At 57.4% G+C, this 55,978-nt stretch carries 60 protein-coding genes and 4 tRNA genes (1 of these 64 cut by a window edge); 57 read left to right on the plus strand and 7 right to left on the minus strand.

Features of this window, described 5'->3' with window-relative positions; all coding sequences use genetic code 11:
* Positions 1-173: 173 nt before the first annotated feature.
* The 49 genes from birA to bfr all read left to right on the plus strand — a co-directional run bounded on the left by birA (position 174) and on the right by bfr (position 35,577).
* Positions 174-1,133: a bifunctional biotin--[acetyl-CoA-carboxylase] ligase/biotin operon repressor BirA gene (gene birA, locus AC1RAC_RS19070; RefSeq protein ID WP_054918205.1), complete on the plus strand. Its 960-nt coding sequence runs from the start codon at positions 174-176 to the stop codon at positions 1,131-1,133.
* Positions 1,123-1,872 carry a pantothenate kinase gene (locus AC1RAC_RS19075; protein WP_054896954.1) on the plus strand — a complete coding sequence of 250 codons (750 nt, stop codon included), beginning with the start codon at positions 1,123-1,125 and terminating at the stop codon, positions 1,870-1,872. The genes birA and AC1RAC_RS19075 overlap by 11 nt, the downstream gene beginning before the upstream one ends.
* A 7-nt stretch (positions 1,873-1,879) precedes the next feature.
* Entirely contained in the window at positions 1,880-2,326 is a 447-nt protein-coding gene (locus AC1RAC_RS19080; protein ID WP_054896953.1) for a hypothetical protein, read from the plus strand.
* Positions 2,327-2,468: 142 nt separating this feature from the next.
* Positions 2,469-2,553, plus strand: a tRNA-Tyr gene (locus tag AC1RAC_RS19085).
* A gap of 24 nt (positions 2,554-2,577) precedes the next feature.
* Positions 2,578-2,651: transfer RNA gene (locus AC1RAC_RS19090), tRNA-Gly, on the plus strand.
* Positions 2,652-2,677: 26 nt separating this feature from the next.
* A tRNA-Thr gene (locus AC1RAC_RS19095) sits at positions 2,678-2,753 on the plus strand.
* Between the two features lie 143 nt (positions 2,754-2,896).
* A tRNA-Trp gene (locus tag AC1RAC_RS19100) sits at positions 2,897-2,972 on the plus strand.
* A gap of 45 nt (positions 2,973-3,017) precedes the next feature.
* Entirely contained in the window at positions 3,018-3,386 is a 369-nt protein-coding gene (secE, locus tag AC1RAC_RS19105) for a preprotein translocase subunit SecE (RefSeq protein WP_003194658.1), read from the plus strand.
* A gap of 9 nt (positions 3,387-3,395) precedes the next feature.
* Complete coding sequence (gene nusG, locus AC1RAC_RS19110) at positions 3,396-3,929, plus strand: transcription termination/antitermination protein NusG (protein ID WP_003176436.1); 534 nt, start codon at positions 3,396-3,398, stop codon at positions 3,927-3,929.
* Between the two features lie 116 nt (positions 3,930-4,045).
* Positions 4,046-4,477: a 50S ribosomal protein L11 gene (gene rplK, locus AC1RAC_RS19115; protein WP_003176435.1), complete on the plus strand. Its 432-nt coding sequence runs from the start codon at positions 4,046-4,048 to the stop codon at positions 4,475-4,477.
* A complete protein-coding gene (rplA, locus tag AC1RAC_RS19120) occupies positions 4,477-5,172 on the plus strand; it encodes a 50S ribosomal protein L1 (RefSeq protein ID WP_003176434.1) in 696 nt (231 codons plus the stop codon). The genes rplK and rplA overlap by 1 nt, the downstream gene beginning before the upstream one ends.
* A gap of 199 nt (positions 5,173-5,371) precedes the next feature.
* Positions 5,372-5,872, plus strand: coding sequence for a 50S ribosomal protein L10 (gene rplJ, locus AC1RAC_RS19125; protein WP_003232405.1), 501 nt, complete (start codon positions 5,372-5,374; stop codon positions 5,870-5,872).
* A 78-nt stretch (positions 5,873-5,950) separates the two neighbouring features.
* Positions 5,951-6,316 carry a 50S ribosomal protein L7/L12 gene (rplL, locus tag AC1RAC_RS19130; protein ID WP_020302454.1) on the plus strand — a complete coding sequence of 122 codons (366 nt, stop codon included), beginning with the start codon at positions 5,951-5,953 and terminating at the stop codon, positions 6,314-6,316.
* A gap of 219 nt (positions 6,317-6,535) precedes the next feature.
* Positions 6,536-10,609, plus strand: a complete 4,074-nt coding sequence (gene rpoB / locus AC1RAC_RS19135) for a DNA-directed RNA polymerase subunit beta (protein ID WP_010206926.1) — start codon at positions 6,536-6,538, stop codon at positions 10,607-10,609.
* A 64-nt stretch (positions 10,610-10,673) separates the two neighbouring features.
* Positions 10,674-14,873, plus strand: a complete 4,200-nt coding sequence (gene rpoC, locus AC1RAC_RS19140) for a DNA-directed RNA polymerase subunit beta' (RefSeq protein ID WP_003194653.1) — start codon at positions 10,674-10,676, stop codon at positions 14,871-14,873.
* 216 nt (positions 14,874-15,089) lie between these two features.
* Positions 15,090-15,461: a 30S ribosomal protein S12 gene (gene rpsL / locus AC1RAC_RS19145; protein ID WP_002555494.1), complete on the plus strand. Its 372-nt coding sequence runs from the start codon at positions 15,090-15,092 to the stop codon at positions 15,459-15,461.
* A gap of 118 nt (positions 15,462-15,579) precedes the next feature.
* A complete protein-coding gene (rpsG, locus tag AC1RAC_RS19150) occupies positions 15,580-16,050 on the plus strand; it encodes a 30S ribosomal protein S7 (protein WP_002555493.1) in 471 nt (156 codons plus the stop codon).
* Between the two features lie 30 nt (positions 16,051-16,080).
* Positions 16,081-18,186 (plus strand): elongation factor G, encoded by a 2,106-nt coding sequence (gene fusA / locus AC1RAC_RS19155; RefSeq protein ID WP_003194651.1) that lies wholly within the window; start codon positions 16,081-16,083, stop codon positions 18,184-18,186.
* Positions 18,187-18,216: 30 nt separating this feature from the next.
* Positions 18,217-19,410 (plus strand): elongation factor Tu, encoded by a 1,194-nt coding sequence (gene tuf, locus AC1RAC_RS19160; RefSeq protein WP_005791980.1) that lies wholly within the window; start codon positions 18,217-18,219, stop codon positions 19,408-19,410.
* 158 nt (positions 19,411-19,568) lie between these two features.
* Positions 19,569-19,880 (plus strand): 30S ribosomal protein S10, encoded by a 312-nt coding sequence (gene rpsJ, locus AC1RAC_RS19165; protein ID WP_003186070.1) that lies wholly within the window; start codon positions 19,569-19,571, stop codon positions 19,878-19,880.
* Positions 19,881-19,961: 81 nt separating this feature from the next.
* The gene (gene rplC, locus AC1RAC_RS19170) at positions 19,962-20,597 is read left to right on the plus strand and encodes a 50S ribosomal protein L3 (protein WP_003194649.1); all 636 of its coding nucleotides are present in this window, start codon (positions 19,962-19,964) and stop codon (positions 20,595-20,597) included.
* 12 nt (positions 20,598-20,609) lie between these two features.
* Positions 20,610-21,212 (plus strand): 50S ribosomal protein L4, encoded by a 603-nt coding sequence (rplD, locus tag AC1RAC_RS19175; protein ID WP_003176424.1) that lies wholly within the window; start codon positions 20,610-20,612, stop codon positions 21,210-21,212.
* Positions 21,209-21,508 (plus strand): 50S ribosomal protein L23, encoded by a 300-nt coding sequence (gene rplW / locus AC1RAC_RS19180; RefSeq protein ID WP_002555488.1) that lies wholly within the window; start codon positions 21,209-21,211, stop codon positions 21,506-21,508. The genes rplD and rplW overlap by 4 nt, the downstream gene beginning before the upstream one ends.
* Before the next feature lie 14 nt (positions 21,509-21,522).
* On the plus strand, positions 21,523-22,347 hold the full coding sequence (gene rplB / locus AC1RAC_RS19185) for a 50S ribosomal protein L2 (protein ID WP_003186055.1): 825 nt from the start codon (positions 21,523-21,525) through the stop codon (positions 22,345-22,347).
* A gap of 16 nt (positions 22,348-22,363) precedes the next feature.
* A complete protein-coding gene (gene rpsS, locus AC1RAC_RS19190) occupies positions 22,364-22,639 on the plus strand; it encodes a 30S ribosomal protein S19 (RefSeq protein WP_002555486.1) in 276 nt (91 codons plus the stop codon).
* An 11-nt stretch (positions 22,640-22,650) separates the two neighbouring features.
* Positions 22,651-22,983, plus strand: coding sequence for a 50S ribosomal protein L22 (gene rplV / locus AC1RAC_RS19195; protein WP_003103908.1), 333 nt, complete (start codon positions 22,651-22,653; stop codon positions 22,981-22,983).
* Positions 22,984-22,996: 13 nt separating this feature from the next.
* Complete coding sequence (gene rpsC, locus AC1RAC_RS19200; protein WP_003176422.1) at positions 22,997-23,683, plus strand: 30S ribosomal protein S3; 687 nt, start codon at positions 22,997-22,999, stop codon at positions 23,681-23,683.
* A gap of 12 nt (positions 23,684-23,695) precedes the next feature.
* Positions 23,696-24,109, plus strand: a complete 414-nt coding sequence (gene rplP / locus AC1RAC_RS19205; RefSeq protein WP_003176421.1) for a 50S ribosomal protein L16 — start codon at positions 23,696-23,698, stop codon at positions 24,107-24,109.
* Positions 24,109-24,300 carry a 50S ribosomal protein L29 gene (gene rpmC, locus AC1RAC_RS19210; RefSeq protein ID WP_002555481.1) on the plus strand — a complete coding sequence of 64 codons (192 nt, stop codon included), beginning with the start codon at positions 24,109-24,111 and terminating at the stop codon, positions 24,298-24,300. The genes rplP and rpmC overlap by 1 nt, the downstream gene beginning before the upstream one ends.
* Before the next feature lie 2 nt (positions 24,301-24,302).
* Entirely contained in the window at positions 24,303-24,569 is a 267-nt protein-coding gene (rpsQ, locus tag AC1RAC_RS19215; protein ID WP_003194644.1) for a 30S ribosomal protein S17, read from the plus strand.
* Between the two features lie 23 nt (positions 24,570-24,592).
* A complete protein-coding gene (rplN, locus tag AC1RAC_RS19220; protein WP_002555479.1) occupies positions 24,593-24,961 on the plus strand; it encodes a 50S ribosomal protein L14 in 369 nt (122 codons plus the stop codon).
* Between the two features lie 11 nt (positions 24,962-24,972).
* Positions 24,973-25,287: a 50S ribosomal protein L24 gene (gene rplX, locus AC1RAC_RS19225; protein ID WP_003176416.1), complete on the plus strand. Its 315-nt coding sequence runs from the start codon at positions 24,973-24,975 to the stop codon at positions 25,285-25,287.
* Positions 25,288-25,309: 22 nt separating this feature from the next.
* Complete coding sequence (gene rplE, locus AC1RAC_RS19230; RefSeq protein WP_003194642.1) at positions 25,310-25,849, plus strand: 50S ribosomal protein L5; 540 nt, start codon at positions 25,310-25,312, stop codon at positions 25,847-25,849.
* A gap of 13 nt (positions 25,850-25,862) precedes the next feature.
* Complete coding sequence (rpsN, locus tag AC1RAC_RS19235) at positions 25,863-26,168, plus strand: 30S ribosomal protein S14 (protein ID WP_003176414.1); 306 nt, start codon at positions 25,863-25,865, stop codon at positions 26,166-26,168.
* Positions 26,169-26,376: 208 nt separating this feature from the next.
* Complete coding sequence (rpsH, locus tag AC1RAC_RS19240) at positions 26,377-26,769, plus strand: 30S ribosomal protein S8 (RefSeq protein WP_003176413.1); 393 nt, start codon at positions 26,377-26,379, stop codon at positions 26,767-26,769.
* 12 nt (positions 26,770-26,781) lie between these two features.
* Positions 26,782-27,315, plus strand: a complete 534-nt coding sequence (gene rplF, locus AC1RAC_RS19245) for a 50S ribosomal protein L6 (RefSeq protein WP_003194640.1) — start codon at positions 26,782-26,784, stop codon at positions 27,313-27,315.
* Positions 27,316-27,325: 10 nt separating this feature from the next.
* A complete protein-coding gene (gene rplR, locus AC1RAC_RS19250) occupies positions 27,326-27,676 on the plus strand; it encodes a 50S ribosomal protein L18 (protein WP_003186037.1) in 351 nt (116 codons plus the stop codon).
* 3 nt (positions 27,677-27,679) lie between these two features.
* Positions 27,680-28,180: a 30S ribosomal protein S5 gene (rpsE, locus tag AC1RAC_RS19255; RefSeq protein ID WP_003176409.1), complete on the plus strand. Its 501-nt coding sequence runs from the start codon at positions 27,680-27,682 to the stop codon at positions 28,178-28,180.
* Positions 28,181-28,182: 2 nt separating this feature from the next.
* Positions 28,183-28,359 (plus strand): 50S ribosomal protein L30, encoded by a 177-nt coding sequence (gene rpmD, locus AC1RAC_RS19260; protein WP_003176408.1) that lies wholly within the window; start codon positions 28,183-28,185, stop codon positions 28,357-28,359.
* Between the two features lie 3 nt (positions 28,360-28,362).
* Positions 28,363-28,800, plus strand: a complete 438-nt coding sequence (rplO, locus tag AC1RAC_RS19265; RefSeq protein ID WP_003176407.1) for a 50S ribosomal protein L15 — start codon at positions 28,363-28,365, stop codon at positions 28,798-28,800.
* Positions 28,801-30,129, plus strand: a complete 1,329-nt coding sequence (gene secY, locus AC1RAC_RS19270) for a preprotein translocase subunit SecY (RefSeq protein WP_003194637.1) — start codon at positions 28,801-28,803, stop codon at positions 30,127-30,129.
* Between the two features lie 28 nt (positions 30,130-30,157).
* Entirely contained in the window at positions 30,158-30,274 is a 117-nt protein-coding gene (gene rpmJ / locus AC1RAC_RS19275) for a 50S ribosomal protein L36 (RefSeq protein WP_002555468.1), read from the plus strand.
* Between the two features lie 129 nt (positions 30,275-30,403).
* On the plus strand, positions 30,404-30,760 hold the full coding sequence (gene rpsM / locus AC1RAC_RS19280) for a 30S ribosomal protein S13 (RefSeq protein WP_003194635.1): 357 nt from the start codon (positions 30,404-30,406) through the stop codon (positions 30,758-30,760).
* A gap of 30 nt (positions 30,761-30,790) precedes the next feature.
* Positions 30,791-31,180, plus strand: a complete 390-nt coding sequence (gene rpsK, locus AC1RAC_RS19285; protein ID WP_002555466.1) for a 30S ribosomal protein S11 — start codon at positions 30,791-30,793, stop codon at positions 31,178-31,180.
* 18 nt (positions 31,181-31,198) lie between these two features.
* Entirely contained in the window at positions 31,199-31,819 is a 621-nt protein-coding gene (gene rpsD / locus AC1RAC_RS19290) for a 30S ribosomal protein S4 (RefSeq protein ID WP_003176404.1), read from the plus strand.
* Between the two features lie 22 nt (positions 31,820-31,841).
* Complete coding sequence (locus tag AC1RAC_RS19295) at positions 31,842-32,843, plus strand: DNA-directed RNA polymerase subunit alpha (protein ID WP_003176403.1); 1,002 nt, start codon at positions 31,842-31,844, stop codon at positions 32,841-32,843.
* A gap of 41 nt (positions 32,844-32,884) precedes the next feature.
* Positions 32,885-33,271: a 50S ribosomal protein L17 gene (gene rplQ / locus AC1RAC_RS19300; protein WP_003176402.1), complete on the plus strand. Its 387-nt coding sequence runs from the start codon at positions 32,885-32,887 to the stop codon at positions 33,269-33,271.
* Positions 33,272-33,508: 237 nt separating this feature from the next.
* Positions 33,509-34,957 (plus strand): catalase, encoded by a 1,449-nt coding sequence (locus AC1RAC_RS19305; RefSeq protein WP_034125919.1) that lies wholly within the window; start codon positions 33,509-33,511, stop codon positions 34,955-34,957.
* 155 nt (positions 34,958-35,112) lie between these two features.
* Complete coding sequence (bfr, locus tag AC1RAC_RS19310) at positions 35,113-35,577, plus strand: bacterioferritin (protein WP_003176400.1); 465 nt, start codon at positions 35,113-35,115, stop codon at positions 35,575-35,577.
* A gap of 67 nt (positions 35,578-35,644) precedes the next feature.
* Here the strand turns inward: bfr and uvrA are convergent, their stop codons facing one another.
* Positions 35,645-38,479, minus strand: a complete 2,835-nt coding sequence (gene uvrA / locus AC1RAC_RS19315) for an excinuclease ABC subunit UvrA (protein ID WP_054918198.1) — start codon at positions 38,477-38,479, stop codon at positions 35,645-35,647.
* A gap of 178 nt (positions 38,480-38,657) precedes the next feature.
* On the opposite strand from uvrA, the gene AC1RAC_RS19320 reads away from it, so the two are divergent.
* The 3 genes from AC1RAC_RS19320 to tam all read left to right on the plus strand — a co-directional run bounded on the left by AC1RAC_RS19320 (position 38,658) and on the right by tam (position 41,525).
* Complete coding sequence (locus tag AC1RAC_RS19320) at positions 38,658-40,052, plus strand: MFS transporter (protein WP_014720149.1); 1,395 nt, start codon at positions 38,658-38,660, stop codon at positions 40,050-40,052.
* Between the two features lie 9 nt (positions 40,053-40,061).
* Complete coding sequence (locus AC1RAC_RS19325) at positions 40,062-40,577, plus strand: single-stranded DNA-binding protein (RefSeq protein ID WP_003232445.1); 516 nt, start codon at positions 40,062-40,064, stop codon at positions 40,575-40,577.
* Between the two features lie 186 nt (positions 40,578-40,763).
* Complete coding sequence (tam, locus tag AC1RAC_RS19330; RefSeq protein ID WP_054896951.1) at positions 40,764-41,525, plus strand: trans-aconitate 2-methyltransferase; 762 nt, start codon at positions 40,764-40,766, stop codon at positions 41,523-41,525.
* 21 nt (positions 41,526-41,546) lie between these two features.
* Here the strand turns inward: tam and AC1RAC_RS19335 are convergent, their stop codons facing one another.
* Positions 41,547-42,110, minus strand: coding sequence for a cysteine hydrolase family protein (locus tag AC1RAC_RS19335; protein ID WP_198791678.1), 564 nt, complete (start codon positions 42,108-42,110; stop codon positions 41,547-41,549).
* Between the two features lie 96 nt (positions 42,111-42,206).
* Here AC1RAC_RS19335 and AC1RAC_RS19340 point away from each other — a divergent pair, with 96 nt between their 5' ends.
* The 3 genes from AC1RAC_RS19340 (at position 42,207) to AC1RAC_RS19350 (ending at position 45,202) form a co-directional block, all read left to right on the plus strand.
* Entirely contained in the window at positions 42,207-43,178 is a 972-nt protein-coding gene (locus tag AC1RAC_RS19340; RefSeq protein WP_054896949.1) for a GlxA family transcriptional regulator, read from the plus strand.
* A 169-nt stretch (positions 43,179-43,347) separates the two neighbouring features.
* A complete protein-coding gene (locus tag AC1RAC_RS19345; RefSeq protein ID WP_198791680.1) occupies positions 43,348-44,457 on the plus strand; it encodes a DUF3182 family protein in 1,110 nt (369 codons plus the stop codon).
* On the plus strand, positions 44,447-45,202 hold the full coding sequence (locus AC1RAC_RS19350) for an alpha/beta hydrolase family protein (RefSeq protein ID WP_019818878.1): 756 nt from the start codon (positions 44,447-44,449) through the stop codon (positions 45,200-45,202). Before AC1RAC_RS19345 ends, AC1RAC_RS19350 begins: the two co-directional genes overlap by 11 nt.
* Before the next feature lie 112 nt (positions 45,203-45,314).
* Here AC1RAC_RS19350 and AC1RAC_RS19355 read toward each other — a convergent pair whose 3' ends face one another.
* From AC1RAC_RS19355 to AC1RAC_RS19370, 4 genes are read right to left on the minus strand one after another with little or no spacing between them, the layout of a single operon-like run.
* Positions 45,315-46,280 carry a lysylphosphatidylglycerol synthase domain-containing protein gene (locus AC1RAC_RS19355; RefSeq protein WP_198714486.1) on the minus strand — a complete coding sequence of 322 codons (966 nt, stop codon included), beginning with the start codon at positions 46,278-46,280 and terminating at the stop codon, positions 45,315-45,317.
* The gene (gene clsB / locus AC1RAC_RS19360) at positions 46,270-47,532 is read right to left on the minus strand and encodes a cardiolipin synthase ClsB (RefSeq protein ID WP_492616893.1); all 1,263 of its coding nucleotides are present in this window, start codon (positions 47,530-47,532) and stop codon (positions 46,270-46,272) included. The genes AC1RAC_RS19355 and clsB overlap by 11 nt, the downstream gene beginning before the upstream one ends.
* The gene (locus tag AC1RAC_RS19365; RefSeq protein ID WP_032895083.1) at positions 47,529-48,305 is read right to left on the minus strand and encodes an endonuclease/exonuclease/phosphatase family protein; all 777 of its coding nucleotides are present in this window, start codon (positions 48,303-48,305) and stop codon (positions 47,529-47,531) included. The genes clsB and AC1RAC_RS19365 overlap by 4 nt, the downstream gene beginning before the upstream one ends.
* Positions 48,302-49,228 (minus strand): DUF72 domain-containing protein, encoded by a 927-nt coding sequence (locus tag AC1RAC_RS19370; protein WP_054896945.1) that lies wholly within the window; start codon positions 49,226-49,228, stop codon positions 48,302-48,304. The genes AC1RAC_RS19365 and AC1RAC_RS19370 overlap by 4 nt, the downstream gene beginning before the upstream one ends.
* Positions 49,229-49,416: 188 nt before the next feature.
* On the opposite strand from AC1RAC_RS19370, the gene AC1RAC_RS19375 reads away from it, so the two are divergent.
* Entirely contained in the window at positions 49,417-51,510 is a 2,094-nt protein-coding gene (locus AC1RAC_RS19375; RefSeq protein WP_057975587.1) for a mechanosensitive ion channel family protein, read from the plus strand.
* Positions 51,511-51,521: 11 nt separating this feature from the next.
* Here the strand turns inward: AC1RAC_RS19375 and AC1RAC_RS19380 are convergent, their stop codons facing one another.
* A complete protein-coding gene (locus AC1RAC_RS19380) occupies positions 51,522-55,769 on the minus strand; it encodes a DEAD/DEAH box helicase (protein ID WP_492616894.1) in 4,248 nt (1,415 codons plus the stop codon).
* 166 nt (positions 55,770-55,935) lie between these two features.
* Between AC1RAC_RS19380 and AC1RAC_RS19385 the strand changes: the two genes are divergently transcribed.
* Positions 55,936-55,978 carry the start of a sugar nucleotide-binding protein gene (locus tag AC1RAC_RS19385; RefSeq protein WP_054896955.1) on the plus strand. The gene runs 842 nt beyond the window's last position, so only the first 43 of its 885 coding nucleotides appear in the window; it begins with the start codon at positions 55,936-55,938; the stop codon falls past the right edge of the window.

The raw sequence follows: 55,978 nt of genomic DNA on the forward strand, positions 1-55,978 counted from the left end.
AGTAGGTCATCGTCAAGATTAAATTCCAAAACCCCAATTGCGAAAGCAGTTGGGGTTTTGTTTTGGGCGCTCGAAAATCTGGTGGGGCGTCGATCATGACTGATATCCAGCCTTTCTATGCAATGACCCTGCGCATGGCTATCATGCGTGCCTCATTCTGAGGCGATATGTGCATGCTGACGTTGTTGAAACTTCTGAAAGATGGTCGCTTTCATTCTGGAGAAGCGCTTGGTGCCGCCCTAGGCGTCAGTCGCAGTGCCGTGTGGAAGCAGCTTCAGCATCTTGAGGCAGAATTGAATCTCCCCATTCATAAGATCCGGGGGCGCGGATATAGATTGGCTGCGCCATTGATGTTTTTGAATGCGCAGGAAATTTCTCAGAGGGCGGCTTCCTTGGCTTGGCCCGTTCACATTTTCGACTCCATTGACTCCACTAATGCTGAGGCTTTACGTCTTGTCGATGCGGGCAGTGCGGCTCCTTTTATTGTGCTAGCGGAGCAGCAGACGGCTGGTAGGGGGCGACGAGGCCGCAAATGGGTCAGTCCATTTGCGCAAAACGTTTACTACAGCCTTGTATTGCGTGTTGAGGGCGGCCTGCGGCAACTGGAAGGGCTGAGTCTGGTGGTGGGGTTGGCAGTCCTGCAGGCTCTGCGTGAGTCGGGCGTGGAGGGCGCAGCTTTGAAGTGGCCAAACGACGTCCTGGTTGGGCACAAGAAAATCTCAGGCATCTTGCTTGAGTTGGTGGGAGATCCCGCAGATATCTGTCACGTTGTGCTAGGGATAGGTATCAATGTGAATATGCAGAAGGCTGTAGAGGTTGATCAGCAGTGGACCTCGATGCAGCTCGAGACGGGCTCTTCTGTTGATCGCAATCACCTGGTGGCGCGACTGGGCTTGCAACTACAAGCCTACCTGGACCGACACAAGGCTGCGGGTTTTGCCGGGCTGCAAGCAGAATGGCAGCAGCATCACGCGTGGCAAGGGAAGTGTGTGTCGCTTATCGCGGGTGTCAATCGGATTGATGGGGTTGTGCTCGGTGTGGATTGTCAGGGCGCGTTGCGTTTGGATGTCGGTGGCGTTGAGAAAATATACAGCGGTGGTGAGCTAAGCCTGAGGTTGCGTGATGATTCTTGAGCTCGACTGTGGAAATAGCTTTATCAAGTGGCGTGTTCTTGAGTCGAGTGATGCAAGTGTCCGCGCCGAAGGCATCGCAGGTTCGGATATTGCGCTGATCGACAGTTTGGTGGCTTTGCCTGGTCTATTGCTCACGCGTTGTCGGTTGGTGAGTGTTCGCGCGCTTGAGGAGACCGATAAGTTGATAGCCGCGTTGGTAGGGGCATTTGGCGTTGCTGTTTCCTGTGCCACCTCTGCTCGAGAAATGAGCGGAGTGCGCAACGGCTACGAAGACTTCCAGCGCCTTGGAATGGATCGATGGCTGGCCATGCTAGGCGCGTTCAAGTTGGCGTCAGGTGCATGCCTGGTACTCGATTTTGGTACGGCGGCGACCGCAGATTTTATCGGTCCGGACGGTGAGCACCTGGGTGGTTTTATTTGTCCGGGTATGCCGCTTATGCGTAATCAACTGCGAACCCATACTCGCAAGATACGCTACGACGACGCGGCCGCTGAGCGGGCGCTGGAGCGTCTCTCTCCAGGTCGCACGACCGTAGAGGCCGTCGAGCGTGGTTGTACGCTCATGCTTAGAGGTTTCGTGCTGACTCAGCTCGAGTTGGCGCGAGGCTATTGGGGGGAGGATTTCACGGTCTTCCTCACTGGAGGCGATGCCGACCTGGTCAGGGATGCTGCGCCGCAGGCTCGGCTGGTCCCGGACCTGGTGTTTGTTGGTTTGGCGATGGCGTGTCCTTTGTCTTGAGGTGATTATGCGCTGGCTGTTTTTACTTTTACTGGTTCTCAATGTTTTTTATTACGTCTGGCATCAGCAAGAGGCGCCATTGCGGGCCAAGGATGTCACGCCCTTGAATCTCCATCGAGGAGCGCAGCAAGATATTCGCCTCTTGAGTGAGTCGGCAGATGCGGTGGCTCGGCGTGATCGAGCGAGGTCGGCGGAGGCGCAGAATACCTGCTTGTACATCGGCGGTTTCTCGGATCGACGCCAAGCCTCTTCTCTTGAGCAGAGGCTCACGAGCCTGGATATAAAGGTCACGGTCCAGTTGCTGAATGCACAGAGCGCCTCGGGTTATTGGTTGCGTGTGGCCCCTGAAAGCCGTCGCCTGGCTGACGATCTGCCCTTTGAAAGCCTTGCTAATGAATTCAATGAGTTAAAACATAAAATAATGCTGTGCGAAGGCATTGCAACTCTCGAATAGTTTGCATAGAATGGCGCCCGCTTCGCAGTGAAGACCTTTAAGGGCTACAGTGCGAAGCTACCGTCAATGCAGCTAACCTCATAATTTAAATGAGAAAATGCTTGACAGAAGGTCGGCGTGATGTAAAATGCCGGCTCGCTTAGGAGGGGTTCCCGAGCGGCCAAAGGGATCAGACTGTAAATCTGACGTCTACGACTTCGAAGGTTCGAATCCTTCCCCCTCCACCATTTTTAGCGTGAGCTGCAAGCTCCGCGGGTATAGTTTAGTGGTAGAACCTCAGCCTTCCAAGCTGATGATGCGGGTTCGATTCCCGCTACCCGCTCCAAGTTTGCAGGTTGTGCAAGGTGTTTCGCTCTTGTAGCTCAGTTGGTAGAGCACACCCTTGGTAAGGGTGAGGTCAGCGGTTCAAATCCGCTCAAGAGCTCCATATGACAAGGCAGATATGAAAATATCTGCCTTTGTTTTAACAGCTGCCTCGGCTTGAATGTTGTTCGGTGTTTCAGGTCTTGTGGGGTTGGTTGTTGTAAAGTCTTTTTCAGGCCTGCATAATGGTCGGCCTGATTTTGTTTTAGGTCAGTAGCTCAATTGGCAGAGCGACGGTCTCCAAAACCGTAGGTTGGGGGTTCGATTCCCTCCTGACCTGCCAGATTCACGTGGTGTGTCTGGCTTTCTTTTCACAGGATCTTCATAGATGACTCCTAAGGCTGAAGCTCAAAGCTCTCGTTTCGATCTGGTAAAGTGGCTCGCTGTAGTCGCCTTGGTGGTCGTAGGCGTTGTTGGCAATCAGTACTATTCTGCTTCGCCGATCCTGTACCGTGTACTCGCTTTGCTTGCCCTCGCTGCTGTAGCTGCCTTTGTAGGCCTGCAGACTGCCAAAGGCAAGTCCTTCGCGGTACTGGTTAAGGAAGCTCGCACCGAAATCCGTAAAGTCGTTTGGCCGACTCGCCAAGAAACCACTCAGACCACATTGATTGTCGTGGCTGTTGTTCTGGTTATGGCGTTGCTGTTGTGGGGGCTTGATTCCCTGCTCGGCTGGCTTGTTTCCTTGATTGTTGGCTAAGGGTGTCCCGTGGCTAAGCGTTGGTACGTTGTGCATGCTTACTCGGGTTACGAGAAGCATGTTATGCGCTCTTTGCTGGAGCGCGTAAAGCTGGCAGGCATGGAAGATGGCTTCGGCGAAATTCTGGTTCCCACTGAAGAAGTGGTTGAAATGCGGAATGGGCAGAAGCGCAAAAGCGAACGCAAGTTCTTCCCTGGCTACGTGCTGGTACAAATGGACATGAACGAAGGTACTTGGCACTTGGTCAAGGATACCCCTCGCGTCATGGGCTTCATTGGTGGTACTGCCGACAAGCCTGCTCCGATCACCGACAAAGAGGCGGAAGCAATTCTGCGTCGTGTTGCTGACGGTAGCGACAAGCCCAAGCCGAAGACATTGTTCGAGCCGGGTGAGGTTGTTCGCGTTACAGACGGTCCGTTCGCTGATTTTAACGGTACGGTCGAAGAAGTTAACTACGAAAAGAGCCGGATCCAAGTGGCAGTGCTCATTTTCGGTCGCTCTACCCCGGTAGAGTTGGAGTTCAGCCAGGTCGAAAAGGTCTAGCTGGGCAAGCATCCCAACCCCGCAGCCTAGGCTGTGGGGTTTTGTCGTCACTGGGATAAACGCGCAAGTAACCGGGGAGCCTTTCGAGGCGTTTGAACCCGTAATTGGAGTGCCTCATGGCCAAGAAGATTACCGCTTACATCAAGCTGCAAGTGAAGGCCGCTCAGGCCAACCCTAGCCCACCCGTCGGTCCAGCTCTGGGTCAGCACGGCGTGAACATCATGGAATTCTGCAAGGCCTTCAACGCCCGTACTCAGGGTCTTGAGCCAGGTCTGCCGACTCCAGTGATCATCACTGTATACAGCGACCGTAGCTTCACCTTCGAAACCAAGTCGACCCCGGCTTCGGTTTTGCTGAAGAAAGCTGCCGGTCTGACCAGCGGTTCCGCTCGTCCTAACACCGTTAAGGTTGGCACTGTAACCCGTGCTCAGCTGGAAGAAATCGCGAAAACCAAAAACGCGGATCTGACTGCAGCTGATATGGATGCAGCCGTGCGTACCATCGCCGGTTCTGCTCGTAGCATGGGCCTTAACGTGGAGGGTGTGTAATGGCTAAGCTGACCAAGCGCCAAAAGGCTATCGCCGGCAAAATCGAAGCGGGCAAGTCCTACAACTTCGTAGACGCTGCTGCCCTGCTGACCGAGCTGTCGACTGTCAAGTTCAGCGAGTCTGTTGACGTTGCTGTGAACCTGGGCGTTGACCCACGTAAATCCGACCAGGTCGTTCGTAGCGCTACTGTGCTGCCACACGGTACTGGCAAGACTGTACGTGTTGCCGTCTTCACCCAAGGCCCAGCTGCTGAAGCTGCTCTGGCCGCTGGTGCTGATCGCGTTGGCATGGATGACCTGGCTGCCGAAATGAAAGGCGGCGACCTGAACTATGACGTCGTAATTGCTTCCCCGGATGCAATGCGCGTTGTAGGTCAGTTGGGTCAGATCCTCGGTCCACGTGGCCTGATGCCTAACCCTAAAGTCGGCACCGTAACTCCAGACGTAGCTACCGCGGTTAAAAACGCCAAGGCTGGTCAGGTTCGTTATCGCACCGACAAAAACGGCATCATTCACACCTCCGTTGGCAAAGTCGGCTTCGATGCCGTCAAGCTGAAGGAAAACGTTGAAGCCCTGATCGCTGATCTGAAGCGTATCAAGCCTGCTTCTTCGAAAGGTATCTACGTCAAGCGCGTTACCCTGAGCACCACTATGGGCCCAGGCCTGGTCATCGACCAAGGCTCGCTGGACGTATAAGACATAAATTGGCGCAAGTAATTGCGCCAATTGAAAGATTGGGGTCCCTGCCTGGCGGGGGCTATCCAAGACCGTAGGCGACGCAAGTCTTAAACCAACAAGCCTACGCAGATGGTGCTCCCGGTTCCTTACCGAATCAGACACCAAAACGACATCAGGCCTAGGCCAGATGAAACGGTAACAAGCAGGAGTTAAACCCGTGGCAATTAATCTCGAAGACAAGAAGGCCATCGTCGCTGAAGTCAACGAGGCTGCCAAAGCTGCTCTGTCCGCTGTCGTGGCTGATGCCCGTGGTGTGACAGTAGGCGCTATGACCGGACTCCGTAAAGAGGCTCGTGAAGCTGGCGTATACGTACGTGTTGTACGTAACACCCTGCTCAAGCGCGCCGTTGCTGACACTGAATACAGTGTTCTCAACGACGTGTTCACCGGCCCGACTCTGATCGCGTTCTCTAAAGATCATCCAGGCGCTGCTGCCCGTTTGTTCAAAGAATTCGCCAAGAGTCAGGATAAGTTCGAGATCAAGGCAGCTGCGTTCGAGGGCAAGTTCCTCGCAGCTAACCAAATCGACGTACTGGCAACACTGCCGACCCGCGACGAAGCCATTTCGCAGCTGATGAGCGTGATTCAAGGCGCTACCAGCAAGCTGGCTCGTACTCTGGCTGCAGTTCGCGAGCAAAAAGAAGCTGCCGCAGCCTAAGGCTGAGCAACCTCTCTCGCGTATTTTTGTTTATTTCGATGGCCGCGTAGGCCGTCCCCCAATTCAGGAAATACAGCAATGTCTATCTCCCAAGACGATATCCTCAACGCCGTAGCTGAAATGTCGGTTCTGCAGGTTGTTGAGCTGATCAAAGCTTTCGAAGAAAAATTCGGCGTTTCCGCTGCCGCTGCTTCCGCCGGTCCAGCTGCTGCTGCTGCCGTTGTTGAAGAGCAAACCGAATTCAACGTCATGCTGACCGAAGCTGGCGAGAAGAAAGTAAACGTGATCAAGGCAGTACGTGAACTGACAGGTCTGGGCCTGAAAGAAGCCAAGGCTGTAGTTGACGGCGCTCCTGCCATGGTTCTGGAAGCTGTTACTAAAGACGCAGCTGACAAAGCCAAAGCTACTCTGGAAGAAGCAGGCGCTAAAGTCGAGCTGAAGTAAGCATCGACCTTGCGTCTCCAGCCCAAGCGTTAAGCTGAAGGCTGATGGCTGGTGGCTCTTGCCACCGGCCTTTTTCCGTTCTTGGCTGTCGACTCGGTCGCCGCCATTAACGCGCTGTAGCCACCCGAAGCGGTGGTGCAAACCATGGGGTTTGCAAGATTTTCTGGCTGCTCCCGTCGGAGGGGCCAAACAAGCAGGTGACCAAGCTGGGGAACGCTGATGGCTTACTCATATACTGAGAAAAAACGTATCCGCAAGGACTTTAGCAAGTTGCCGGACGTCATGGATGTCCCGTACCTTCTGGCTATCCAGCTGGATTCGTATCGTGAATTCTTGCAGGCGGGAGCGACCAAAGATCAGTTCCGCGACGTGGGCCTGCATGCGGCCTTCAAATCCGTTTTCCCGATCATCAGCTACTCCGGCAATGCTGCGCTGGAGTACGTCGGTTATCGCCTGGGCGAACCGGCATTTGATGTCAAAGAATGCGTGTTACGTGGCGTTACGTACGCCGTACCTTTGCGGGTAAAAGTCCGTTTGATCATTTTCGACAAAGAATCGTCGAACAAAGCGATCAAGGACATCAAAGAGCAAGAAGTCTACATGGGCGAAATCCCATTGATGACCGAGAACGGTACCTTCGTAATCAACGGTACCGAGCGTGTAATCGTTTCCCAGCTGCACCGTTCCCCGGGCGTGTTCTTCGACCACGACCGCGGCAAGACGCACAGCTCCGGCAAACTCCTGTACTCCGCGCGGATCATTCCGTACCGCGGTTCGTGGTTGGACTTCGAGTTCGACCCGAAAGACTGCGTGTTCGTACGTATCGACCGTCGTCGCAAGCTGCCGGCCTCGGTACTGCTGCGCGCACTCGGCTATACCACTGAGCAAGTGCTGGACGCTTTTTATACCACCAACGTATTCAGCCTGAAGGATGAAACCCTCAAGCTGGAGCTGATCGCTTCGCGTCTGCGTGGTGAAATTGCCGTCCTGGACATCCAGGATGAAAAAGGCAAGGTCATCGTTGAGGCTGGCCGTCGTATCACTGCGCGCCACATCAACCAGATCGAAAAAGCCGGTATCAAAGAGCTGGAAGTGCCTCTGGACTACGTTCTGGGTCGCACTACCGCCAAGGTCATCGTTCACCCGGCTACAGGCGAAATCCTGGCTGAGTGCAACACCGAGCTGAACACCGAGATCCTGGCCAAAATCGCCAAGGCCCAGGTTGTTCGCATCGAGACCCTGTACACCAACGATATCGACTGCGGTCCGTTCATCTCCGACACACTGAAGATCGACTCCACCAGCAACCAATTGGAAGCGCTGGTCGAAATCTATCGCATGATGCGTCCTGGTGAGCCGCCAACCAAAGACGCTGCCGAAACCCTGTTCAACAACCTGTTCTTCAGCCCTGAGCGTTATGACCTGTCTGCGGTCGGCCGGATGAAGTTCAACCGTCGTATCGGTCGTACCGAGATCGAAGGTTCGGGCGTGCTGTGCAAGGAAGACATCGTCGCGGTATTGAAGACTTTGGTCGACATCCGTAACGGCAAAGGCATCGTCGATGACATCGACCACCTGGGTAACCGTCGTGTTCGCTGCGTAGGCGAAATGGCCGAGAACCAGTTCCGCGTTGGCCTGGTGCGTGTTGAGCGTGCGGTCAAAGAGCGTCTGTCGATGGCTGAAAGCGAAGGCCTGATGCCGCAAGACCTGATCAACGCCAAGCCAGTGGCTGCGGCGGTGAAAGAGTTCTTCGGTTCCAGCCAGCTTTCGCAGTTCATGGACCAGAACAACCCGCTCTCCGAGATCACCCACAAGCGCCGTGTTTCTGCACTGGGCCCGGGCGGTCTGACCCGTGAGCGTGCTGGCTTTGAAGTCCGTGACGTACACCCGACGCATTACGGTCGTGTATGCCCGATCGAAACGCCGGAAGGTCCGAACATCGGTCTGATCAACTCCCTGGCTGCCTATGCGCGCACCAACCAGTACGGCTTCCTCGAAAGCCCATACCGTGTGGTGAAAGACGCCCTAGTCACCGACGAGATCGTATTCCTGTCCGCCATCGAAGAAGCTGATCACGTGATCGCTCAGGCTTCGGCCACGATGAACGACAAGAAAGTCCTGGTCGACGAGCTGGTAGCTGTTCGTCACTTGAACGAGTTCACCGTCAAGGCGCCGGAAGACGTCACCTTGATGGACGTTTCTCCGAAGCAGGTAGTTTCGGTTGCAGCGTCGCTGATCCCGTTCCTGGAACACGATGACGCCAACCGTGCGTTGATGGGTTCCAACATGCAGCGTCAAGCTGTACCGACCCTGCGTGCTGACAAGCCGCTGGTAGGTACCGGCATGGAGCGCAACGTAGCACGTGACTCCGGCGTTTGCGTCGTGGCTCGTCGTGGCGGCGTGATCGACTCCGTTGATGCCAGCCGTATCGTGGTTCGTGTTGCCGATGACGAAGTAGAAACTGGCGAAGCCGGTGTCGACATCTACAACCTGACCAAATACACCCGCTCGAACCAGAACACCTGCATCAACCAGCGTCCGCTGGTGAGCAAGGGTGATCGCGTTCAGCGTAGCGACATCATGGCTGACGGCCCGTCCACCGACATGGGTGAACTGGCTCTCGGCCAGAACATGCGCATCGCGTTCATGGCATGGAACGGCTTCAACTTCGAAGACTCCATCTGCCTGTCCGAGCGTGTGGTTCAAGAAGACCGCTTCACCACGATCCACATCCAGGAACTGACCTGTGTGGCGCGTGATACCAAGCTTGGGCCTGAGGAAATCACTGCAGACATCCCGAACGTGGGTGAAGCTGCACTGAACAAGCTGGACGAAGCCGGTATCGTTTATGTTGGTGCTGAAGTTGGCGCTGGCGACATCCTGGTCGGTAAGGTCACTCCGAAAGGCGAGACCCAACTGACGCCGGAAGAGAAGCTGCTGCGCGCCATCTTCGGTGAAAAAGCCAGCGACGTTAAAGACACCTCCCTGCGTGTACCTACCGGTACCAAGGGTACGGTCATCGACGTACAGGTCTTCACCCGTGACGGCGTTGAGCGTGATGCTCGTGCACTGTCCATCGAGAAGACTCAGCTCGACGAGATCCGCAAGGACCTGAACGAAGAGTTCCGTATCGTTGAAGGCGCGACCTTCGAACGTCTGCGTTCCGCTCTGGTAGGCCACAAGGCTGAAGGCGGCGCAGGCCTGAAGAAAGGTCAGGACATCACCGACGAAATCCTCGACGGTCTTGAGCACGGGCAGTGGTTCAAACTGCGCATGGCTGAAGATGCTCTGAACGAGCAGCTCGAGAAGGCCCAGGCCTATATCGTTGATCGCCGCCGTCTGCTGGACGACAAGTTCGAAGACAAGAAGCGCAAACTGCAGCAGGGCGATGACCTGGCTCCAGGCGTGCTGAAAATCGTCAAGGTTTACCTGGCAATCCGTCGCCGCATCCAACCGGGCGACAAGATGGCCGGTCGTCACGGTAACAAGGGTGTGGTCTCTGTGATCATGCCGGTTGAAGACATGCCGCACGATGCCAATGGCACCCCGGTCGACGTCGTCCTCAACCCGTTGGGCGTACCTTCGCGTATGAACGTTGGTCAGATCCTTGAAACCCACCTGGGCCTCGCGGCCAAAGGTCTGGGCGAGAAGATCAACCGCATGATCGAAGAGCAGCGCAAAGTCGCAGACCTGCGTAAGTTCCTGCACGAGATCTACAACGAGATCGGCGGTCGCAACGAAGAGCTGGACACCTTCTCCGACCAGGAAATCCTGGATCTGGCGAAGAACCTGCGCGGCGGCGTTCCAATGGCTACCCCGGTGTTCGACGGTGCCAAGGAAAGCGAAATCAAGGCCATGCTGAAACTGGCAGACCTGCCAGAAAGCGGCCAGATGCAGCTGTTCGACGGCCGTACCGGCAACAAGTTCGAGCGCCCGGTTACTGTTGGCTACATGTACATGCTGAAGCTGAACCACTTGGTAGACGACAAGATGCACGCTCGTTCTACCGGTTCGTACAGCCTGGTTACCCAGCAGCCGCTGGGTGGTAAGGCTCAGTTCGGTGGTCAGCGTTTCGGGGAGATGGAGGTCTGGGCACTGGAAGCATACGGTGCTGCATACACTCTGCAAGAAATGCTCACAGTGAAGTCGGACGATGTGAACGGTCGTACCAAGATGTACAAAAACATCGTGGACGGCGATCACCGTATGGAGCCGGGCATGCCCGAGTCCTTCAACGTGTTGATCAAAGAAATTCGTTCCCTCGGCATCGATATCGATCTGGAAACCGAATAACACGTGACGCGAATCGAGAGCGGGGCTGTTTAGCCCGCTCTCTGCTCCGCCAGGAGGAAAGGCCTTGAAAGACCTACTGAATTTGCTGAAAAACCAGGGTCAAGTCGAAGAGTTCGACGCCATCCGTATTGGATTGGCATCGCCTGAGATGATCCGTTCGTGGTCGTTCGGTGAAGTTAAAAAGCCGGAAACCATCAACTACCGTACGTTCAAACCTGAGCGTGACGGCCTGTTCTGCGCCAAGATCTTTGGCCCGGTAAAGGATTACGAGTGCCTGTGCGGTAAGTACAAGCGCTTGAAGCACCGGGGTGTGATCTGTGAGAAGTGTGGCGTTGAAGTCGCACTGGCCAAGGTTCGTCGTGAGCGCATGGCGCACATCGAACTGGCTTCGCCGGTTGCCCACATCTGGTTCCTGAAATCGCTGCCGTCCCGTATCGGCTTGCTGATGGACATGACCCTGCGTGATATCGAACGTGTTCTCTACTTCGAGAGCTATGTCGTTATCGACCCAGGCATGACCACCCTTGAAAAAGGTCAGCTGCTGAACGACGAGCAGTACTTCGAAGCGCTTGAAGAGTTCGGCGACGATTTCGATGCCCGCATGGGTGCCGAAGCTGTCCGCGAGCTGCTGCACGCTATCGACCTGGAGCACGAGATTGGTCGTCTGCGTGAAGAGATTCCGCAAACCAACTCCGAAACCAAGATCAAGAAGCTGTCCAAGCGTCTGAAGTTGATGGAGGCCTTCCAGGGTTCCGGCAACTTGCCAGAGTGGATGGTGCTGACCGTTCTGCCGGTTCTGCCGCCAGACCTGCGTCCGCTGGTACCGTTGGACGGTGGTCGTTTCGCGACGTCCGACCTCAACGACCTGTACCGCCGCGTGATCAACCGTAACAACCGCTTGAAGCGCCTGCTTGATCTGTCCGCTCCGGACATCATCGTGCGCAACGAAAAGCGTATGTTGCAAGAAGCGGTCGATGCCCTGCTCGACAACGGTCGTCGTGGCCGCGCTATCACCGGTTCCAACAAGCGTCCTCTGAAATCCTTGGCTGACATGATCAAGGGTAAGCAAGGTCGTTTCCGTCAGAACTTGCTCGGTAAGCGTGTTGACTACTCCGGTCGTTCGGTAATTACCGTAGGCCCGACCCTGCGTCTGCACCAGTGCGGTCTGCCTAAGAAGATGGCACTCGAGCTGTTCAAGCCGTTCATCTTCGGCAAGCTGGAAATGCGCGGTCTCGCGACCACCATCAAAGCGGCCAAGAAGATGGTCGAGCGCGAACTGCCAGAGGTTTGGGACGTTCTCGCTGAAGTGATTCGCGAACACCCGGTTCTCCTCAACCGTGCACCGACCCTTCACCGTCTGGGTATCCAGGCGTTTGAACCGGTGCTGATCGAAGGTAAGGCTATCCAGCTGCACCCTCTGGTCTGTGCCGCGTACAACGCCGACTTCGACGGCGACCAAATGGCCGTGCACGTACCGCTGACACTGGAAGCCCAGTTGGAAGCGCGTGCGTTGATGATGTCGACCAACAACATTCTGTCGCCAGCCAACGGTGAGCCAATCATCGTTCCGTCGCAGGACGTTGTATTGGGTCTGTACTACATGACTCGTGAAGCGATCAACGCCAAAGGCGAAGGTCGTGTGTTCGCTGACCTGCAAGAAGTTGACCGTGTGTTCCGTGCCGGCGAAGCCGCACTGCACGCCAAGGTCAAGGTGCGGATCCACGAAACCGTCAACGACCGTGACGGCGGCAGCGTGAGCAACACCCGTATCGTCGACACCACTGTCGGCCGTGCGCTGTTGTACCAGGTTGTGCCAAAAGGTCTGTCGTACGACGTCGTCAACCTGCCGATGAAGAAAAAGGCGATCTCCAAGCTGATCAACCAGTGCTACCGCGTGGTTGGTTTGAAAGAGACCGTTATCTTCGCTGACCAGTTGATGTACACAGGTTTCGCTTACTCGACTATCTCCGGCGTTTCCATCGGCGTTAACGACTTCGTTATCCCGGATGAAAAAGCCCGCATCATCAGTGCTGCCACTGACGAAGTGAAAGAGATCGAGAGCCAGTACGCCTCCGGCCTGGTAACCCAGGGCGAGAAGTACAACAAGGTGATCGACCTTTGGTCCAAGGCCAACGACGAAGTGTCCAAGGCGATGATGGCCAACCTCTCGAAAGAGAAAGTCATCGACCGTCACGGCGACGAAGTTGACCAAGAGTCCTTCAACTCGATGTACATGATGGCCGACTCGGGCGCACGGGGTTCTGCTGCGCAGATCCGTCAGCTCGCCGGTATGCGTGGCCTGATGGCCAAGCCGGACGGTTCCATCATCGAAACGCCGATCACTGCGAACTTCCGTGAAGGTTTGAGCGTACTTCAGTACTTCATCTCCACTCACGGTGCTCGTAAGGGTCTTGCGGATACCGCGTTGAAAACCGCTAACTCCGGTTACCTGACTCGTCGTCTGGTAGACGTTGCACAAGATCTGGTTGTAACCGAGATCGATTGCGGCACCGAGCACGGCCTGCTGATGACGCCGCACATTGAAGGCGGTGACGTTGTAGAGCCGCTGGGTGAGCGCGTATTGGGTCGTGTTATTGCCCGTGACGTATTCAAGCCAGGTACCGAGGAAGTTATCGTTCCTGCCGGCACCCTGGTTGACGAGAAGTGGGTCGAGTTCATCGAACTCAACAGCATCGACGAAGTGATCGTTCGCTCGCCGATCAGCTGCGAAACCCGCTACGGCATCTGCGCCAAGTGCTATGGCCGTGACTTGGCTCGTGGTCACCAGGTGAACATCGGTGAAGCGGTCGGCGTTATCGCTGCCCAGTCCATCGGTGAGCCGGGTACCCAGCTGACCATGCGTACGTTCCACATCGGTGGTGCGGCAAGCCGGACCTCCGCAGCCGACAGCGTTCAGGTGAAGAATGGCGGTACCGTCCGCCTGCATAACCTCAAGCACGTTGAGCGAGTGGATGGTCACCTGGTTGCTGTGTCCCGTTCCGGTGAGCTGGCCATCGCTGATGACTACGGTCGTGAGCGTGAGCGTTACAAGCTGCCGTACGGTGCTGTGATTTCGGTTAAAGAAGGTGACAAGGTCGACGCTGGCGCAATCGTGGCCAAGTGGGATCCGCACACTCACCCAATCGTTACCGAAATGAAAGGTACCGTGACCTACGTGGGCATGGAAGAAGGCATCACGATCAAGCGTCAGACTGACGAATTGACCGGTATGACCAACATTGAAGTACTCGACGCCAAAGATCGTCCAGCTGCCGGCAAAGACATCCGTCCTGCCGTGAAGATGGTCGACGACAACGGCAAGGACCTGTTGCTGCCAGGCACTGACGTAATCGCTCAGTACTTCCTGCCAGCCAACGCCCTGGTCGGTGTAGCGGATGGTGCGAAGATCGCGATCGGTGATGTTATCGCGCGTATCCCGCAAGAAACTTCGAAGACCCGTGACATCACCGGTGGTCTGCCGCGTGTTGCCGACTTGTTCGAAGCTCGTCGTCCGAAAGAAGCGTCGATTCTGGCTGAAGTCAGCGGCACCATCGCGTTCGGTAAAGAGACCAAGGGCAAGCGCCGTCTGGTCATTACCCCGAACGACGGTAGCGATCCGTATGAAGAGCTGATTCCGAAGTGGCGTCACCTGAACGTGTTCGAAGGCGAACAGGTAAACCGCGGCGAAGTTATCTCCGACGGTCCGAGCGATCCACACGACATCCTGCGTCTGCTGGGTGTGAGTGCGCTGGCCAAGTACATCGTTAACGAGATCCAGGACGTTTACCGCCTGCAAGGCGTGAAGATCAACGACAAGCACATCGAGACCATCCTGCGTCAGATGCTGCGTAAAGTTGAAATCGCTGAATCCGGCGATTCCAGTTTCATCAAGGGCGACCAGATGGAACTGACTCACGTACTGGTAGAAAACGAGCGCCTGGCGAACGAAGAGAAATTCGTTTCCAAGTTCACTCGGGTGTTGCTGGGTATCACCAAGGCGTCGTTGTCCACTGAGTCGTTCATCTCGGCGGCCTCCTTCCAGGAGACCACTCGCGTACTGACCGAAGCAGCGGTAACCGGCAAGCGCGATTACCTGCGCGGCCTGAAAGAAAACGTAGTCGTGGGTCGTCTGATCCCGGCGGGTACCGGTTTGGCTTATCACAGCGAGCGTAAGCGTCGCCGTGATGCTGACAAGCCGCTGCGCGTAAGCGCCAGTGAAGTGGAAGCTGCACTGACCGAAGCGCTGAACTCAAGCGGTAACTGAGTTCTGCGATAGATGAGTCTGGGCCCTGACACTCCCGTTCGTCGGATCGAGGCATTTTTGCCCCGGTTCGACGCGAGGGGAGGTCGGGGCCTTGCCTTGACTGGGGACAAGATCCTCTTTAGACTCTTGTACCCCTAAATTTGGCGGGAATTCGTTCCTGCCATTTTGCTTTTCTTGCAAGACAATAGCGTCGCAAGACAACAGTGGAGCTAGTAGATGGCAACTATCAACCAGCTGGTACGTCAGCCGCGTAAGCGTATCGTCGAGAAATCCGACGTACCTGCGCTGCAGAACTGCCCGCAACGTCGTGGCGTATGCACCCGTGTGTATACCACCACGCCGAAAAAACCTAACTCGGCACTGCGTAAAGTATGCCGTGTGCGTCTGACCAACGGTTTCGAGGTTTCCTCGTACATCGGCGGTGAAGGCCACAACCTGCAAGAGCACAGCGTGGTACTGATCCGCGGCGGTCGTGTAAAAGACTTGCCAGGTGTTCGTTATCACACCGTACGCGGTTCCTTGGATACTTCCGGCGTTAAAGGTCGTAACCAGGGTCGTTCGAAGTACGGTACCAAGAAGCCTAAGTAGTAGCGGCTTTTTGTAAACCTGAATCATCTTATTTTCTGAGTCGATAAGAGTAAGGTCGGAGGCGTCCCGAAAGGGCACCGATTCCGAGCGAACCTGAAGACCGTTTGAGGGCTTATCCATGCCAAGAAGACGCGTAGCAGCCAAGCGCGAAGTGCTTGACGATCCAAAATACGGAAGCCAAATCCTGGCCAAGTTCATGAACCACGTGATGGAAAGCGGCAAGAAAGCCGTTGCCGAGCGTATCGTTTATGGCGCGCTGGAAAAGGTTAAAGAACGCAAGAACAGCGACCCCCTGGAAATCTTCGAGAAAGCTCTCGACGCCATCGCTCCGCTGGTCGAAGTGAAGTCGCGCCGTGTAGGCGGTGCTACTTACCAGGTTCCGGTTGAAGTTCGCCCGTCCCGTCGTAACGCTCTGGCAATGCGCTGGTTGGTAGACTTCGCCCGTAAGCGCGGCGAGAAGTCTATGGCTCTGCGTTTGGCCGGCGAACTGTTGGACGCTGCTGAAGGTAAAGGTGCTGCTGTTAAGAAGCGTGAAGACGTGCACCGTATGGCTGAAGCCAACAAAGCTTTCTCGCACTACCGCTTCTAATTTTAGCTTCACTAATTTTGCGAGGGCTTTATGGCTCGTACTACTCCGATTAGCCGCTACCGTAACATCGGTATCGTCGCTCACGTGGATGCTGGTAAAACCACCACCACCGAGCGCGTACTGTTTTACACCGGCAAAAGTCACAAAATGGGCGAGGTGCATGACGGCGCCGCGACCACAGACTGGATGGTTCAGGAGCAGGAGCGTGGTATTACCATTACTTCTGCTGCTATTACCGCCTTCTGGAAAGGTTCCGAGAAGCAGTACAAAGACGAGCATCGCTTCAACGTAATCGATACCCCGGGCCACGTAGACTTCACCATTGAAGTTGAACGTTCCCTGCGCGTACTCGACGGCGCTGTCGTTGTGTTCTGCGGCACCTCGGGTGTTGAGCCTCAGTCGGAAACCGTATGGCGTCAAGCCAACAAGTACGGTGTTCCACGTCTTGTTTATGTAAACAAGATGGACCGTGCTGGTGCCAACTTCCTGCGCGTGATCGGTCAGATCAAGCAGCGTCTGGGTCACACTCCGGTGCCTATCCAGTTGGCTATCGGTTCCGAAGACAACTTCCAGGGTCAGATCGATCTGATCAACATGGAAGCTGTTTACTGGAATGATTCCGACAAGGGTATGGTTCCTGTTCGTAAGCCTATCCCTGAAGAACTTCAGGAACTGGCTGACGAGTGGCGCAACAACATGGTTGAGGCTGCTGCCGAAGCCAGCGAAGAGCTGATGAACAAATACCTCGAAGGTGAAGAGCTCACCAACGTGGAAATCAAGGCCGCTCTGCGTCAGCGTACTATCGCTGGTGAGATCGTCTTGGCTGTTTGCGGTTCCTCGTTCAAGAACAAGGGTGTTCCCCTGGTTCTCGACGCCGTTATCGACTACCTGCCTGCTCCAACCGACATTCCTGCTATCAAGGGTTCCAACCCTGATAACGAGGAAGAAGAAATGGAGCGTCACGCCGATGACAACGAGCCGTTCTCGGCTCTGGCGTTCAAGATCGCTACCGACCCATTCGTGGGTACTTTGACCTTCGTTCGCGTTTACTCGGGCGTGTTGGCCTCCGGCGACGGCGTGATCAACTCGGTTAAAGGCAAGAAAGAGCGCGTGGGTCGTATGGTGCAAATGCACGCAAACGCCCGTGAAGAGATCAAGGAAGTACGCGCTGGTGACATCGCGGCCCTGATCGGCATGAAGGACGTCACCACTGGTGAGACTTTGTGCGACGCTGCCAAGCCAATCATCCTGGTTCGCATGGACTTCCCGGAGCCGGTTATTTCGGTTGCCGTAGAGCCTAAGACCAAGGATGACCAGGAAAAAATGGGTATCGCTCTGGGCAAGCTTGCTCAGGAAGATCCATCTTTCCGCGTCAAGACTGATGAAGAGACTGGTCAAACGATCATCTCCGGCATGGGCGAGCTGCACTTGGACATCCTGGTTGACCGGATGCGCCGTGAGTTCAACGTCGAAGCCAACATCGGTAAGCCTCAGGTTTCCTATCGTGAGCGCATCACGAAGAACTGTGAAATCGAAGGCAAGTTCGTTCGTCAATCCGGCGGTCGTGGTCAGTTCGGTCACTGCTGGATCCGTTTTGCTCCTGCTGACGAAGGTCAGGAAGGTCTGCAATTCGTGAACGAAGTAGTAGGTGGTGTTGTTCCTAAGGAATACATCCCTGCTATCCAGAAGGGTATCGAAGAGCAGATGAAGAACGGTGTTGTTGCCGGCTATCCGCTGATCGGCCTGAAAGCAACCGTTTTTGACGGTTCTTACCACGACGTCGACTCCAACGAGATGGCGTTTAAGGTGGCTGCTTCCATGGCAACCAAGCAACTGGCCCAGAAGGGCGGTGGTGAGTTGCTTGAGCCAATCATGGCGGTAGAAGTTGTTACACCTGAAGACTATATGGGTGATGTCATGGGCGACCTTAACCGTCGTCGCGGCATGATCTTGGGTATGGAAGACACGGTTTCCGGCAAAGTGATTCGCGCCGAGGTTCCGTTGGGTGAGATGTTCGGTTATGCGACCGACGTTCGCTCCATGTCCCAGGGTCGCGCAAGCTACTCTATGGAATTCAAAAAATACAACACAGCTCCGGCGCACATCGCTGAAACTGTATCCAAAAAACAAGGCTGATTCAGTCCTTTAGGCAAGGAGTTAATTGTCGTGGCTAAAGAAAAATTTGATCGTTCCCTACCGCACGTAAACGTTGGCACCATCGGCCACGTTGACCACGGTAAAACCACTCTGACCGCTGCTCTGACTCGCGTCTGCTCCGAAGTTTTCGGTTCGGCTCGTGTTGACTTCGACAAGATCGACAGCGCACCAGAAGAAAAAGCTCGTGGTATCACCATCAACACCGCGCACGTTGAGTACAACTCGACTATTCGTCACTACGCTCACGTTGACTGCCCAGGTCACGCTGACTACGTGAAGAACATGATCACTGGTGCTGCCCAGATGGACGGCGCTATCCTGGTTTGCTCGGCCGCTGATGGTCCGATGCCACAAACCCGTGAGCACATCCTGCTGTCCCGCCAGGTTGGCGTTCCGTACATCGTGGTTTTCCTGAACAAGGCTGACCTGGTAGACGACGCTGAGCTGCTGGAACTGGTTGAGATGGAAGTGCGCGATCTGCTGAGCACTTACGACTTCCCGGGCGACGACACTCCGATCATCATCGGTTCTGCTCGTATGGCTCTGGAAGGCAACGACGAAAACGAAATGGGCACCACTGCCGTTCGTAAACTGGTTGAAACTCTGGACAGCTACATCCCAGAACCAGTTCGTCTGACCGACAAGCCGTTCCTGATGCCAATCGAAGACGTATTCTCGATCTCCGGTCGCGGTACTGTTGTGACTGGTCGTATCGAGCGCGGTATCGTTCGCGTTCAGGATCCACTGGAAATCGTTGGTCTGCGTGACACTACTGTCACCACCTGCACCGGTGTTGAAATGTTCCGCAAACTGCTCGACGAAGGTCGTGCTGGCGAGAACTGCGGCGTTCTGCTGCGTGGTACCAAGCGTGACGACGTTGAGCGTGGCCAGGTTCTGGTTAAGCCGGGTTCGGTCAAGCCGCACACCAAGTTCACCGCAGAAGTTTACGTTCTGAGCAAAGAAGAAGGCGGCCGTCATACTCCGTTCTTCAAAGGCTACCGTCCACAGTTCTACTTCCGTACTACTGACGTGACCGGTAACTGCGAATTGCCAGAAGGCGTTGAAATGGTAATGCCAGGCGATAACATTCAAATGACTGTTACCCTGATCAAAACCATCGCAATGGAAGACGGTCTGCGCTTCGCTATCCGTGAAGGCGGCCGTACCGTTGGTGCTGGCGTTGTAGCTAAAATCATCGAGTAATCTCTCTTTTGAGTGAGCTCTGATGTTTTGAAAAGGCCCCCGCTTAGCGGGGGCCTTTTTTATTGGGTTGACACCTATCTAGGGCGTCTATAGAATTGCGCCTCCTTTTAACGGGCGTATTGCGCCCGGTGGGAATAGCAGCCGGAGTCTGAAATCCAATGCAAAATCAGCAAATCCGTATCAGGTTGAAGGCTTTTGACCATCGCCTGATCGACCAATCCACCCAGGAAATCGTGGAAACCGCGAAACGTACTGGTGCTCAAGTGCGTGGTCCAATTCCACTGCCTACCCGTAAAGAGCGGTTCACCGTTCTGGTCTCCCCGCACGTCAACAAAGACGCGCGTGACCAGTACGAGATCCGTACTCATAAGCGCGTACTGGACATCGTCCAGCCAACGGATAAAACCGTTGATGCACTTATGAAGCTCGATCTGGCGGCCGGTGTGGAAGTACAGATCAGCCTCGGCTAAGACTTGGGTCTTAGTCGTGTAACGCTCTGAAATGGGCGGCCATAGCGGGTGAAAGCCCCGTACACTCATGAGGTTTACAACATGACTATTGGTGTAGTCGGTCGTAAATGCGGTATGACCCGTATTTTCACCGAAGAAGGTGTCTCCATTCCGGTCACGGTCATTGAGATCGAACCGAATCGCGTCACCCAGTTCAAAACTGAAGAAACCGATGGCTATCGTGCAGTGCAAGTCACTGTCGGCGAGCGTCGTGCTTCGCGCGTGACTGCTGCTCAAGCAGGTCACTTCGCTAAAGCAAACGTTGCAGCTGGTCGTACTGTCATGGAGTTCCGTCTTGAAGACGGCGACTACCAAGCTGGCGATCTGATCAACGCTGAAATCTTCGCCGCTGGTCAACTGGTTGATGTAACCGGTCAGTCCAAGGGTAAAGGCTTCCAGGGTACGATCAAGCGTTGGAATTTCCGTGGTCAAGACAACACTCACGGTAACTCCGTTTCCCACCGCGTCCCGGGCTCTATTGGCCAGTGCCAGACTCCTGGTCGTGTATTCAAGGGCAAAAAAATGTCCGGTCATATGGGCGCTGAGCGCGTGACCGTGCAGTCCCTCGAAGTAGTGCGCGTCGACGCTGAACGCAATCTGTTGTTGGTCAAGGGTGCTGTTCCTGGCGCTACTGGCGGCAACCTGGTTGTACGTCCAGCGGCCAAGGCTCGCGGTTAAGGGGAAGCTGACATGCAATTAAATGTAAATGACGCTCAAGCGATCGAAGTTTCCGAACTGACATTTGGCGGCGAATTCAACGAGACGCTCGTTCACCAAGCAGTCGTGGCCTACATGGCCGGCGGCCGTCAAGGTAGCAAGCAGCAAAAGACCCGTTCCGACGTACGTGGTGGCGGTAAGCGCCCTTGGCGTCAGAAAGGCACTGGCCGTGCTCGTGCCGGTACTATCCGTAGCCCAATCTGGCGTGGCGGCGGTACCACTTTCGCAGCTCGTCCACAGGATCACTCTCAGAAGCTCAACAAGAAGATGTACCGCGCAGCACTGCGCTCCATCCTTGCTGAACTCGTGCGTACTGATCGTCTGGTCGTGGTTCAGGACTTCGCTGTTGAAAGTCCAAAAACCAAAGATCTGCTGGGCAAACTGAACAACATGAGCCTGACCGACGTTTTGATCGTGTCCGAAGCTGTTGATCAGAACCTGTACCTGGCTGCTCGCAACCTGCCACACGTTGATGTACGTGACGTGCAAGGTTCCGATCCAGTTAGTCTGATCGCATACGACAAGGTGTTGATCACCGTGTCGGCCGTGAAGAAATTCGAGGAGCTGCTGGGATGAACCAGGAACGCGTATTTAAAGTTCTGCTTGGCCCGCACGTTTCCGAAAAGGCTACGGTTCTGGCTGACAAGAAAGGCCAGTTCGTTTTCAAGGTTGCAACTGACGCAACCAAGCTGGAAATCAAGAAGGCCGTCGAAAGCCTGTTCAGCGTGAAAGTAGAGCGTGTTACTACCCTGAATGTTCTGGGTAAGAGCAAGCGCACTGCTCGCGGTCTGGGCAAGCGTAATGACTGGAAGAAGGCGGTTATCTCCCTTCAGCCAGGCCAAGATCTCGATTTCAGCAGCAGTGCTGAGTAAGGAAGGGGTGCATCATGGCAATCGTTAAATGCAAACCGACTTCCCCTGGCCGCCGTTTTGTGGTCAAGGTGGTCAACCAGGAGCTGCATAAAGGCGCTCCTCACGCACCGCTGCTCGAGAAAAAATCGAAGTCTGGTGGTCGTAACAACAATGGTCGTATTACCACTCGTCACATCGGTGGTGGCCATAAGCAGCATTATCGTCTGGTCGACTTCCGTCGCAACGACAAAGATGGCATCGCTGCCACTGTCGAGCGTATCGAATACGATCCAAACCGTACTGCTCACATCGCTCTGCTGCTGTACGCAGATGGCGAGCGTCGCTACATCATCGCCCCTAAAGGCGTGAGTGCTGGCGACCAGCTGATCGCAGGTGCTCTGGCACCGATCAAGCCGGGCAACGCTCTGCAACTGCGTAACATTCCAGTTGGTAGCACCGTACACGGCATCGAATTGAAGCCAGGTAAAGGCGCACAGATCGCTCGTTCCGCTGGTGCTTCGGCTCAGTTGATCGCTCGTGAAGGTGTCTACGTGACCCTGCGTCTGCGTTCTGGTGAGATGCGTAAAGTACTGGCTGAATGCCGTGCGACCCTGGGCGAAGTCTCGAACTCCGAGCACAGCCTGCGTTCGTTGGGTAAAGCTGGTGCCAAACGCTGGCGTGGCGTTCGCCCAACCGTTCGTGGTGTTGCCATGAACCCGGTTGACCACCCACACGGTGGTGGTGAAGGTCGTACCTCTGGTGGTCGTCATCCGGTATCGCCATGGGGCTTCCCGACTAAGGGCGCGAAGACTCGTGGTAATAAGCGTACCGACAAAATGATCGTCCGTCGTCGCAAGTAAATAGAGGGATACGACAGTGCCACGTTCTCTGAAAAAAGGTCCTTTTATTGATCTTCACCTACTGAAGAAGATCGAAGTGGCGGCGGAAAAGAACGATCGCAAACCAGTTAAGACCTGGTCGCGTCGTTCGATGATCCTGCCACAAATGGTCGGTCTGACCATCGCAGTACACAACGGTCGTCAACACGTCCCAGTTCTCGTTAACGAAGACATGGTCGGCCACAAACTGGGCGAGTTTGCCGGTACCCGCACTTATCGTGGGCACGTGGCAGACAAGAAAGCCAAGCGTTAAGGGGTTAGGAAATGGAAGTAGCCGCTAAGTTGTCGGGCGCTCGAATCTCCGCCCAGAAAGCCCGCTTGGTCGCCGACCAGATCCGCGGGAAGAAGGTGGGCGAAGCGCTCAACCTGTTGGCTTTCAGCAGTAAGAAAGCCGCCGAGATCATGAAGAAAGTGCTGGAGTCGGCCGTAGCCAACGCCGAGCATAACGAAGGCGCAGACGTTGATGACCTGAAGGTCAGCACCGTTTTCGTCAACGAAGGGCGTTCGCTGAAGCGCATCATGCCACGTGCCAAAGGCCGTGCTGATCGCATCGTCAAGCGGTCTTGCCATATCACTGTCAAGGTTGCTGACAAGTAACGGAGTCGAAGAGATGGGTCAGAAAGTACATCCCATTGGCATTCGCCTGGGAATCGTCAAGGAGCACACCTCCGTCTGGTACGCAGACGGTCGGACTTATGCGGACTACTTGTTCGCTGATCTGAAGGTGCGTGAGTATCTCCAAGACAAACTAAAAAGCGCGTCCGTAAGCCGTATCGATATCCATCGTCCGGCCCAAACTGCACGTATCACCATCCACACCGCTCGTCCAGGTATCGTTATCGGGAAGAAAGGTGAAGATGTTGAGAAACTGCGTCAGGACCTGACCAAGCAAATGGGTGTGCCTGTGCACATCAATATCGAAGAGATCCGCAAGCCGGAGCTCGACGGTATGCTGGTTGCGCAGAGCGTAGCTCAGCAGCTGGAGCGTCGCGTAATGTTCCGTCGCGCTATGAAGCGCGCCGTACAGAACGCCATGCGCATTGGTGCCAAAGGCATCAAAATCCAAGTGAGCGGTCGTCTCGGCGGTGCTGAAATCGCACGTACTGAATGGTATCGCGAAGGTCGTGTGCCACTGCACACCCTGCGTGCCGACATCGACTATGCCAACTACGAAGCTCACACCACTTACGGTGTGATCGGTGTAAAGGTTTGGATCTTCAAAGGCGAAGTAATTGGTGGTCGCCAAGAAGAACTGAAACCACAAGCACCAGCGCCTCGTAAAAAAGCTGCTAAGTAAGGGGTACGCCAAATGTTGCAACCTAAGCGTACGAAGTTCCGCAAGCAGATGACAGGCCACAACCGTGGTCTGGCTCAGCGCGGTAGCAAAGTCAGCTTCGGCGAGTTCGCGCTGAAGTCTGTAGCTCGTGGTCGTCTCACCGCTCGTCAGATCGAGTCAGCGCGTCGTGCTCTGACCCGTCACGTAAAACGTGGCGGCAAGATCTGGATCCGTGTATTCCCGGACAAGCCGATCTCCAAAAAACCTCTCGAGGTTCGGATGGGTAAAGGTAAGGGTAACGTGGAATACTGGGTAGCCCAGATTCAGCCAGGCAAAGTCCTGTATGAAATCGAGGGTGTTTCTGAAGAGCTGGCGCGTGAGGCTTTCGCCCTGGCTGCTGCAAAGCTGCCGCTCGCCACCTCCTTTGTTAAACGGACGGTGATGTGATGAAAGCGAATGAACTTCGTGAAAAATCCGCACAGCAGCTGAACGAGCAACTGCTCGGCCTGCTGCGCGACCAGTTCAATCTGCGTATGCAGAAAGCAACTGGCCAGTTGGGGCAGTCTCATCTGCTCTCGCAAGTTAAGCGTGACATCGCTCGCGTGAAGACTGTGCTCAACCAGCAGGCAGGTAAGTGATCATGGCTGAAGCCGAAAAGACTGTCCGTACGCTGACTGGCCGTGTTGTCAGCGACAAGATGGACAAAACCATCACCGTTTTGATCGAGCGTCGCGTTAAGCACCCGATCTACGGTAAATATGTTAAGCGTTCGACTAAGCTGCACGCGCACGACGAAACCAATCAGTGCCACATCGGCGACAAAGTCACTATTCGTGAAACTCGTCCGATGGCCAAGACCAAGTCTTGGGCACTGGTTGATGTTCTCGAACGCGCTGTGGAAGTCTAAGGACTAGGGGTCGGAGAAATTATATGATTCAGACTCAATCCATGCTCGATGTGGCCGATAACAGCGGCGCTCGCCGTGTTATGTGCATCAAGGTGCTGGGTGGCTCCCATCGTCGTTACGCTGGTATCGGTGACATCATCAAAGTTACCGTGAAGGAAGCAATTCCTCGCGGTAAGGTGAAAAAAGGCCAAGTGATGACTGCTGTTGTAGTCCGCACTCGTCACGGCGTACGTCGTGCTGATGGCTCCATTATCCGCTTTGATGGCAACGCTGCTGTTCTTCTGAACAACAAGCAAGAGCCGATCGGCACCCGTATCTTTGGGCCAGTGACCCGTGAACTTCGTACTGAGAAGTTCATGAAGATCGTCTCGCTCGCCCCAGAAGTGCTGTAAGGAGATCCGACATGCAAAAGATTCGTCGTGACGACGAGATCATCGTGATCGCCGGCAAAGACAAAGGTAAGCGCGGTAAGGTGCTTAAGGTTCTCGCTAATAACCGTCTGGTTATCGGTGGTCTGAACCTGGTCAAGCGTCATACCAAGCCTAACCCGATGTCGGGCGTGCAGGGCGGTATCGTCGAGAAAGAAGCTCCGCTGGATGCTTCTAACGTCGCCATCTTCAACGGCGAAACCAACAAGGCTGACCGCGTTGGTTTCAAAGTAGAAGACGGTAAGAAAATTCGTGTCTTCAAGTCGACCCAAAAAGCGGTTGATGCTTGAACACTGCTAGGTAGATTAGACCATGGCACGACTACAAGAGATTTACCGGAAGGAAATCGCCCCTAAGCTTAAGGAAGAACTTAAGCTCGGGAACGTGATGGAAGTTCCGCGCGTCACCAAAATCACCCTGAACATGGGTCTGGGCGAAGCGATCGGCGACAAAAAAGTCATCGAGCACGCTGTTGCTGACCTGGAAAAGATCACCGGTCAAAAAGTCGTTGTGACTTACGCTCGGAAATCCATCGCTGGCTTTAAAGTCCGTGAAGGTTGGCCGATCGGCGTCAAAGTGACTCTGCGCCGTGAGCGTATGTACGAATTCCTGGATCGTCTGCTGTCGATCTCCCTGCCTCGGGTCCGCGACTTCCGCGGCCTGAATGCCAAGTCCTTCGATGGTCGTGGTAACTACAGCATGGGCGTGAAAGAGCAGATCATCTTCCCGGAAATCGACTACGACAAGATCGATGCTCTCCGCGGTCTGGACATCACCCTGACCACCACTGCCAAGAACGATGATGAAGGCCGCGCTCTGCTGCGTGCGTTCAAATTCCCGTTCCGCAACTGATTGGAGTAGGACCATGGCCAAGATGAGCATGAAAAACCGCGAGCTGAAGCGTCAGCTCACGGTTGCCAAGTACGCCAAGAAGCGTGCAGCACTGAAAGCAATCATCGTTGATCTGAACGCAAGTCCAGAAGCGCGTTGGGAAGCTACAGTTGCTCTGCAGAAGCAGCCACGTGACGCAAGCGCTTCGCGCATGCGTAACCGCTGCCGCCTGACCGGTCGTCCACACGGCGTTTACCGCAAGTTCGGCCTCGGCCGTAACAAACTGCGTGAAGCGGCAATGCGTGGTGACGTACCAGGTCTGGTTAAAGCCAGCTGGTAAGTACTTTCAACGTCCAGGTGGTCGGAATCGCAAGATACTGACCGCCGGTGACCTTGAATCTGGATCAAGCCCCTTTTGGGGCTTGTTTCATTTCTGGAGTATGTCTAAAATACGCGGCTCGCCTGAGCCCGTGTTTTTTGTGCTCGGAGATTCTCGGCGACATATGTAGCCGCAAGGCTAATTTTTTTGTATTAGGAGCGTCTAGCCCATGAGTATGCAGGACCCGTTAGCGGACATGCTAACTCGTATCCGTAATGCCCAGATGGCTGAAAAGTCCGTCGTAAGCATGCCATCTTCCAAGTTGAAGGTAGCTGTTGCCAAAGTCCTGAAAGACGAAGGCTACATTGCGGGTTATCAGATCAGCAGCGAAATCAAACCACTGCTGTCCATCGAGCTGAAGTACTTCGAAGGCCGTTCGGTCATCGAGGAAGTGAAGCGCGTTAGCCGTCCAGGCCTGCGTCAGTACAAGTCCGCTGAAGATCTGCCGAAAGTTCGTGGCGGTCTGGGCGTGTCTATCGTCTCCACCAACAAAGGTGTGATGACGGATCGTGCTGCGCGCGCTGCCGGTGTCGGCGGCGAAGTTCTTTGCACTGTGTTCTAAGGGGGGATAAGCATGTCTCGCGTCGCTAAGAACCCCGTTAAGCTGCCAGCCGGTGTCGAAGTCAAATTCGCAGGCCAACAGCTTTCGGTGAAGGGTGCCAAGGGTACTCTTGAACTGAACATCCATTCGTCCGTTGAGATCGTTGAAGAAGCTGGTGAGCTGCGTTTCGCTGCTCGCAATGGCGATCAACAAACTCGCGCAATGGCCGGTACCACGCGTGCGTTGGTAAACAACATGGTCCAAGGCGTAAGCCAAGGCTTCGAGCGTAAGCTCCAGCTGGTCGGTGTTGGTTACAAAGCGCAAGCAAAAGGCACGGTTTTGAACCTTGCCCTTGGCTTCTCGCACCCAGTGGATTACGAACTGCCAGCGGGCATCACTGCTGAGACTCCTAGCCAGACCGATATCCTGATCAAGGGCATCGACAAGCAGCTGGTAGGTCAAGTGGCCGCTGAGATCCGCGACTTCCGTCCACCAGAGCCGTACAAAGGCAAAGGTGTGCGCTACGCGGACGAAGTCGTCCGTCGTAAAGAAGCCAAGAAGAAGTAGGGCATAGCAAATGACCGACAAAAAAGTTACTCGACTGCGTCGCGCTCGCAAAGCACGCCTGAAAATGCACGAACTCGAAGTCGTGCGTCTCTGCGTGTTCCGCTCGTCGCAGCACATCTACGCCCAGGTCATCTCGGCCGACGGCAACAAAGTCCTGGCAAGCGCCTCGACTTTGGATAAAGAACTGCGTGATGGTGCCACTGGCAACATCGACGCGGCCACAAAGGTTGGCCAGCTGGTCGCTACGCGTGCTAAGGCCGCTGGCGTCTCGCAAGTGGCTTTCGACCGCTCTGGCTTCAAGTACCATGGCCGCGTGAAAGCGCTGGCTGATGCTGCTCGTGAAGCTGGGCTGGAGTTCTAAGTTATGTCAAATAACGACCAAAAGCGCGACGAAGGCTACATTGAGAAGCTGGTTCAAGTTAACCGCGTAGCCAAAACCGTTAAAGGCGGCCGTATCTTCACTTTCACCGCGTTGACCGTGGTGGGTGATGGTAAAGGGCGTGTTGGCTTCGGCCGTGGCAAGTCACGTGAAGTGCCTGCTGCGATCCAGAAGGCAATGGAAGCTGCTCGTCGCAACATGATCCAAGTTGATCTGAACGGCACCACTCTGCAGTACGCAATGAAGTCCGCTCACGGCGCTTCGAAGGTGTACATGCAGCCTGCTTCTGAAGGTACCGGTATCATCGCTGGCGGCGCTATGCGTGCTGTCCTCGAAGTTGCTGGCGTTCAGAACGTTCTGGCCAAGTGCTACGGCTCGACTAACCCGGTAAACGTGGTTCACGCCACTTTCAAGGGTCTGAAGGCTATGCAATCTCCTGAGTCCATCGCTGCCAAGCGTGGCCTGACTGTCAAGGAGATCTTCTGATCATGGCTACCGTTAAAGTAACGCTGATCAAAAGCATGACCGGCCGCATCCCTAACCACAAATTGTGCGTTAAAGGTTTGGGTCTGCGTCGCATCGGTCACACTGTAGAAGTCCAGGATACTCCCGAGAATCGCGGGATGATCAACAAGGCTTACTACATGCTGCGTGTAGAGGGTTAATCGATGAAACTCAATGATCTGAGTCCAGCGCCGGGTTCCCGTCGCGAAAAGCATCGTCCGGGCCGTGGTATCGGTAGTGGTTTGGGTAAGACCGGTGGCCGTGGCCACAAGGGTCAAACCTCCCGCTCCGGTGGCACCATTGCTCCAGGCTTTGAAGGCGGTCAACAGCCGCTGCATCGTCGCCTGCCTAAGTTCGGTTTCGTGTCCCTGAAAGCTATGGATCGCGCAGAAGTGCGTCTGTCCGAGCTGGCTAAAGTGGAAGGCGACATCGTTACTGTGCAGACCCTGAAAGATGCCAACGTGATCAACGTCAACGTACAGCGTGTGAAAATCATGCTGTCCGGTGAAGTGACTCGCGCTGTCACTATCGGCAAGGGAATCGGCGCCACCAAAGGTGCGCGTTCGGCTATCGAAGCAGCTGGCGGCAAGTTCGAGGAATAAATGGCTAAGCAAGGTGCTCTCTCAGCGCTCGGCAAAGGCGGTATGTCTGAACTTTGGGCTCGTCTGCGTTTTCTGTTCCTGGCGATTATCGTCTACCGAATAGGCGCACACATCCCGGTTCCAGGTATCAACCCGGACCGACTCGCAGACCTGTTTCGACAGAATGAGGGGACCATTCTTAGCTTGTTCAACATGTTTTCCGGCGGCGCGCTGGAGCGGATGAGCATCTTTGCACTGGGGATCATGCCGTATATCTCGGCATCGATCATCATGCAGCTGATGACAGCCGTCAGCCCGCAGCTGGAGCAGTTGAAGAAGGAAGGTGAAGCTGGCCGTCGCAAGATTAGCCAGTACACCCGCTACGGCACTGTCGTCCTCGCCCTGGTTCAAGCTATCGGCATGTCCGTTGGCCTGGCAGGGCAGGGCGTTGCGTTCACTGGTGACTTTGGCTTCCATTTCGTCGCGGTATCCACGTTTGTGGCTGGTGCGATGTTCATGATGTGGCTGGGTGAGCAGATTACTGAGCGTGGTGTTGGCAACGGTATCTCGATGTTGATTTTCGCAGGTATCGTCGCCGGTCTTCCGAGAGCAATCGGGCAGTCTTTCGAGTCTGCGCGTCAGGGTGATATCAATATCTTCGCCTTGGTTGCCATCGGTTTGCTGGCAGTAGCGATTATCGGTTTTGTGGTGTTCATTGAGCGTGGCCAGCGTCGTATTGCTGTTCACTACGCCAAGCGTCAGCAGGGCCGTAAGGTCTTTGCTGCGCAGACCAGCCACTTGCCGCTGAAAGTGAATATGGCCGGTGTTATTCCGGCAATTTTCGCGAGCAGCATCTTGCTGTTTCCGGCTTCGTTGGGTACCTGGTTTGGTCAGTCTGAAAATATGGGCTGGCTGCAGGACCTCTCTCAGTCGATCGCTCCTGGTCAGCCGTTGAATATTCTGCTGTTTAGTGCAGGGATTATTTTCTTCTGCTTCTTCTATACGGCGTTGATGTTCAATCCGAAAGACGTAGCGGAAAACCTGAAGAAGTCCGGTGCCTTTATTCCGGGCATCCGTCCAGGTGAGCAGTCGGCACGCTACATTGATGGCGTTCTGACCCGTTTGACCCTGTTCGGTGCTCTATATATGACGGCCGTGTGCTTGTTGCCCCAGTTCCTGGTGGTTGCAGCAAACGTTCCGTTCTACCTTGGCGGGACCTCGTTGCTGATCGTGGTCGTGGTTGTGATGGACTTCATGTCCCAAGTACAATCGCACCTCGTTTCGCACCAGTACGAATCCCTGATGAAGAAAGCCAACCTGAAGGGCTACGGCAGCGGCATGTTGCGCTGAGTACCCCATAAGGTTCGAGGAGTTGGTGATGAAAGTTCGTGCATCGGTGAAAAAGCTGTGCCGTAACTGCAAGATTATTCGCCGCGAAGGTGTTGTTCGAGTAATTTGCAGCGCGGAACCGCGTCACAAACAGCGCCAAGGCTGAGTGTGATCCGCTTGAAGCCCGGCAGCTAGTGCGCTGCCGGGTTGATTATTTGTTATTACAGCGATATTATCTCGCGCCCTATTTCTTGGCTTCCGGGGCGTAGGTAGCTGTCAATTGGAGTCCCACTGAATGGCCCGTATTGCAGGCGTTAACATTCCAGATAACAAGCACACTGTTATCTCGCTGACCTACATCTATGGTGTTGGTCGCACTACTGCGCAGAAAATTTGCGCAGTTGCTGGGGTAAACCCAGCCGCTAAGATCAAGGATCTGAGCGACGAGCAGATTGAACAGCTGCGTGGCGAAGTGGCGAAGTTCACCACTGAAGGTGACCTGCGTCGCGAAATCAACATGAAAATCAAGCGTTTGATGGACCTCGGTTGCTATCGCGGTCTGCGTCATCGTCGTGGTCTTCCAGTACGCGGTCAGCGTACCAAGACTAACGCGCGTACCCGTAAAGGTCCGCGTAAGCCGATCCGCAAGTAATCGCCCCAGCGAATCGACAGGAAAATTATCATGGCAAAACCTGCTGCTCGTCCTCGTAAAAAAGTTAAAAAGACAGTGGTTGATGGCATCGCCCACATCCATGCATCTTTTAACAACACCATCGTGACCATCACCGACCGTCAAGGTAACGCGCTTTCTTGGGCTACCTCCGGTGGTTCGGGTTTCCGCGGTTCCCGCAAGTCCACCCCGTTTGCTGCTCAAGTAGCTGCTGAACGTGCTGGTCAAGCTGCGCTGGAATATGGCCTGAAAAACCTCGACGTTAACGTCAAAGGTCCAGGTCCAGGTCGTGAGTCTGCTGTCCGTGCTTTGAACGGCTGTGGCTATAAGATCGCCAGCATCACCGACGTGACGCCAATCCCGCACAACGGGTGCCGTCCGCCGAAGAAGCGCCGCGTGTAATCCAGGAGATTGTAAAGAATGGCTCGTTACATTGGTCCAAAATGCAAACTCGCTCGTCGCGAAGGCACCGATCTCTTCCTGAAGAGCGGCGTGCGCGCGATCGAATCGAAGTGCAACATTGAAGCAGCACCTGGTATCCACGGCCAACGCCGCGGTCGCCAGTCCGACTACGGCACCCAACTGCGTGAAAAGCAGAAGGTCCGTCGTATCTACGGCGTTCTCGAGCGTCAGTTCAGCGGCTACTACAAAGAAGCTGCTGGCAAGAAAGGTGCAACCGGTGAAAACCTGCTGCAACTGCTCGAATGCCGTTTGGACAACGTTGTATACCGTATGGGCTTTGGTTCGACTCGTGCCGAATCCCGTCAGCTGGTATCGCACAAGTCGATCAGCGTTAACGGTCAGACCGTAAACGTTCCGTCCTACCAGGTTCGTGCTGGTGACGTGGTCGCAGTTCGCGAGAAAGCAAAAAACCAACTTCGCATTGTCCAAGCTCTCGATCTGTGTGCCCAACGTGGCCGCGTAGAATGGGTAGAAGTAGACACTGAGAAGAAGTCGGGCGTTTTCAAGAACGTTCCTGCTCGCAGTGATCTGTCCGCCGACATCAACGAAAGCCTGATTGTCGAGCTCTACTCCAAGTAAGGGCTAGAAAATAGGTGCATCCATGCAGATTTCGGTAAATGAGTTCCTGACACCCCGCCACATTGATGTGCAGGTTGTCAGTCCAACCCGCGCCAAAATTACTCTCGAGCCTCTCGAGCGTGGTTTTGGCCACACCCTGGGCAACGCGCTGCGCCGCATCCTGTTGTCCTCAATGCCCGGCTGTGCAGTAGTCGAGGCCGAGATTGACGGTGTGCTCCACGAGTACAGCGCCATCGAAGGTGTACAGGAAGACGTAATTGAAATCCTGTTGAACCTTAAAGGTCTGGCTATCAAGCTGCACGGCCGTGACGAAGTTACGCTGACCTTGTCGAAGAAGGGTTCGGGGGTGGTTACCGCTGCCGATATTCAGCTGGATCATGATGTCGAGATCGTTAACCCCGATCACGTAATCGCTAACCTGGCGTCTAACGGCGCCCTGAACATGAAGCTCACTGTAGCTCGTGGTCGTGGTTATGAACCGGCCGACTCGCGTCAGAGCGATGAAGACGAAAGCCGCAGCATTGGTCGCTTGCAGCTTGACTCTTCGTTCAGCCCGGTTCGCCGTATCGCATACGTGGTGGAAAACGCCCGTGTCGAGCAGCGTACTAACCTGGACAAGCTGGTTATTGATCTGGAAACCAACGGTACCCTGGATCCTGAAGAGGCTATCCGCCGCGCTGCAACCATTCTGCAACAGCAGTTGGCTGCGTTCGTCGACCTCAAAGGTGACAGCGAACCAGTGGTAATCGAGCAGGAAGACGAGATCGATCCGATCCTGCTTCGCCCGGTTGACGATCTGGAACTGACTGTACGTTCGGCTAACTGCCTTAAGGCGGAAAACATTTACTACATCGGTGACCTGATCCAGCGCACCGAAGTAGAACTGTTGAAGACTCCGAACCTGGGCAAGAAATCCTTGACTGAAATCAAGGACGTTCTGGCCTCCCGCGGTCTGTCCCTCGGCATGCGCCTCGACAACTGGCCGCCTGCAAGTCTTAAGAAGGACGACAAGGCGACTGCCTGATCGTCGTAATCACCGAACGTGAGTTTGGTAAGGAATGAACCATGCGTCATCGTAAAAGTGGTCGTCACCTGAGCCGTACCAGCTCGCACCGCAAGGCCATGTTCCAAAACATGGCGGTGTCGCTGTTCGAGCACGAGCTGATCAAAACTACACTGCCGAAAGCTAAAGAACTGCGTCGCGTTGCTGAGCCGCTGATCACTTTGGCCAAGACAGACAGCCTGGCTAACCGCCGTCTGGCTTTCGACCGTACTCGTTCGAAAGCTATCGTTGGTAAGCTCTTCAACGACCTGGGCAAGCGTTACGCTACCCGTGAGGGCGGCTACCTGCGCATCCTCAAGTGCGGTTTCCGCGCTGGCGACAACGCGCCTATGGCGTACGTCGAGTTGGTTGATCGTGCTACTGCCGGCGAAGCTGTAAGCGCCGAGTAATACGACAAGCTGCAACGAAGAACCGGGCCTAGTGCCCGGTTTTTTGTGCGCGTAACAAAAGCGCGTTGCGTACAAGAATCTTCAGGCGACACGCTTCACTATAAGCGTCGGGCATGTTGGTAGTTATTTTCTATTGAAGCCTACAATTTAATGAATTTGTAGGTGTCATGTGGATGGTCAATACTCCCTCCAAGCCGATTAGCCGGCAGTTTCAAGCCCGACCTGAGGAAGATGCGCATGAGCCAGAATAAAGTCCTTACCACCGCCAGCGGCGCGCCCGTTGCCGACAATCAGAACTCACGTTCCGCCGGCCCTCGTGGCCCCTTGCTGCTCGACGATTTTCACCTGATCGAGAAGCTCGCTCACTTCAACCGTGAAAACATCCCTGAGCGTCGCGTGCACGCCAAAGGTTCGGGTGCCTTCGGGACCTTCACGGTGACAAAAGACATTACCCAATACACCAGCGCCAAATTGTTCGAGTCCGTTGGCAAGCAGACCCCTACGTTCCTGCGTTTCTCCACGGTAGGTGGAGAGCGGGGTTCGGCCGACACTGAGCGCGATCCACGTGGCTTCGCCTTGAAGTTCTACACCGAGGAAGGCAACTGGGACATCGTCGGTAACAACACCCCTGTGTTCTTTATCCGTGATCCGCTGAAGTTCCCGGATTTTATCCACACCCAGAAACGCCTGCCGCAGAGCAACCTGAAGAGCGCGCAGATGATGTGGGACTTCTGGTCGCACTCACCAGAGGCGCTGCATCAGGTCACCATCCTATTTTCGGACCGTGGCATCCCGGACGGCTATCGCCACATGCATGGTTTCGGCAGCCACACTTACAGTCTGATCAATGCCCAGGGCGAGCGTCATTGGGTGAAGTGGCACTACAAGACCAAGCAAGGCATCAAGAACCTGGCGCCGGCCGAGGCTGCCCGCTTGGCGGGTACCGATCCTGACTACGCCCAGCGCGATCTGTTTGGTGCAATCGAGCGCGGTGACTTCCCCAAGTGGCGCGTGTGCATCCAGATCATGACCGAGGCGCAGGCGAATGCCCATTACGAGAACCCGTTTGATGTGACCAAGACCTGGTCGCAAAAAGAGTTCCCGTTGATTGAAGTGGGTGAGCTGGAGCTCAACCGTAATCCGCAGAACTACTTCGCAGAAGTTGAGCAGGCTGCATTTGGCCCAAGCAACATGGTCCCAGGCGTTGGCCTGTCGCCAGACCGTATGCTCCAAGGTCGAGTTTTCGCCTACGCCGATGCTCACCGTTATCGTGTGGGCACTAACCACCAGCAACTGCCGGTGAACGCACCACGTAGCCCGGTTAACAGCTACCAGCGTGACGGTTCCATGGCTTTCGGCAGCAATGGTGGGGCGGCTCCGAACTACGAGCCAAACAGCTATGCCGACGCACCGAAACAAGCCCCACAATATGCAGAGCCAGCACTGGCCCTGAGCGGCGCCGCCGATCGTTACGATCACCGCGAAGATACGGACTACTACAGCCACGCCGGTGCGCTGTTCCGTCTGATGAATGATGAGCAGAAAGCCCTGCTCACCAATAACATCGCCGGTGCTATGGGTGGCGTTTCCAGCGATGTGGTCCAGCGTCAACTGCAGCACTTCTATAAGGCCGACCCGGCTTACGGAGACGCAATCGCAAGGGCACTGGGTGTATCGCTTAACTGACTCTAAACGATAAGCAGAACCGCCCTCATTTGGGCGGTTTTTGCGTTATTTCAGCTACTTTTCTCCGGAAATCTTCACTTTTCTGCCGTTTGTCCCGTGACCTTCAAGTCAGCATGGTTCAAACTACAGTCTTTCAAGCAGGGAGATGTAGGGCGATGCAAGGTCACCCCGACGTAATCGATTACCTCAACACGTTGCTGACGGGCGAACTGGCAGCTCGTGACCAATATTTCATCCATTCGCGTATGTACGAAGACTGGGGCTTTACCGAGCTCTATGAGCGTATCAACCACGAAATGGAAGAAGAGGCACAGCACGCTGACGCCCTGATGCGCCGCATTCTGATGCTCGAAGGCACGCCGCGTATGCGTCCTGATGATCTGGACGTGGGTACCACAGTGCCTGACATGCTCGCTGCCGATCTTCGCCTTGAGTACAAGGTCCGTGCCGCACTCTGCAAGGGCATTGAGCTTTGCGAACAGCACAACGACTATGTCACCCGGGAAATATTGCGGGTGCAGTTGAATGACACCGAAGAAGATCACACCTACTGGCTGGAAAAGCAGTTGGGCCTGATCAAGTTGATCGGCCTGGAAAATTACCTGCAATCGCAGTTCTGATTCCCGGCTATAAAAAAGCCCCCGTCACCGCAAAGTGGCAGGGGCTTTTTATTGGGCGATGAAAAAATCAGGCCCTGTCGCGTTCCAGCAACGGTTTCAAGTAGTAACCGGTGTGCGATTGAGGCATTTCGGAAACCTGCTCCGGAGTGCCCACTGCGATGATCTGGCCACCCTTAGAACCACCTTCTGGCCCCAGGTCTACCAGCCAGTCGGCAGTCTTGATCACATCAAGGTTGTGCTCGATCACCACCACGGTATTGCCGTGGTCCCGCAAGCGGTGCAGTACGTCCAGCAACTGCTGGATATCCGCGAAGTGCAGGCCAGTGGTCGGCTCATCGAGGATATACAAGGTTTTGCCGGTATCACGCTTGGACAGCTCGCGAGACAGCTTGACCCGCTGCGCCTCGCCACCCGACAGCGTGGTCGCTGACTGCCCCAGCTTGATGTACGACAGGCCCACATCCATCAGCGTCTGCAGCTTGCGCGCCAGCGCCGGCACTGCGTCGAAGAACTCGCGAGCTTCCTCGATCGTCATTTCCAAGGTCTCGTGGATGCTCTTGCCCTTGTACTTGATCTCCAGGGTCTCGCGGTTGTAGCGCTTGCTCTTGCACACATCGCACGGCACGTAGATGTCCGGCAGGAAGTGCATTTCCACCTTGATCAGGCCATCGCCCTGGCACGCTTCACAGCGGCCGCCCTTGACGTTGAACGAGAAGCGGCCCGGCCCATAACCCCGTGAGCGCGACTCTGGCACGCCAGCGAACAACTCACGGATAGGGGTAAACAGCCCGGTGTAGGTGGCTGGGTTGGAGCGAGGCGTACGCCCAATCGGGCTCTGGTCGATGTCGACCACCTTGTCCAGATGTTCCAGGCCCTTGATGCTGTCGTGAGCCGCCGCTTCCAGGGTGGTCGCGCCATTCAGGGCGGTGGCACTCAGTGGGAACAGGGTGTTGTTGATCAGCGTCGACTTGCCCGAACCGGAAACACCGGTCACGCAGGTCAGCAGGCCCAGCGGAATCTCCAGGTCGACATTGCGCAGGTTGTTCCCGCGCGCGCCCTTGAGATGCAGCGCCATCTTCTTGTTACGCGGCGTTCGCTTGGCGGGTACTTCAATCTTCACACGCCCCGACAAGTATTTGCCGGTCAGTGAATCAGGATGTGCCATCACCTCGGCAGGCGTGCCTTCAGCAACGATATGGCCACCATGCACGCCCGCGCCGGGGCCGATATCGACCACGTAGTCCGCCAGGCGGATAGCGTCTTCATCATGCTCCACCACGATCACGGTATTGCCGATATCGCGCAGGTGTTTCAGCGTGCCCAGCAGGCGGTCGTTATCTCGTTGGTGCAAGCCAATCGACGGCTCGTCGAGGATATACAGCACGCCCACAAGGCCCGCGCCGATCTGGCTGGCCAGGCGAATGCGCTGTGCCTCACCGCCAGACAGGGTATCGGCACTGCGGTCCAGCGACAGATAGTCCAGGCCCACGTTGACCAGGAACTGCAACCGCTCGCGAATCTCCTTGAGGATCTTGTCGGCAATTTCGCCACGACGACCGGTCAGCTTCAGCACGCCAAAGTATTCACAGGCATCGCCGATCGGCAGGTTGGTTACTGCAGGCAAGGTCTTCTCGCCCACCCATACATGCCGGGCTTCACGGCGCAGGCGCGTGCCACGGCAATCCGGGCATGGCTGTGTGCTGAGGAACTTCGCCAGCTCCTCGCGCACGCTCGCCGATTCGGTTTCGCGGTAACGGCGTTCCAGGTTCGGCACGATGCCTTCGAACGGGTGCGAGCGCTTGACGATATCACCGCGATCGTTCAGGTATTTGAAGTCGACATTCTGCGAACCGCTGCCATTTAGAATGACCTTCTGCTGGTCTGCCGGGAGTTGGTTGAACGGTACTTCCAGGCTGAACTTGTAGTGGGAGGCCAACGACCCAAGCATCTGGAAGTAGTAGACGTTACGTCTGTCCCATCCGCGTATCGCCCCCTCGGCCAGGGTCAGGTCACCATTGACCAGGCGCTTGATATCGAAAAACTGCTTCACACCCAGGCCGTCGCAAGTCGGGCAGGCGCCGGCCGGGTTGTTGAAGGAAAACAGCTTGGGTTCCAGCTCACTGATGGCATGGCCACAGATCGGGCACGCAAAGCGCGCGGAGAAGATGATCTCTTCGCCCGGCTCGTCATCCATCGGCGCTACCAGGGCAATGCCATCGGCCAGCTTCAGCGCGGTTTCGAACGATTCCGCCAAACGCTGCTGCAAGTCGGCACGCACCTTGAATCGGTCGACCACCACATCAATGGAGTGCTTTTTCTGCTTGTCCAGCTTCGGCGCTTCGTCCAGCTCATAGAGCTTGCCGTTGATGCGCGCACGTACAAAGCCCTGGGCACGCAGCTCTTCGAAGACCGACAGGTGTTCGCCCTTGCGCTCGCGAATGACAGGCGCCAGCAGCATCAGCTTGGCGCCTTCGGGCTGGGCCAGCACCAGGTCGACCATCTGGCTGACGGTCTGAGCTTCCAGGGGGATATCGTGGTCCGGGCAGCGGGGGATACCCACGCGTGCGTAGAGCAGGCGCAGGTAGTCGTAGATCTCGGTAATGGTACCCACGGTGGAGCGCGGGTTGTGGGACGTGGATTTCTGCTCGATGGAAATAGCCGGCGACAGGCCTTCAATGGTGTCGACATCGGGCTTTTCCATCATCGACAGGAACTGCCGGGCGTAGGCCGACAGGGATTCCACATAGCGGCGCTGACCTTCGGCATACAGCGTGTCGAACGCCAGGGACGATTTGCCGGAGCCGGACAAGCCGGTGATGACGATCAGTTTGTCCCGGGGCAGGGTCAGGTCGATGTTCTTCAGGTTGTGGGTTCTAGCCCCACGAATCAGGATCTTGTCCAAGATGGCCTCGCACGGCGGGCGTAAATGATGCCGGAGTATACGGCTAAAGACTGGATGAATATACACTGTCAAAACGCCGCCTGCAGCCTTACATGAAAGCTGCGCGGCAAAGCGCCGCATATACCCTCTCAATCGATGGGACTGGTAGAATCGCCGCCGGTTCACACGAGGTTTTTCCATGCACGATCCCCACAGCGAACGCATGAGTAGCGGCGAGACCCGAGCGGCAAGCGGGCTGGCCCTGGTGTTCGCCTTCCGTATGCTGGGCATGTTTATGGTGTTGCCAGTGCTGGCCACCTATGGGATGGATCTCGCAGGTGCGACCCCCGCCTTGATCGGCCTGGCGATTGGTGCCTATGGCCTGACCCAGGCGATTTTCCAGATCCCGTTCGGGATTATTTCCGACCGCATTGGCCGTCGCCCGGTGATCTATCTCGGGCTGATCGTATTCGCCCTTGGCAGTGTGCTAGCGGCCCAATCCGATTCGATCTGGGGCGTGATCGCCGGCCGCATCCTGCAGGGCGCCGGTGCGATTTCCGCCGCCGTGATGGCGCTGCTGTCGGACCTGACCCGCGAACAACACCGCACCAAGGCCATGGCGATGATCGGCATGACCATCGGCCTGTCGTTTGCCGTGGCCATGGTGGTCGGGCCCTTGCTCACGCGCGCGTTCGGCTTGCATGGGCTGTTCCTGGCCACGGGCGGCATGGCGTTGTTTGGCATCCTGATCGTTGCCTTTATGGTGCCGCGCTCCACCGGTACCCTGCAGCATCGTGAATCGGGCGTCGCACGCAAGGCGTTGCTTCCCACGCTCAAGCACCCGGACCTGCTGCGCCTGGATTTAGGTATCTTCGTATTACACGCCATGCTGATGTGCAGCTTCGTCGCCTTGCCCCTGGCCCTGGTGGAAAAAGCCGGCCTGCCCAAGGAGCAGCACTGGTGGGTCTACCTCACTGCGCTGTTGATTTCGTTCTTCGCCATGATCCCGTTCATCATCTATGGCGAGAAGAAACGCAAAATGAAACGAGTTTTACTCGGCGCCGTCGCGACATTGATGCTCACTGAACTATTCTTCTGGCAGTTCGGCGACAGCCTGCGAGCATTGGTGATCGGTACGGTGGTGTTTTTCACCGCCTTCAACCTGCTCGAAGCGTCGTTGCCGTCACTGATCAGTAAAGTTTCACCGGCAGGCGGCAAGGGCACGGCCATGGGGGTGTATTCCACCAGCCAGTTCCTGGGTTCCGCGTTGGGCGGCATCATGGGCGGCTGGATGTTCCAGCATGGCGGTTTGTCGGTTGTGTTCCTCGGATGCGCCGGGCTGGCTGCACTTTGGCTGGTCTTTGCTGTTACCATGCGCGAACCTCCCTACGTCACCAGTCTGCGTTTGCCGCTATCGCCCGAGGCGATCCGCGAAGCCGGCCTGGTAGAGCGCCTGAAGGCTGTCGTAGGGGTAACGGATGCAGTCGTGGTCGCTGAAGAGGCGGCCATTTACATCAAATTGGACACCGAATTATTGGATCGCGCGACGCTCGAGCAACTGGTCAACCCAGTGCCGACAGCGCGCCCAGCCTAGGAGAACGTTATGGCCCGTGGGGTTAACAAAGTCATATTGGTCGGTACTTGCGGCCAGGATCCCGAAGTTCGCTACTTGCCTAACGGTAACGCCGTGACCAACCTGAGCCTGGCGACCAGCGAACAGTGGACCGACAAGCAGACCGGCCAGAAGGTCGAGAAGACCGAATGGCACCGCGTGTCGATGTTCGGCAAGGTTGCGGAGATCGCCGGTGAATACCTGCGCAAAGGTTCGCAGGTGTACATCGAAGGCAAACTGCAAACCCGCGAGTGGGAAAAAGACGGCATCAAGCGTTACACCACCGAAATCGTGGTCGACATGCAAGGCACCATGCAACTGCTGGGCGGCCGTCCACAGGGCGACCAACAGGGCCAGGGCGGCATGTCCAACTCGGCACCGCGCCCACAGCAGTCGCGTCCGCAGCCAAGCCAGCAGCCACAGCGTGAGTCGCGCCCAGCACCACAACAGGCTGCTCCGCAACCGGCTCCGGATTTCGACAGCTTTGATGACGATATCCCGTTCTAAGGTCCAAGACCGACCCTGAACAAACAAAACCCCCGATAGCGAAAGCATCGGGGGTTTTTTATGGTCGACGTGGCAGGCGTCGCGCGCGGGGTGCCTTTGTACAGGCAGCACACCAACCCCAGCATTTGTTCTCATGGCTCACAAGATTTAGGCTGGCGCCACCTCTAACAAAGAAGGAAGGCTGTGATGACCTGGTCCGCCAAGCAGTACACGATGTTCGAACAGCAGCGCACTCGCCCCGTCCGTGACCTGGTTGCGGCAATTCCCAACACCGACGTGGGCACCGCAGTCGACCTGGGGTGCGGGCCGGGAAACTCCACTGAAGTGCTGGCCGAGCGTTTCCCCCAAGCGCACGTCACTGGCATGGACAGCTCCGATGACATGTTGGCAGACGCCCGCAAGCGCCTGCCCAGGTTGAACTTCGAGCTGGCGGACATCGGCGCCTGGCATCCTGCGCAACGCTTGGATGTGATTCTGGCCAATGCCTCGCTGCAATGGCTGCCCGACCACGCCACGCTCTACCCGCATTTGGTCCACCAACTGAACCCAGGCGGTACGCTGGCGGTGCAAACCCCGGACAACCTTGACGAGCCCGCTCATCGCCTGGCCCGAGAAGTCGCGGCCGATGGCCCATGGTCGGCAAAGATAGGGGCGGTCAAACACAATGAACGGCACACCGCCAGTTACTACTACGAACTGCTGAGCAAGCATTGCAGTACCGTGGACGTGTGGCGCACCACCTATCAACACCCCTTGGCGGACCACGCGGCGGTGGTGGAGTGGTTCAAGGCTTCGGCATTGCGGCCTTTTCTTGCGCCGTTGACGGACGATGAAAAAGCCGCCTTCCTGCAGCAATACCAGGCGCGAATTACCCAGGCTTATCCAGCCCTGGCCGATGGCACGGTGTTGTTGCCCTTTCCGCGGCTGTTCATCATTGCCACACGCTAAAGCGATCAGCCCAGGTGGCGGTCACGCAGCCGCTGCTTGGGCTTTCAGATATTCCTCTGCCGACACTACACCCGCATAGCCAAATGCCAGGGAGGCCATGTACGCCCCGTGCACCTGTGCCGCCGGAATCACCTGGCCGTTGAATTCCTGGTCGCGGGTCGCGCAGGCGTCATGGATCACCGTAACCTTGTAGCCCAAGTCCGCTGCCGCCCGCACCACGGCGTCAACGCACATATGGCTCATGCTACCCACCACCACCACCTCGGTGATGCTGCGCTGTTCCAGCAGTTCGCGCAGGTTGGTTTGGCGAAACGCATTCACGAAGTGTTTGAGCACCACCGGTTCATCGCCCTCGTTGAGCACCTTGGCATGCAAATGCGCGCCTTCGGAGCCCGGTGTGAAGAACGGTGCGTCGTCGCCAGCGAACTCATGCCGTACATGAATCACCGCATCGCCTGCTTGTCGAAACGCCTGGAGCACCTGCGCCGCCTTGTCCGCTGCGGCTTCCACGCCGTCGAGCGGCCACTTGCCCTTGGGGAAGTAGTCGTTCTGGATATCGATTAGGATGAGCGCCTGCTTGGCCATGTGTGTTGCCTCGTGATGGGTTGATGGGCCTAGTATCTTAGCTGGCGATCACACCGAGAATTGGCTGCACCGACAATAACAGGGGGAAAACTGACAATGGCCGCGCAACGCAGCACTGTCGAGCTGGGTGTGTTGATCTACCAGGGCGCGCAACTCGCCGCAGTCCACGGGCTGACCGACCTGTTCGGGGTCGCTAACCGCATCGCCGCCGAGCATGAATCTGCGCAATTACCGCTGCTGCGGGTCAGCCACTGGCAGGTAGATGCCCACGGCACGCCCGCGCGCACGTTCGAAAGCCACCCAGGCCCCGAGCAACCGATGATGGCCGTGTTGGTGCCGCCCTCGATTGCAGAGTTCACCGAAGACCAGGCGCCGCCTGCGCTGCTGCAATGGCTGCGCCTGCAACATGCGGGCGGCACCGTGCTGGGCGGCGTGTGCATCGGCTCGATCATGCTGGCGCGCAGCGGCCTGTTGGATGGCCGCAGTGCCACCACCCACTGGTCCTCCGCGAAGTCTTTTGCGGCCTGTTACCCGGCGGTGCGACTGGAAGCGGATAAACCTATTGTCGATGACGGCGACCTGATCACCTCCGCTGGGCTGATGGCCTGGTCGGAGCTGGGCCTGCGCCTGGTCGATCGGCTTATGGGTCCGAGCATTGCAGCTGACACTGCGCGCTTTCTGGTGATCGAGCACAGCGCCAGTGCCAGCCAGTGCGGTAGCAACTTTGCGCCGATTCTCAGGCATGGTGATGGTGCGGTCCTCAAGGTCCAGCATTGGCTGCAGGCCAGTGGCGCGGTGGATGTGTCCGTGGCGGCGATGGCGCAGGAGGCGAACCTGGAGGAGCGCACGTTCTTGCGCCGCTTTCGCAACGCCACCGGATTGAAACCCACCGAGTACTGTCAGCATCTGCGAGTCGGCAAGGCGCGGCAGATGCTGGAGTTCACCAATGGCACCATCGATCACATTGCCTGGACCGTGGGCTATCAAGACCCCAGCGCCTTTCGCGCCATCTTCAAGAAAATCACCGGCCTGTCCCCCAGTGATTACCGCAACCGCTTCGGGGTTTGAATCGTGCAGAACGCCGCAGGGTTCGCACCGGGTCGTGCAGAATAAAACAGGCTAACGGCCATCACTTTTTGCGCAAATTATTGATTTAACAGCTCTTCCCTCAATCCCAGCGTTGGCCTGATCCATGCAACCTCACTGCTACACAAAGGTTGATAGAAAAGGGGACCGCATGACCCCCATAAGTCGCAAGAAGTTGGTGGTCGCCCACTCCATGCGAGAGGGTGCGCCCCTGCATGAAATTGAGACCAACCGCGCCCTCGCACGCTGGCTCGCGCAGATCCTGGGGCTCAAGTTCGGTGGCAGTTACGACCCGGCCCTGCATGCGGGTCGGGAATTGTATCTGCTGCCCACGCAAACCCTGGTCGGGCCAGCCCAAGCGCACCAGCTCAATATCAAGGGGCCACAAGATCTGTGGGGCGGCTATGTCGATCACGCGTTCATCTGCACCAAAGCCATCAGTCACGGGCTGCTGAGTCCCGAGGCCAAGGCGCCCGAAGGCTGGTCGCCGTCATTCTGCGAGCGTGTGCGTGACGTGGTGCTGGACGGTGTGAGCGTGTTCGCCCTTGAGGATGCACGGCCTGCCGCGACCCGCTTGCTCTACAGCGGCCCGATTCGTCTGAAACCCGTAAATGCCTGTGCAGGGCGGGGGCAGGAAGTTATCCACAGCCTGGATGAGTTCGACGCGATAGTGGCGCGCCCGGAAGCGGCCCGAATGTTCAATGAAGGTGTGGTGCTGGAACAAGACCTGCGCGCGGTGGTCACCCACAGTGTAGGCCAGAGCTTTATCGGCGCTCACCTCTTCAGCTACTGCGGCGAGCAGCACCTGACGCAAGACGGGCAGGGGGAAGAGGTCTACGGCGGTTCCGATCTGCTGGTCGTCCCCGGTGATTACGCTGCCCTGCTCAAACTGGATCTGCCTGAAGACGTGCGTGAGGCCATCGAACAGGCGCTGGTTTTCGACCGTGCTGCGAATGAGGCCTACCCAGGCTTCTTCGCCTCGCGCCGCAACTACGACATCGCCCAAGGCCTGGACAGCACAGGCCAGCGCCGCAGTGGTGTGCTCGAACAATCCTGGCGCATGGGCGGGGCCAGCAGCGCGGAAGTCGCGGCGTTGCAGAGTTTTATCAACCATCCGGGCCTTAAGGCCATCCGTGTGTCCTCGGTAGAAACCTATGTAGACCAGGCGCTGCCGGCGGATGCCATCGAGGTATACCGAGGCCCGGCCGAAAACAGCGACTTTCTACTCAAGTATGTGACGGTCAAGACTTATGACGGCTAGAAGCGAGAGCATCACCATCGATATAGACGACGAACAGATGAGCGGGACATTCCTCAGTCCCAAGTCCAAAGTGCCCGGCGTGTTGTTCGTGCACGGCTGGGGCGGCAGCCAGGAGCGGGACCTGGAGCGGGCCAAAGGCATCGCAGGCCTTGGATGTGTATGCCTGACCTTCGACCTGCGTGGCCATGCTGGCACCGGCATCCCCTTGTCCCGCGTCACCCGCGAAGACAATCTGCGCGACCTGTTGGCCGCTTACGATCGCCTGCTGTCCCACCCGGCTATCGACACCTCGGCGGTGGCAGTGGTGGGCACCAGTTATGGCGGGTACCTCGCGGCGATCCTCACCTCATTGCGCCCGGTACGTTGGCTGGCGCTGCGAGTGCCGGCGCTGTACCGCGACCAGGAATGGCTCAAGCCCAAGCGCGACTTGGATAAAGCCGACCTGATGGATTACCGCGGCACCCTCGTGCACGCCGAAACCAACCGCGCCCTGCATGCCTGCGCGCAATTTACCGGCGATGTGCTGATTGTCGAGTCGGAAACCGACGACCATGTGCCCCACGCCACCATCATGAGTTACCGCGCAGCGTGCCAGCAGACCCATTCGCTGACCCACCGCATCATCGACGGCGCCGACCATTCCCTGAGCGACCCGGTGTCGCAGCAGGCGTACACCTCGATCCTGGTGGACTGGATTACCGAGATGGTGGTGGGGGAGCGGTTGAGCATCATTCAGGCCCGATAGTCGTTGCCCTTGTGATCGCTATCGCGGGCAAGCCTGGCACCACCTTGGAATGCATTCCCCTGTGGGAGCCGGGCTTGCCCGCGATAGCGATTCAACAATCACCACCGTCTCATCAGGCTGTTTTCTTAACCCGCAACGCCTTGGCCTTGGCCTCCACCCCCAAATACATCACCAGTGCAATCAACAACGGGCAGATAAAGTAAATCGCCCGATACGCGATCAGCCCCGCCAGCAAACTCCCCCGCGATGCCTCATGTTGCAACAGCGCAATGAACACCGCCTCCAACACCCCCAACCCGGCGGGGATGTGGGTGACCACTCCGGCAATCGCGCTGATCAACAGCACGCCCAGCACCAGTGGGTAATCCAGTTTGGCCGGCAGCAAGGTAAAGATCACCGCGGCCATCAATGACCAGTTCAACGCACCCAGGGCCAACTGCAAACAGGCCATGCGCAACGACGGCAAGTTGATCTCGATACCGCGAATCGACCACGCACGCTTTTTCGAAAACCGGCACGCCGCCAGGTAGCCCAGGCTCGCGATCACCAATAACACCCCGACGCCTTGCAAGGCGCCGCTGCTGAGCTTCCAGCCTGGCGGCAGGGTCACCAACCCGCTGCTGAATACCACCCCGGCCAACGCCATATAGCCGAACCAATTGGTGGCCAGGCTCAGGCCGAGGATCTTGGCGATATTGCTGGTGCTCACGCCCAGGCGTGAATACAGCCGATAACGCATGGCGATGCCGCCGACCCAGGCGCTGAGGTTGAGGTTGAACGCGTAGCTGATGATGCCCACCGGTAATATCTGCTTCCAACGCAACGGCTGGCGAATGTAGGTGCGGCCGATCAAATCGAAGCAGGCATAGACGATAAAACTGCACAGCGTCAGCGCGCCGGCGATGAACAATGTGCGTAGCTTGAACTCGCTCAGGGTCTGGAACACTTCGCTCCAGTCGATGCGCCGGGCGAGCAGGGTAAACAACACGATCAGCAGCACGAAGAACGCAATCGTCAGCGGTTTCTTCCAGCGCTTGAACCCAGAGGCTTGCGCTTGGGGGCGGGCTTCAGACGTCATGGGGTGTGGTCTCAAAAGGCTTCAAACGCGGTTTGTGGGCCGGCAACCAACTGGCCAGTACCGGGAAATGGCGCATCACATGAAACACCAGGAAACCCACGGTCAAGCGCCAGAGCCACAGGCGTGGCTTGCGCTTTTCCGGCATGGTCTGGCAATGATTGTGGGCGAGGGCTTCCAGGCGTTCGTAGAGCTGCTGATTGAAAGCCCGGTCGCGAATCAGCACATTGGCCTCCAGGTTTAATGCCAGGCTGAGTGGGTCCAGGTTGCTCGAACCGACGGTGCTCCATTCGTCATCCACCAGCGCCACCTTGCCGTGCAGTGGGCGTTGGCAGTATTCGTGAATCACCACGCCATCCTTGAGCAGATAGTCATAGAGCATGCGCGCGGCAAGTTTTGCCAACAGCACGTCGGGCTGGCCCTGCATGATCAATTGCACCTGCACGCCACGGCGCGCCGCGTTACGGATCTCGCGAAGCAGGCGATAGCCGGGGAAGAAGTACGCGTTGGCGATCACCACCCGCTGCCGGGCCTGGCTCAACGCATGGATATACGCGTCTTCGATGTCGTCACGATGCTGGATATTGTCGCGGTAGATCAGGCGTACCAGGCCGTCGCCTGGCTCGTTCGTCCAGGGTGAAGGCCGCTGCTGGCGCCGCCGCCAACCGCGACGGCTGCGCACCTGGCGGCCACTTTGGGCAAGGGCGAAATGGTGCAGGTCGGCCACGGCCGGGCCGATCACCTGCACGGCGTAATCCTGCTTGGCTTCGGGGCCGAAATCCGCCAAATGGTCAGCAGAAAAATTGATCCCGCCGATAAACGCCACGCGGGCATCCACCACCACAATCTTGCGGTGCAGGCGGCGAAACCAGTTAGTGCGTATGCCGAAGGTCTTGGGCGCCGGGTCGAACATTTGCACCATCACCCCGGCTTCGGCCAACTCCCGCAGGAAGCCCGGGCTCAGCTCGCCGCAACCAAAACCGTCGAGGCTGACCACCACCTTTACCCCACGCTTGGCCGCCTCGATGAGGATGCTGTGCAGCTCAAAGCCGACCTTGTCTTCAAAAAGGATGAAGGTCTCCAGCAGGATCTCGCGCTCCGCGCTGCGCAATGCCTCGAACACGGCAGGAAAGTACGCCTCGCCGTTCTCCAGCAACACCACCTGGGTGCCGCTCTGCCAGCCGTAATCCAGATCTCGCGCCTTGCTGTCATCTGGCGGTTGGTCTGTGGCGATATGGTCTACCGCAACGTTCATAGCTCAACCTCCACCGACAGCGGCACATGGTCTGATAAATGGGACCAGGGGCGAGTGGTGAGCACGCGAGGGTTGTGCACCGTCAGGTTGCGCACATAAATGCGGTCCAGCGGCAGCAACGGCAGGCGTGCCGGGAAGGTGCGCGCCGGTTTGCCGAGGGTGTGCATGAACACTTCCTGCAGGCCGCTTTGGCTCAGGTCGGCTTTTTGCCGCCAGTCGTTGAAATCGCCAGCGACCACCAACGGCGCATCGGCGGGTATCTCGCTGATACGTTGTTCCAGCAAGCGCAATTGTTGTTGGCGATGCACCTCGCGCAAGCCCAGGTGGATGCAGATCGCGTGCACCTGCTGACCGCTGCCCGGCAGACGCAGCACGCAATGCAGCAGGCCGCGGTTTTCATGGCCGCTTTGCGAAATATCGAGGTTGTCGTAGCGGATGATCTGGAATTTCGACAGCAGTGCATTGCCATGATCGCCATGGGGGTACACCGCATTGCGCCCATAGGCAAACTGCGGCCAAATGCTGTCGGCCAGGAATTCATACTGCGGCATTTTTGGCCAGTCGCTGTAGCGCTGGGGATGGCGTTCGTGAGTGCCATGGATCTCCTGCAAGAACACCATGTCTGCGCCCACGCTGCGCACCGCTTCACGCAGCTCGGGCAAGATGAAACGGCGATTCAGTGCGGTGAAACCCTTGTGGATATTAACCGTCAGCACCGTGAAACGGGTGATGGCGGTGGTCGGCGGGGTGGGGATCAGCTCTGGATGCGTCATGGCAATACTCCTGGTTCCGGCAGCCGGCCAGGTTCGGTGAGCAGGTGTTGGTCCAGCCCGAAACGTTGCAGCAATTGGCGTGCATCGAAGGGGGCGCGAACTTTGATGTCGTTGTCGAAAAAGCAGAACACGTCACGGTGTTTACGCCTGCGGGGTGTGTGGTGCGGGTCGACGAGGTGTGCATCGGCAGGTTGCTTGCCCTGGGCCCAGCGCTCAATGCGGTCACCCCAGCGCTGGAGCGCTTCGGCGCTATAACCGCTGGCGTATAACTGCTTGTCGCCGTGCAAGCGCAGGTACATGAAGTTGGCGGTCACGTCTTCCACGTACGGCCACTTGCCGGCGGTGTCCGCGACCACCAGCGCCACACCGTGCTTATCCAGCAGTTGGATGAACTCCGGCACGGCAAAAGTCTTGTTGCGAATCTCCACGGCATGGCGCAAAGGCTTCTTGGCATAGGCCTTCATGCTCGCCTTGCCGTTCAGGCGTGGCTCATGCTGGCGGGCGAGGGCGGCTGCCTGCTGGGTATCGGTAGGTAATTCAGCCAAAAAGGTTTCGAACAGCGTGGCGTCGAATTTGAAGCTGGGCGGAAACTGCCAGAGGATGGGGCCGAGTTTTTCTTTGAGTTCCAGCACGCCGGAAGCGAAGAAATTCGCCATCGGCTTGTGCACGTCCCGCAGGCGCAGGATATGCGTGATGAAACGGGGCGCCTTGACACTGAACAGGAAACCTTCGGGCGTATCGGCATACCACTCGGCGTAGCGCTTGGGGGTCTGCAGCGCGTAGAACGAGCCGTTGATTTCGATGCTGTTGACGGCGCGTGACGCAAACTGCAACTCGCGTTTCTGGGTCAGCCCTTCGGGGTAAAAGTCCCCGCGCCAGGGCGTGTAGCGCCAGCCGGAAATGCCGATGTGAATCGCCGCCATGTTTACTCCCGTGGATGGTGGGTGAGGTGACCTCCGTTATGGGATGACTGCGCTATTTGGCTGAAAGTTTCCACATTCCTACAGGCGGTAATAGGGGTGAAATGCGGGAGGGGCATTGCAAATGCAGGGAACGATAAAGGCCCCAGCTCGTCAGTTCCTTACACACCCTGCTGAAGGAGCCCGCTGTTTTGCTGAATTTAAAGACTGCATTACTGCTCGGCGCGCTGCTGCTCTGCGGCAATGGCGCATTGCAGGCCGCGGCCTCTGCGCCTGCTGCCGACACACCGGCCAAGCCGGAGCTGCTGGTGGAGGGCGGGTTGCTCGGGGCCATCAGTTCCAGCATCGACGACGTGCAGAACAAGCTCGACCTCGACCAGAACCTCATCGACGCCTGGCGCCTGCGTGCTGATCGCGCCGCGGACGAAGTAGGGCGCCTGGTAGACCAGACAGCCGCACGCTCGCCGTGGAGCGTGGCGGGCGATTTCCTGCTGTTGTCTGGGGTGTGGGTCGGTGCCTTTGCGGTCTTGACGATACTTGGGCGCCTGGTTGTGCAACGCTCGAGCCGCCGCCCATTCCTCGCGCGGCGCCAACGGCTGCAAGGCTTGCTGGGCTATGTAGTTCCCTACACGATTCCAGCGCTGATCTGCCTGCCGCTGACCCTTTATGTCAGTCACTTTTTACCTGCGTCTGTCGGCCGAGCCCTGGCACTGTGTTTTGCCTACGCCACCAGCAGTGGCATCTTTTCCACCTCGCTGTTGCTGTGCGTCATTGTCATGTTCAACGTCGGGCACAAGCGGCCTGCCGTGCAGATCATCCGTGACTATTGCCCCAAGCCGCTGTTCCTGATCGGCTTTCTCGCGGCCCTCAGCGATGCGCTGACCAGCCCGCAAATCGCTCGTCAGTTGGGCGGCAATATCACCAGCAGCATCGCCGTGTTTACCGGCCTGTTTGCCGCGGTCATCTTTGGCGTGCTGGTGGTACGCCTGCGGCGGCCGGTGGCCCATTTGATCCGCAATCGGCCGTTGGCCCAGCGTCTCAAACATCCAGCATTGCAACAGTCGCTGCGGGTGTTTTCCGGGCTCTGGTACTGGCCGATTCTGTTGATGGTGCTGGTGTCGGTGGTCAACCTGATTGGCGCCGGTGACGACAACCAAGAGGCCCTGCGCTGCGCGTTGCTCACCACCTTGTTACTGATCGGCACGGTGTTTCTCAGCACCGTGCTGCAACACCTGTTCAAGTCCCGCAGCCAGGTATCGATCCAGCGCAGCAGTGCCTACAAGGAACGCTTCCTGAGTTTGCTGCACGCAATTTTGCGTATCGTCATGGCCATCGCGTTTATCGAGATACTCGGGCGTATCTGGGGTGTTTCGCTGTTCGAATTCGCCCAGCGCAACTCGGTGGGGCGGGCCATCAGTGACTCCCTCAGCAGCATCGGCCTGATCCTGTTGGTGACCTGGCTGTTCTGGGTGGTGCTCGACACCGCGATCCAGGAAGCCCTCAAACCACCGGTGAATAAACGCTCCAGTCGCCAGCCCAGTACCCGGGTCAAAACCATCCTGCCGCTGCTGCGCAATGCAGTGAAGATCATCCTGGTGGTGATCTGCGCGATCACCACCATGGCCAATCTGGGCATCAATGTCGCGCCGTTGCTGGCGGGCGCCGGGGTGGTGGGACTGGCGATCGGTTTCGGTTCCCAGCAACTGGTGCAGGACGTGATTACTGGCCTGTTCATCATTATCGAAGACACCCTGTCCATCGGCGATTGGGTGGTGCTCGACTCTGGTCACGCTGGCACCGTGGAGGGCCTGACCATCCGCACCCTGCGCCTGCGTGACGGCAAGGGGTTTGTGCATTCGGTGCCGTTCGGGCAGATCAAGGCGGTCACCAACCAGTCCCGTCAATTTGCCTATGCCTTCTTCTCGGTGCAGTTCACCTACGACACTGACGTGGACAGGGCCGTGGAGCTAATCCGCGAGGCCGGCCAATCGATCCGCGACGACGTGTTCCTCAAGTACAACCTGCAAGGGCCGTTGGAAGTGTTCGGGGTGGACAAGATGGACCTCAATGGCGTGGTGCTCACGGCGCAGTTCCGCACGGTTTCGGGTGGCCAATACGCTGTCAGCCGTGCGTTTAATCAGCGCTTGAAAAAGCTTGTGGATAACTGTGATGAGGTGCATTTTGCGCAAACTTATCCACAGCAGGTGTTGTTGCCTAAGCGTGTGGCGCAGGAGCATGAGCAGGATGCGGTGGTGTTGACGGAGCAGCCCAGGTCTCAATCATGAGGCCCTCAAGGTCAGCGCCTGATCAACTTCTCCTGCACCGCTTGCTGATCCACCTCCAACAAAACCTGCTGCTTGCCCCCTACCATCACCGCCGCCGGCACCCCATCACGGTACACAACCCGATTACCGCTTACCGCTGGCACCTTGGCTCCCGGTAACAGCGTGCCGACAAGATTCAACGGATCCGCCCCACACACCGCAATTAAACTCCCATCATGGGGCCGCCGCCGCACCTCGCGCAGCAACGGTATCGCCTCCGGCAATGCAAACTGCTCTCCCGCCAACCCACTGACAAACCGCCCGCCACGGATCTCGCCTCGCGCCTCCAACCGATGGAAGGTGCGCAGCAACTCGCGCCAACTCGGTAACCAATCCGCCTCGCGCTCCAGCAGCCGCCAGAACACCACGCCATAGCGGCGCAGCAGGGTCATCGCCACATGCTCCAGGGTCTCGGCCGTATGCGCGCCGGCGGCGGTCGCCGAGCGGCGAACCAAGGCCCAACGCCCGGCGTCGTCCATACCGCCGACAAACGCCCCGCGCCCACGTCGACTGCTGCGCGCCTGGCGTTTGCTCGCGGGGGTGGTCAAGGCGCGCAGGCCGGCGAAGCTGTCAGCATTCACCAAGCCGGCGCCTACCAATTCCTGCAAGGCTGTCTCCAACTCGCTGGGCAGCAAATGGGCCTCGTGTACCAGTTCATCGAAAAACAGCGCGCCATGCTCGCGCAGGGCCAGGTGGACCTTCTGCGTCTTGGGCGACAACGTGGTGCTGTCGGTAGGCTCGGTCAGTCCGCTCCACAACGCTACCTGGCTACGGGGGAGCAAAACCACGGGGGTGCTGCGCAATGCCATGGCGCCGGCCTTGTTGCTCAGGCGCGTCCAGACCAGCTTGCCGCTGCGGCACAGGTCATCGAGCCAGGTCGATGAGTAATCCTTGATGCGGGCGCTGAGCAGGTCTGTGTCCCAGGCTGACGTGGCGGCGGCATAGCCTTCGAACTGGCCGACGATTTGCGGCAACACGGCGCTGCCCTGGCCGCGGGTGCTGTGGGACAGGTGTTGCCAATCGAACAGAAAGCGCATGAAATCCTGCAATGCCACCGGCTCGATTTCCCGGCGCAGGCGCTTGACCGTGTAGCGATGAATGCGCGCCAGCAAATGACGTTCGCACCATTGTTCTTCACCCACGCCGGGGCTGAAGTGACCGCGCAGCACGTAGCCTTCTTGTTCCAGGCGTGCCAGGGCCTGGGTAAGCGCCACCACCGGTAATGCCAGGGGCGCTGCGATCTCGACCAGGGTCAGTGGGCCAAAACCACTGAGGCGCGCACGTAGCACTTCCACCAGCGCTTCATCAAAGGACCAGGGCTCATCGAACCCCGGCAGCAACGGCAGATCGTTGGGATACAGCGCCTGCAAACAATTCAAGCGCTCTACGGCGCCCCACATTCCATTGGGCAACTGATAGGCCCGCCCGGCCTTGCGCAAGGCCTGCAACCATTGGGCCCATTGCGGCGTAACTTCGCCCGCTGCGATGCACGCCAGGCTCATCAACGCTTCATGCATTTCATCCAGGCCATTGGGCGCCGGCCAGGCTTCTTCGCGTACACCCGCGATGGCGTCGGCATCCAGGGCGCCCAAGTCGTCGGTGCTCTGCGGGTCGCTCCAGCGTCGGTTGAGCACGGCCTGGGTGCGGCGCTCTTCCAGGGGGGCGTCGTCGAGGAAGGTATAGGGTTTAGCGCTGAGGATTTCTGCGGCCATGGGCGAGGGCGCGGGCAGGTCGCGGCTGATCAACCGCACGTCGCCGCGTTCCATGCGCCGCAGCAGCGCCAGCCAGGCGTCGCTGTCCATAGCCTCGTGCAGGCAGTCGTCGAGGGTTTGCTCCACCAGCGGGTGGTTGGGGATTTCGCGTTCGCCGGAGAGGTTTTCCAGGCAGGCGATCTGGTCGGGAAATACGCTGGCGATCAGGTCTTCGCTCTTCATGCGCTGGATCTGCGGCGCCACCTTGCGCCCGCCGGTATAACGCGGCAGCGCCAGGGCCACGCCGGCATTCCAGCGCCAGCGCACACCGAACAGTGGCGCATCCAGCACGGCCTGGATCAGGATGTGCTCGGCACTGTTGCTGTTGAGGTAACGCCACACCTCGTCCAGCGCGAAGCTGTGACTGGTGGACAACGACAGCACGATGGCATTTTCACTGGCCGCCGCTTGCAGCTCGAAATTGAAGGTACGGCAAAAGCGCTTGCGCAAGGCCAGGCCCCAGGCGCGGTTGATGCGGCTGCCAAACGGCGTATGGATGATCAGTTGGGTGCCGCCGGACGCATCGAAAAACCGTTCCATGATCAATGTGTCCTGGGACGGCAAGGCGCTCAGGGCCTGGCGTGACCGGGCGAGGTAGTCCAACAGTTGGTCGGCGCTGGCGACGTTGAGGCCCAGGGTGCCGGTAAGCCAGTCGAGGGCCGGTTGCAGGTCGCCGGGCGTGGCGCCGAGCAAGCTGTCCAATTGCCCTTGCAAGCGGGCCACGGCCACCGATAACTCGTTGCTGCGCCCGGGCGCTTCACCCAACCAGAACGGAATGGTCGGGGGTTGGCCCTGGGCGTCTTCGACCCGCACCTTGCCGGCTTCGACACGCAGGATGCGATAGGAGGTATTGCCGAGCTGGAAGATATCCCCGGCGATGCTTTCCACCGCAAAGTCTTCGTTGACGCTGCCGATATTCAGGCTTTGCGGCTCCAGCAACACGCTGTAGTCGGCGTTGTCGGGTATCGTGCCGCCGCTGGTTACCGCCGTGAGCCTGGCGCCACGGCGGCCGCGCAGGGTGTGGGCCACGGCGTCGCGGTGCAGGTAGGCGCTGCGCATGCCCTGGCGGCCGTTGTAGCCCTCGCTGAGCATCTGCAAAAGGGCCTGGTAGTGGCGTTCATCCAGTTCGGCGTAAGGCGCGGCGCGGTGGATAAGCGCCAGCAGCGCCTGTTCCGGCCATTCCTGGGCGCTGACCTCGGCGATGATCTGCTGGGCCAGTACATCGAGCGGTGCCACCGGAATATGCAAGGTATCCAGCTCGCCACGGCGCACGCAGTCGAGCAGCGCGGCGCACTCGATCAGGTCGTCGCGGGTGGTGGCAAACAGGCGCCCCTTGGGCGTGCCACCGACCTGGTGCCCGGAACGGCCGACCCGTTGCAGGAAGCCGTTGATGGAACCGGGTGAGCCGATCTGGCACACCAGGTCCACTTCGCCGATATCAATCCCCAGCTCCAGGGACGCCGTGGCGATCAACACTTGCAGTTCGCCGGCCTTGAGGCGCTGTTCGGCATCCAGGCGCATCTCCTTGGCCAGACTGCCGTGGTGAGCGGCCACGGCGGTCTTGCCCAGGCGCTCGCTCAAGTGCCGGGCCAGGCGTTCGGCCAGGCGTCGGGTGTTGACGAATACCAGGGTGGTGCGGTGTTCACGGGCCAATTGCGCGAGGCGATCGTAGACCAACTCCCACACGTCGTTGGCCATCACCGCCGAGAGCGGCACCAGCGGCACTTCGATCGCCAGGTCACGGGGGCGGGCGTGGCCGATATCCACAATGGCGCAATCACGTTCGGTGCCAACTAAAAAGCGTGCGACGGCTTCGATGGGTTTTTGCGTGGCCGACAAGCCGATACGGGTCAATGGCTCGGCACACAGCCCTTGCAGGCGCTCCAGGCTCAAGGCCAAGTGGCTGCCGCGCTTGCCAGCGGCGATGGCGTGGATCTCATCGACGATCACCGTACGTGTGCTGGCGAGCATGTGCCGGCCGGAATCCGAGCCAAGCAGCACGTAGAGCGATTCAGGAGTGGTTACCAGGATATGCGGTGCGCGTTTGCGCATCTGGGCGCGGTCTTTTTGCGGGGTGTCGCCGGTGCGCACAGCGGTGCGGATTACCAGCGGCGGCAGCCCCCGCTTCTCTAGATGTTCGGTAATGCCGGCCAGCGGGTTTTGCAGGTTGATCTGGATATCGTTGGATAGCGCCTTGAGCGGCGACACATACACCACCAGGGTTTGGTCCGGCAGTTCGCCGCCGTTGGCCAGGCCTTGGTGCACCAGGTCGTCCAGCACCGCCAGAAAGGCCGTCAGCGTCTTGCCGGAGCCGGTGGGCGCGGCGATCAGCGTCGAGCGGCGCTGGCGGATCAACGGCCACGCCTGGGCCTGGGCGTTGGTCACCGAAGGAAAGGTACTACGGAACCAAGTGCTGACGGCGGGGTGAAAGCCGTGCAAACCCTTGTCCGTTGATTCGGGAAGGTTCATTCACCCTATATGCAACCGGCGGGGCCAAGTTGCAACCCCGCACTTTATCCGTGACGGTTGCGCTACAAACCCGCAAAATGCAACGATTCTGGCAACTACCTACGGCAAGGCGCACATGCCTGTCGATAATAACCATCGTTCCAAACAGACCGGGCCTGCTCAATCTATGCGAATGCGCCTTATGTTACTGGGCGGCGGGAATGCCCTCG

This window comes from Pseudomonas sp. GW823-FHT02F05, from assembly GCF_058797315.1.

Coding starts and splice junctions, on each gene's coding strand:
- rplV (WP_003103908.1), top strand. CDS start 22,651: ATGGAAGTAGCCGCTAAGTTGTCGGGCGCTCGAATCTCCGCCCAGAAA.
- AC1RAC_RS19080 (WP_054896953.1), top strand. CDS start 1,880: ATGCGCTGGCTGTTTTTACTTTTACTGGTTCTCAATGTTTTTTATTAC.
- birA (WP_054918205.1), top strand. CDS start 174: ATGCTGACGTTGTTGAAACTTCTGAAAGATGGTCGCTTTCATTCTGGA.
- rplF (WP_003194640.1), top strand. CDS start 26,782: ATGTCTCGCGTCGCTAAGAACCCCGTTAAGCTGCCAGCCGGTGTCGAA.
- clsB (WP_492616893.1), bottom strand. CDS start 47,532: ATGAACGTTGCGGTAGACCATATCGCCACAGACCAACCGCCAGATGAC.
- secE (WP_003194658.1), top strand. CDS start 3,018: ATGACTCCTAAGGCTGAAGCTCAAAGCTCTCGTTTCGATCTGGTAAAG.
- rplP (WP_003176421.1), top strand. CDS start 23,696: ATGTTGCAACCTAAGCGTACGAAGTTCCGCAAGCAGATGACAGGCCAC.
- rpsM (WP_003194635.1), top strand. CDS start 30,404: ATGGCCCGTATTGCAGGCGTTAACATTCCAGATAACAAGCACACTGTT.
- rplX (WP_003176416.1), top strand. CDS start 24,973: ATGCAAAAGATTCGTCGTGACGACGAGATCATCGTGATCGCCGGCAAA.
- rpmC (WP_002555481.1), top strand. CDS start 24,109: ATGAAAGCGAATGAACTTCGTGAAAAATCCGCACAGCAGCTGAACGAG.
- rplR (WP_003186037.1), top strand. CDS start 27,326: ATGACCGACAAAAAAGTTACTCGACTGCGTCGCGCTCGCAAAGCACGC.
- rpsL (WP_002555494.1), top strand. CDS start 15,090: ATGGCAACTATCAACCAGCTGGTACGTCAGCCGCGTAAGCGTATCGTC.
- rplE (WP_003194642.1), top strand. CDS start 25,310: ATGGCACGACTACAAGAGATTTACCGGAAGGAAATCGCCCCTAAGCTT.
- rplN (WP_002555479.1), top strand. CDS start 24,593: ATGATTCAGACTCAATCCATGCTCGATGTGGCCGATAACAGCGGCGCT.
- rpsH (WP_003176413.1), top strand. CDS start 26,377: ATGAGTATGCAGGACCCGTTAGCGGACATGCTAACTCGTATCCGTAAT.
- rpoB (WP_010206926.1), top strand. CDS start 6,536: ATGGCTTACTCATATACTGAGAAAAAACGTATCCGCAAGGACTTTAGC.
- rplO (WP_003176407.1), top strand. CDS start 28,363: ATGAAACTCAATGATCTGAGTCCAGCGCCGGGTTCCCGTCGCGAAAAG.
- rpmD (WP_003176408.1), top strand. CDS start 28,183: ATGGCTACCGTTAAAGTAACGCTGATCAAAAGCATGACCGGCCGCATC.
- rpsN (WP_003176414.1), top strand. CDS start 25,863: ATGGCCAAGATGAGCATGAAAAACCGCGAGCTGAAGCGTCAGCTCACG.
- rplK (WP_003176435.1), top strand. CDS start 4,046: ATGGCCAAGAAGATTACCGCTTACATCAAGCTGCAAGTGAAGGCCGCT.
- rplB (WP_003186055.1), top strand. CDS start 21,523: ATGGCAATCGTTAAATGCAAACCGACTTCCCCTGGCCGCCGTTTTGTG.
- AC1RAC_RS19345 (WP_198791680.1), top strand. CDS start 43,348: ATGACCCCCATAAGTCGCAAGAAGTTGGTGGTCGCCCACTCCATGCGA.
- fusA (WP_003194651.1), top strand. CDS start 16,081: ATGGCTCGTACTACTCCGATTAGCCGCTACCGTAACATCGGTATCGTC.
- rpsQ (WP_003194644.1), top strand. CDS start 24,303: ATGGCTGAAGCCGAAAAGACTGTCCGTACGCTGACTGGCCGTGTTGTC.
- rplL (WP_020302454.1), top strand. CDS start 5,951: ATGTCTATCTCCCAAGACGATATCCTCAACGCCGTAGCTGAAATGTCG.
- AC1RAC_RS19365 (WP_032895083.1), bottom strand. CDS start 48,305: ATGACGCATCCAGAGCTGATCCCCACCCCGCCGACCACCGCCATCACC.
- secY (WP_003194637.1), top strand. CDS start 28,801: ATGGCTAAGCAAGGTGCTCTCTCAGCGCTCGGCAAAGGCGGTATGTCT.
- AC1RAC_RS19380 (WP_492616894.1), bottom strand. CDS start 55,769: ATGAACCTTCCCGAATCAACGGACAAGGGTTTGCACGGCTTTCACCCC.
- rpsC (WP_003176422.1), top strand. CDS start 22,997: ATGGGTCAGAAAGTACATCCCATTGGCATTCGCCTGGGAATCGTCAAG.
- AC1RAC_RS19350 (WP_019818878.1), top strand. CDS start 44,447: ATGACGGCTAGAAGCGAGAGCATCACCATCGATATAGACGACGAACAG.
- rpsE (WP_003176409.1), top strand. CDS start 27,680: ATGTCAAATAACGACCAAAAGCGCGACGAAGGCTACATTGAGAAGCTG.
- AC1RAC_RS19295 (WP_003176403.1), top strand. CDS start 31,842: ATGCAGATTTCGGTAAATGAGTTCCTGACACCCCGCCACATTGATGTG.
- AC1RAC_RS19340 (WP_054896949.1), top strand. CDS start 42,207: ATGGCCGCGCAACGCAGCACTGTCGAGCTGGGTGTGTTGATCTACCAG.
- rpsG (WP_002555493.1), top strand. CDS start 15,580: ATGCCAAGAAGACGCGTAGCAGCCAAGCGCGAAGTGCTTGACGATCCA.
- AC1RAC_RS19305 (WP_034125919.1), top strand. CDS start 33,509: ATGAGCCAGAATAAAGTCCTTACCACCGCCAGCGGCGCGCCCGTTGCC.
- rplC (WP_003194649.1), top strand. CDS start 19,962: ATGACTATTGGTGTAGTCGGTCGTAAATGCGGTATGACCCGTATTTTC.
- AC1RAC_RS19355 (WP_198714486.1), bottom strand. CDS start 46,280: ATGACGTCTGAAGCCCGCCCCCAAGCGCAAGCCTCTGGGTTCAAGCGC.
- rplD (WP_003176424.1), top strand. CDS start 20,610: ATGCAATTAAATGTAAATGACGCTCAAGCGATCGAAGTTTCCGAACTG.
- rpmJ (WP_002555468.1), top strand. CDS start 30,158: ATGAAAGTTCGTGCATCGGTGAAAAAGCTGTGCCGTAACTGCAAGATT.
- rplW (WP_002555488.1), top strand. CDS start 21,209: ATGAACCAGGAACGCGTATTTAAAGTTCTGCTTGGCCCGCACGTTTCC.
- bfr (WP_003176400.1), top strand. CDS start 35,113: ATGCAAGGTCACCCCGACGTAATCGATTACCTCAACACGTTGCTGACG.
- rplQ (WP_003176402.1), top strand. CDS start 32,885: ATGCGTCATCGTAAAAGTGGTCGTCACCTGAGCCGTACCAGCTCGCAC.
- AC1RAC_RS19320 (WP_014720149.1), top strand. CDS start 38,658: ATGCACGATCCCCACAGCGAACGCATGAGTAGCGGCGAGACCCGAGCG.
- tam (WP_054896951.1), top strand. CDS start 40,764: ATGACCTGGTCCGCCAAGCAGTACACGATGTTCGAACAGCAGCGCACT.
- AC1RAC_RS19370 (WP_054896945.1), bottom strand. CDS start 49,228: ATGGCGGCGATTCACATCGGCATTTCCGGCTGGCGCTACACGCCCTGG.
- rpsJ (WP_003186070.1), top strand. CDS start 19,569: ATGCAAAATCAGCAAATCCGTATCAGGTTGAAGGCTTTTGACCATCGC.
- AC1RAC_RS19075 (WP_054896954.1), top strand. CDS start 1,123: ATGATTCTTGAGCTCGACTGTGGAAATAGCTTTATCAAGTGGCGTGTT.
- rplA (WP_003176434.1), top strand. CDS start 4,477: ATGGCTAAGCTGACCAAGCGCCAAAAGGCTATCGCCGGCAAAATCGAA.
- AC1RAC_RS19335 (WP_198791678.1), bottom strand. CDS start 42,110: ATGGCCAAGCAGGCGCTCATCCTAATCGATATCCAGAACGACTACTTC.
- AC1RAC_RS19325 (WP_003232445.1), top strand. CDS start 40,062: ATGGCCCGTGGGGTTAACAAAGTCATATTGGTCGGTACTTGCGGCCAG.
- rpsD (WP_003176404.1), top strand. CDS start 31,199: ATGGCTCGTTACATTGGTCCAAAATGCAAACTCGCTCGTCGCGAAGGC.
- rpsK (WP_002555466.1), top strand. CDS start 30,791: ATGGCAAAACCTGCTGCTCGTCCTCGTAAAAAAGTTAAAAAGACAGTG.